The organism is Streptomyces sp. NPDC091371, assembly GCF_040684275.1.
Lineage (GTDB): Bacteria > Actinomycetota > Actinomycetes > Streptomycetales > Streptomycetaceae > Streptomyces.
The window spans coordinates 53,828-108,197 of the sequence record NZ_JBFBFP010000019.1 but is presented as its reverse complement, the minus strand read 5'-3'; the positions used below and the strand labels follow the sequence as shown (position 1 = coordinate 108,197).

The window sequence follows — 54,370 nt, the reverse complement described above, 5'->3', positions numbered from 1 at the left end:
GAGGCGCCGGAGAAGCCGCTGGGCGACCTGATCGCCGACGCGCAGCTGGAGGCCCTGGCCCCGGCGGACAAGGGCGGCGCGCAGCTGGCCATCATGAACCCGGGCGGCATCCGCGCCGACCTCGCCTACAAGGCGGGCGGCGCCGAGGGCGACGGTGTCGTGACGTACGGCGAGTCCTACACGGTCCAGCCGTTCAACAACATGATGAACATCGTCGACCTGACCGGCGCGCAGCTGATCACCGCGCTCCAGCAGCAGGTCACCGGCCCGGTCAACGGCGCCAACCCGAAGATCCTGCAGGTGTCGAAGGGCTTCACGTACACCCTCGACATGACGAAGGCCGGTGCGGACCGCATCGTCGTGGACTCGGTCAAGCTGAACGGCGCGGCGATCGACCCCGCCAAGACCTACCGGGTCGCGATGAACGAGTTCCTCGCGGGCGGCGGTGACGGCTTCACCGTCCTGAAGGAGCACAAGAACAAGCTGGTCGGCCCGTCCGACCTGGACTGCTTCAACGCCTACCTGATGAAGTCGACGGCCGCGACCCCGATCGCCCCGCCGGCGGCGGACCGGATCACGGTCATCAAGTAGTACTGGTAGTAGAGGTAGTGCCGGTAGTACCGGTGGCATGCCCGAAGGGGCGGTGGGCTTCTCGCCCGCCGCCCCTTCGGCGTTCTCATTCGCGCCAGAACAGGTGGTGCGTCACGCCGCTCGGGCTGGGTACGACGTCCAGGTGGTAGCGGTCGAGCAGTTCGTCCGGCGACTCCCACAGGCGCGCCCCGGCTCCGAGCCGCACCGGTGAGACCGCCACGTGCAGGGTGTCGACGAGGCCGGCGTCGAGGAACTCCCGGATGGTGGTGGCCCCGCCGCCGAGCCGGACGTCCTTGCCCCGCGCCGCCTCCCGCGCCTGCTCGAGCACGGCCGCCGGCTCGCCGTCGACGAAGTGGAACGTGGTGTCGGAGAGGGTGAACGAGGGGCGCGCGTGGTGGGTCATGACGAACACCGGGGTGTGGAACGGGGGCTCCTCGCCCCACCAGCCGCGCCACCCGTGGTCCTGCCAGGGGCCGCGCTGCGGCCCGAACTTGTTGCGGCCCATGATCTCGGCGCCGATGTTGTGGGCGAAGTCCCGGGTGAAGTAGTCGTCGAGGCCGCGGCTGCCCCCGGGATCGGTGCGGTTGGGCCAGCTCGCCGTCGCGCCGGCCCAGGCGAACATCTGACCGGGATCGGCGTGCCCGAACGGCCTCTCCAGGCTCTGGCCCTCACCGGCGCCGAACCCGTCGACGGAGACGCAGAAGTTCTGGACCCTCAGTAGCTGGCTCATGTGTTCCCTCCGGATGTCGGTGTCCACAACTGTGGAGACTGCCGGGGGGAGCCGGACTCATCGCCGTGGACGCGGCCGGTCACCACCCGCTCGGCCTACCCTGTCTACCCGAGGCCGGCGAGGAACTTGCGTACGGCCTCGTTGAACCCCTGCGGGTCTTGGAAAGGCACGAAGTGGTCGCCGTCCAAGGGTGCGTACGAGGTCCCCGGCCGCCGGGTGGCCATCGCGTCGGCCACCTCCTGCGGGAGCGCCGCGCTGCGGGTGCCGTGGATGAGCAGCGCCGGGCAGTCGCTCGCGAGCCAGGCGTCCCAGTGGTCGCCGCGGCAGCCTTCGATCGAGTCGAGCTGGTCCTGCGGGTGGAACGGCAGGCGCCAGCCCGTCCCGTCGGTGAGCGGGCGCAGTGCCTGCCCGACGATCTGGGAGCCGACCGGTCCGGCGGCGGTGAGGAGTTCCTCGGCGGTGGCGGCGGTGTAGAGCATGCCGTTCAGGAAGCCGAACCAGTCGGACTCGGCGGGGTGGACCTGCACCGTGGCGTCGACGTCGATGAGCGCGCTGACCCGGTCGGGGTGGGCGGCGGCCAGGTGGAGGGCGTTGAGCCCGCCGAGGCTGTAGCCGAGGACGGCCACCGGCTCCTGCAGGCCGAGGTGGTCGAGCAGGGCGACGGCGTCGGCGACGTATCCCTCGCGGGTGTAGTCGGGGGCCCGGTCGGAGTCGCCGTGGCCGCGCTGGTCGGGGGCGATGACCCGCCACTCCTCGCCGAGGGCCTCGGCGAGCCCGATGAAGGCGCCGCCTTCGGACATGCCGCCGTGCAGGGCGAGCAGCGGACGGCCGGTGCCGCCGAAGTCCAGGTAGGAGAGGGTGCGGTCGTCGATCTTCAGCTCGTGGCGCACGGCTGGTGCCTCCCGTGGATCCGTCTTCCGTGGAACTTCCGATGGCTGAAGCCTGCCAGCGTTTGGGCGTCTGCGCAATACGTTCGTTTAGCGCGCTTGCCCAAGTCGGTGGCGCGGCTACGATCCCGGCATGGGAAATCGCGAGGACCTGCTGGCCGGAGCCCGGCGCTGCCTGGAGGAGAAGGGGTATCTGCGCACGACCGTGCGCGATATCGCCACGGCCTCGAACGTGAGCATGGCCGCGATCGGCTACCACTTCGGATCGCGCGACGCCCTGCTCAACCAGGCGCTCTTCGACGCCATGGCGGAGTGGGCCGCCGGGTCGGGGCGGCTCCTCGGGCAGGGGGACACCGCTGAGGAGCGGTACGCCGACACCTGGGACCGCAAGATCCGGGACTTCGGCGAGATGCGCTGGCTGTGGACCGCCTCCGTCGAGGCCTTCGTCCACGCGCAGTCCCAGCCGGAGCTGCTCGCGATCCTGGCGGAGGGGCAGCGCCACAATCGGCGCATGGTGGCCGCCGGGCTGGCCGGAGTGCCCGTGGAGGAGGTCGCCGAGGAGGACGTACGGTCCCTGGGCTCGCTGCACATCGCGCTGCTCAGCGGCGTGATGGTGCAGTGCCTGACCGATCCGGAGCAGGCGCCGAACGGCCGCGAACTCGCGGCGGGGCTGCGCCGCATGGCGGAGTTGCTGGAGGGGTAGGCCGCTTCTCCCGGGGCGGGTCGGGGGTGGCCGGCTCCGCCGGGACCTGCGGGCGTTGCCTACCCGTGGGTAGTGGAATTGACGTGCGCACGCCATAATCTGCCCACCATCGGGTCGGCAAAGGGGCGGGCATGGGCATGGAGCGACGGGCGTTTCTGGTCGGAGCACTGGCTACGGGAATCGCCGTCGGGCTCGGCGCACCGCCCGCGGCGGCTGCGGCCCTCGGCACCCAGGACTGGATGGCCGGCCTGTCCGACGCCACTGCCCTGCAGCGGATGACCATCCCCGGCACGCACGACTCGGGCGCACGCCAGGGCGGGCTCTACGTGGCCTGCCAGAACACCTCGATCGCCGAGCAGCTCGACTCCGGCATTCGCTTCCTCGACGTCCGCTGCCGGGTGACGGGCGGATCGTTCGCCATCCACCACGGGTCCTTCTATCAGGGCCTGATGTTCGGGGATGTGCTGGTGGCCTGTGCGAACTTCCTCGCCGCCCATCCGTCCGAGACCGTTCTGATGCGGCTCAAGCAGGAGTACTCGACCGACAGCGACGCGACGTTCCGCGCTGTCTTCGACGACTACCTCGATCGTCGCGGGTGGCGCCCGATCTTCCGGATCGCCGATGCGCTGCCGAACCTGGGGCAGGCCCGCGGGAAGGTGGTCCTGCTCGCCGACAACGGCGGGCTGCCGGGCATGCGCTACGGGGACGGGAACGTCTTCGACATCCAGGACGACTGGAACGCCGAGCCCTTCGCCAAGCGCGGCAAGATCGAGAACCACTTCCGCAAGGCCGTCCAGCAGCCCGGAAAGCTCTTCGTGAACTACACCAGCACCTCGGCCTACATGCCCCCGCGCTGGAACTCCGACCGGCTCAACCCCCAGGTGCACGCCTTCGTCGACGGCGGGGAGATGGCCGGCCGCACCGGGCTCGGGATCGTCCCGATGGACTTCCCCAACACCCGGTCCGGCCTGGTGGCCTCACTGATCCGGCACAACTGACGGCGGCGGGGCCGGCGCCCCCGGGATGCGCAGCAGCGCCTCCGTGCCCGGGCCGCCGTCGGCCGCCGCCCGCAGCTCGGCGCTGCCGCCCGCGCGTGCCGCCGTACGGGCCACGATCGACAGGCCGAGCCCGCTGCCGGGCAGGGCGCGGGCCGACGGGGAGCGCCAGAACCGCTCGAAGACGTGCGGGAGCTCCTCGGCCGGGATGCCGGGCCCGTGGTCCCGTACGGTCAGCTCGCCCGCCCGCAGCGTCACCTCGACCGCGCCGCCCGGCGGGCTGAACTTCACGGCGTTGTCCAGGATATTGACCACGGCCCGTTCCAGCGCCGCCGCCTCGCCCCGTACGTACCAGGGCTCCAGGGAGGAGGTGAAATCCAGCTCGGGACCGCGCAGCCGGGCCCGGGACAGGGCCGCGTCCGCGATCTCGTGCAGGGCCACCACCTGGAGCGGGCTTCCGGCCCCGGCGTCCGGCCGGGACAGCTCCTGGAGGTCGCCGATCAGTGAGGCGAGCTCCGTCATCTGCGCCTTCACCGAGGCCAGCAGGTCCTTGCGGTCCTCGGGCGGGATGGCCCGGCCCGTCTCCTCGCTGCGGGCGAGGAGCTCGATGTTGGTGCGCAGCGAGGTGAGCGGGGTGCGCAGCTCGTGTCCGGCGTCCGCGATCAGCTGGGCCTGCCGCTCCTGGGAGGAGGCGAGGGCCGCGGTCATCGAGTTGAAGGACCGCGACAGGCGGGCGATCTCGTCGTCGCCCTCGTCGGGGATGCGGACGGTGAGGTCCTCGGTACGGGCGATGTGCTCTACGGCGTCGGTGAGTTCGTCGACGGGCTGGAGTCCCGTACGGGCCACCCACAGGCCGGCCGCGCCCGCGCCGACGACTCCGATTCCGGAGACGAGGAGCAGCACCCAGGCCAGGGTGGACAGCGGCTTGTCGACGTCGGCGAGGGGCTTGGCCACGACCAGTGCGGCAGGCTGCTGGTCGACCAGGGCGCGCTGGGAGTAGACGCGGATCGGGACCCCGTCGGAGGTGGTCGAGTCGTACAGGACGTCGCCGCTGCGACGCTGGGCGACCTCCAGGTCGGCACTGGTGACCTGCAGGGTGTTCTTGCCGTCGATCCAGCAGTGCGAGCCGTCGGCCAGCACGATCTGGACCTGCGCGCTGAGGTTGTTGGCGGGCCGGTCCGGCAGCGCACCGCCCGGCTTGCAGCCGATCGCCCGGTACACCTGGTTGGCCTGGGCCTCGGCGTTGGTGGCGCGCAGCGAGCTGTCGAGCTGGTCGCGCAGCTGGCCGCGCACCATCACCCACGACACCGCGGCCACCGCCGCGACGGCCACCGCCACCGCGGTGGCCACCAGCAGCGCGAGGCGCGAGCGCAGCGGGAGCGCGCGGAATCTGGCGACCGGGCTCACTCGGGCCCGCTCTCGCCGGCGCGCAGTACGTAGCCCACGCCGCGCACGGTGTGGACCACGCGGGGTTCGCCGCCGGCCTCGGTCTTGCGGCGCAGGTACATCACGTACACGTCCAGGGAGTTGGAGCTGGGCTCGAAGTCGAAGCCCCAGACGGTCTTGAGGATCTGCTCCCGGGTCAGGACCTGGCGCGGGTGCGCCAGGAACATCTCCAGCAGCGTGAACTCGGTACGCGTCAGCTCCACCGGCCGCCCGCCCCGGGTGACCTCGCGGGTCGCGAGGTCCATGCGCAGGTCGCCGAAGGCCAGCGCGTCCTCAGGCGCCCCTTCGCCGGGGCGCGGGGCGGCGTACGAGCTGCGGCGCAGCAGCGCGCGGACGCGGGCGAACAGCTCGTCGAGCTCGAACGGCTTGACGAGGTAGTCGTCGGCGCCCGCGTCGAGGCCGGTGACGCGGTCGCCGACGGTGTCCCGGGCGGTGAGCATCAGGATCGGGGTGACACTGCCGGAGGAGCGCAGCCGGCGGGCCGCCGTCAGCCCGTCCATCCGGGGCATCTGGATGTCCAGGACGATCAGGTCGGGGGCGTACGAGGCCGTCTTGTCGAGGGCGTCGAGCCCGTCGACGGCCGTCTGCACGTCGTACCCCTCGAAGGCGAGGCTGCGGCGCAGGGCCTCGCGTACGGCGGGCTCGTCGTCGACGACGAGGATCCGCGCTTCGCCTTCGGCGGGATTCATTTGTCCCCCTGGGTGGTGGTGTTCGGTGCGGGCGGGCGTCTCCCAGCCTCGCACGGCGGGCTAATAGGAGGTGCCGTAGCCGTTGGTGGCGCTGCCGCCGCTGTCGGTCGAGCCGGTGCCGCCCGGGCCGCCCTTGCGCAGGGAGTCCAGGTCGGCCTTGATCGTGTTGACCGGGATGGCGAATCCGAGGCCGACGCTGCCGGCGGTGGAGTTGCCGTTGGAGGGGGAGTAGATCGCGGAGGGCATGCCCACGATCTCGCCGTTCATGTTGACGAGGGCGCCGCCGGAGTTGCCCGGGTTGAGGGAGGCGTCGGTCTGGATGGCCTTGTAGGTGGTGGTGTCCGAGCTGGTCTTGCCGTTGAACTGCTGACCGCCGAAGGAGAACGGCCAGCCGCCGGTGTCCTGCCGGGGGGACTGGCGCTGCTCGGACTTGTCCACGGTCACGTCGCGGTTGAGCGCGGAGACGATGCCGCTGGTGACGGTGCCGGTGAGGCGGTCGGGGGAGCCGATGGCGACGACCTCGTCGCCGACCTTGACGTTGTCGGAGTTGCCGAGCGTGGCGGCCTTGAGGCCGCTCGCGCCCTCGAGCTTGATGAGGGCCAGGTCCTTGTCGGGGTCGGTGCCGACGATCTTGGCCTTGTACTTCTTGCCGTCGCTCATCGTCACCTCGATCTCGGAGGCGCCGGCAACGACGTGGTTGTTGGTGACGACCTCGCCGCCGGAGGTGACGACGATCCCGGAGCCGGTGCCCTGGCCGGAGGAGGTGCGGGTGTCGATGCGGACCACGGAGGGGCTGACCTGCTCGGCGACGCCGGAGACGGTGCCGTTGCCGGACTGCGAGACGTTGGTGCCGTTGACCCCGCCGCCGGTGCCGTTCTGTTGGGCCATCAGCTGCTGGACCGCGGCCGCGGTGCCGCCGCCGATCACGGCCGCGGCGAGCGCCACGGCGGCCAGCAGCGCGACGGGTTTCTTGGCGCGGGGCGCGGGGGCGGCCGCGTGGGCGGGCCCGTGCGGGGCGGCGCCCCAGGTGCCCCAGCCGCCGGAGCCGGAGCCGCCGGAGCCGGAGCCGCCGGAGCCGGTGGCCGCCGGGACGGTCTCGCCCTGGATCACCGGGGGCTGGTGCGCCTCGTGCCAGCCGGGTGCGGCGGGCGGGTAGGCGGGCGGCGGCGGGTAGGCCGCCTCCTGGGCGAGCCGGTCACGTCCGCGCTGCCAGTCCTCGCCGAAGGGGGCGGGCTGCTGGGGGCGGTGTTCCTGGGGGTACTCGCCTTCGCGGCGGAAGCTCTCGGTCATGGCTACGACTCTGGGCGCCGATGATGAGAGCTTCCTGAGTCTGGCCTGAGAAGCCCGACAGAACCGTGTATGCCCGATATAAGTGCGCTTTCGCGGACCCTCGGCCTCCGGTATGTTGAACGCGTTCAATAAACGTGTTCGGTGCGAGAAGAGGGGCCGAGGTGCTGCGCAGCGTGCTGAACGGCTTCGCCAGGGCCCTCCTGGTCGTCGGCAAGATCCTGCTGGCCTGGACGGCGACCATTGCCGCCATCTTCGTCCTGCTGGTCCTCCCGGTCCTGGCGGTGCTCCTCGTGTACTGAAGCGAATGAGGAGCGGGATGCGGGGCAGACCCCCGGTCTTCGGGCCAGACCGCCGGACGGCTAACGGCAGCCGCAGGAGCGGCGGATGACCAGGGCCGACGGGAACTGCTTCAGCCGCTCGCGCCGGGAGCCCGACACGCGTACGGAGTCGTCCAGGACGAGGTCCACGGCCGCGCGGGCCATCGCCGGGCGGTCGGAGGCGATGGTGGTCAGGGGCGGGTCAGTGAGGGCCGCCTCCTTGACGTCGTCGAAGCCGGCCACGGCCAGTTCCCCGGGTACGTCGATGCGCAGCTCGCGCGCGGCCCGGAGCACGCCGATGGCCTGGTCGTCGGTGGCGCAGAAGATCGCCGTCGGGCGGTCCGGCCGGGCCAGGACCTCCAGGGCCACCTTGTACGCGTCGTAGCGGTTGTACGGGGCCTCGATGAGGCGTCCTTCGGTGGAGCGGCCGGACTCCAGCATGGCCCGGCGCCAGCCCTCGACGTGGTCGGCCACCGGGTCGCCGACCGACGGGGTGTTCTCGACCCCGCCGATGCAGGCGACGTACGCGTGGCCGTGCTCCAGCAGGTGCCGGGTCGCCATCTGGGCCCCGCCGATGTCGTCCGTGATGACGGCGACGTCGTCGATGGCCTCGGGGCGCTCGTGGAGCAGCACCACCCGGGCGTCCCAGGCCTCGATCTCGGAGGCGGCCTGCTCGCTCATGCCCTGGCTGACCAGGATCAGGCCCGAGACCCGCATCCCGAGGAAGGCCCGCAGGTAGTGGACCTCGCGCTCGGTGCGGTAGTCGGAGTTGCCGACCAGCACCATCTTTCCGCGGTCGGCTGCGGCCTGTTCGACCGCGTGCGCCATCTCCGCGAAGAACGGCTGGCGCGCGTCGGGGACGATCATGCCTATGAGGTCGGTGCGCCGCGAGGCCATCGCCTGGGCGACCCGGTCCGGGCGGTAGCCCAGGTCCTTGATCGCGGCGAGGACACGCTCGCGCGTGGCCGGGGCAACCGGCCGGGGTCCGTTGTTGATGACGTAGCTCACGACGGCGGTAGACGTACCCGCAAGTCGTGCCACGTCATCCCGCGTCACCTTGGCCACACGCCGGAGTCTACGCGGGGTGACCTACCTCTGGGCAGGGCGTCCTGCCGAGTGGATGCTCACAGCCTCTTCGGCCGACCGGGTGACGGCCGAAGAGGCCTGCGCGGAAGCCTGCGCGGCGGCCTTCGCGGCGGCCTGGGCCGCGGCCTCCGCCGCCGCCCGCTCCACCTTCTCAGGCGTGACGAAGCGGTAGCCGACGTTACGGACCGTACCGATCAGCGACTCGTGCTCGGGGCCGAGTTTCGCGCGCAGGCGCCGGACGTGCACGTCGACCGTGCGGGTGCCGCCGAAGTAGTCGTAGCCCCAGACCTCCTGGAGCAGCTGCGCGCGGGTGAAGACCCGGCCCGGGTGCTGCGCGAGGTACTTGAGCAGCTCGAACTCCTTGAAGGTCAGGTCCAGGACCCGCCCCTTCAGCTTCGCCGAGTACGTGGCCTCGTCGACCGACAGGTCGCCGTTGCGGATCTCCATCGGGGAGTCGTCCGAGCCCAGCTGCTGACGGCCGGTGGCCAGCCGCAGCCGGGCCTCGACCTCGGCGGGGCCCGCGGTGTCCAGCAGTACGTCGTCGATGCCCCAGTCGGCGGTGACGGCGGCCAGGCCGCCCTCGGTCACGACGAGGATCAGCGGACAGCCCGGCCCGGTGGAGCGGAGCAGCTGGCACAGCGACCGCACCTGCGGGAGGTCGCGGCGGCCGTCCACGAGGATCACGTCGGCGCCCGGGGTGTCCACGAGCGCCGGGCCCTCGGCCGGGGCCACCCGGACGTTGTGGAGGAGCAGGCCGAGGGCGGGCAGCACCTCGGTCGACGGCTGCAGGGCGTTGGTGAGCAGCAGGAGAGAGCTCATGCCCGACCACCTGCCCGGGTCGGACGGTGGTGCACGGATCGCTGGTCCATCACGTCGGTTCCTCCTCGGTCCCGTCGAGGACGTGCGTGTTCTGCTTCGTACGGTGTCGTGCTCGGTCCCGCCGGCGTCCTCGCGGCCCCGCGCCCTGGGGCCTTCGGGGACGGCCAGTGTTCCCGCTTCGTTCAACGTGCTGAAAGCACAAAAGGACCCGGGGGCAACGTTGCCCGGATCCTCTCGCCGCCAGAATAGCCCACCGGCCCTTTCCGGGCCGAGGCCTCTTCCGCTTCCGATTCTGTGGTTCCTGCCACGCCCGCGCCCTGCGTATGCCCCGGTTTCACCGGATCGGGGGCCCGCCGAGCGGTGCGACGGGGCCGACCGGGCGCACCCGGGGCGCGCGGAAGCACGCGGGGGTCGGGCGCCCGAGGGGCCATCATGGAGGCCGACGGTAGAGAGCCGACGATAGGAGCTGCAGTGGCAACCGGAACCATCCGCTACTGGGCGGCGGCCAAGGCCGCGGCCGGGAAGGCGGAGGAGCCGTACTCGGCGCGCACACTGGCCGAGGCGCTCGACGCCGTGCGGGAACGCCACCCCGGGGAGCTGACCCGGGTCCTGCTGCGCTGCTCCTTCCTCGTGAACGACGAGCCCGTGGGCAAGCGCCCGCACGATGCCGTCCTGCTGACCGAGGGGGGCACCGTAGAGGTGCTCCCGCCGTTCGCGGGCGGGTGAGCGGAAACCGATGAGCACCCCCGAGGAACAGCAGCAGCCCCAGCAGCCCCAGCACCAGCAGCACCAGGACCCGTACGGGACCCAGACCTGGCAGTCCGACACGTGGGACACCGGCTACCAGCCGGTGCAGCCCCCGCTGGGCGCCGTCCCGGGCCAGCCCGTGGCCCCGGAGGGCTGGTTCCGCGACGAGGCCCAGGCCGGCTCCGCCGGCGAGAGCGCGGCCGTCCCGGGCCAGGCCCCGTCCGGCGCCCCCTGGCCGGATGCCCCCGGCACCGGAGCGCCGCACCAGGTTCCGGCTTCCGCGCAGGCGGGTGCCCCCTGGCCGGACGGATCCGGCGGCGCAGGAGTGCCGGCCCCGGGCCCGGCTTCCGCGCAGGCCGGTGCCCCCTGGCCTGACGGCTCCGGCACCCCCGGAGCGGGCGCCCCGTGGCCCGGGAACCCGGCTGCCGAGGCCTATCCGTCGTACCCGGCGCAGCAGGGCCAGGAGCCGGTCCCGTACCAGCAGGCCCCGGCGCAGCCGCAGCAGGCGGCCGCCCCCGAGGGCTGGTTCCGGGACGAGGTGCCCGCGCCGGCCCCCGCGCCGGAGTGGTCCCAGGCCGCGAGCCCCGCGTACGCGTCCCCGCAGGCCCCCGCACCTGCCTCGGCGGCGGAGACCGCGTACCTCCCGCCGTACCCGGGCCCGGACGCCGCCGTCCCGGCCCCGGCGTCGGCGGCCGAGACCGCGTACCTGCCCCCGTACCCCGGCCCGCAGGCGCAGGCCTCCGCCGAGGAGACCGCGTACCTGCCGCCCTACCAGGAGCCCCCGCAGGCTGCCTTGCCCGAGGGCTGGTTCCGGGACGAGGCCCCGGCCCCCGCTCCGGCCCCGGACTGGTCCCAGGGCGGCGCCGGAACGCCCGTCTCGGCAGCCGAGACGGCCTACCTGCCGCCCTACCCGGGCCCGGCGGAGCAGCAGCCGGAGGCCGCCGCGGAGCAGACGGCGTACCTGCCACCGCAGGCGGCCGCCCCCGAGCCCGCCGCAGGCGGCCCGGCAGGCGCCGCGGCGGACGAGACGGCCTACCTGCCGCCCGTCCCGGGCCAGGGCTCCGGCCCCGCCGCGCAGACCCCCGCCGAGCCCGCCGCAAGCGACACGGCCTGGTCGCCGCCCACCCTCGCCGGGAACACCCTGCGCGCCGTCGACCCAGCCCAGGCCCGCGCCGAGGGCCGGTCGCCGATCATCGACCCCGGCCCGCAGTCGGCCATACTGACCGCCGGCCTCGGCCTGCTGATGGCCCTCGCCGCCTTCCTCGGCCAGTACGCCGTCCTCGTCCCGCTGGTGGCCCTCCAGGGCCTCACCGCGGCCGGCTGGTTCCGGCTCAACGGCATGTGGCCGGCCCGCCAGGGCATCGCCCTCGCCTTCGCCGGAGCCCTCGTCGCCGACGCCGCCGTGCTCGCCGTGGACGACACGTACGGCCCCGGCGCGATCATCGGCACCCTCGGCGCGTGGGTGCTGATCACCCTCGTGCTCCAGCTGCGCAGCCACGCGGACCCCGACGAGCGGATGTACGGCCTGATGGCCTCGGTGGCCTCCGCCGCCCTCGCCATCGTCTGCGCGGGCTGGCTCGCGGCCGACACGGCCGCCGTGTCCGTGGGCGCGCTGGCCGTCGCGGTCGCCGTGTTCACCCGCGCCCTGCCGCTGCCCACCGCCCCCTCGGTCGGCGTCTCGCTGGCCGCGGCCGCCGGTGCGGGCCTCGTCGCCGGCGGGCTCACCGACGTCGGCGCGGGCGGGGCCCTGGTCGGGCTCGCGGCGGGGGTCTGCGCCCTGGTCGGGCTGCGCGTCGCCGCGTACGACTACCCGTCGAAGTTCGTGCACATGACGGCCGGCGTCGCGCTGCCGCTCGCCGTGGCGGCTCCCGCCGTGTACCTGATCGGCCGGGTGGTGAGCTGATCCGTCCCTGACAACGGGCATGGTCAACTAGGTCGCACGTACCGAATACCAGGGGAGGGGCACGTGCGGATCCTGCGCGTCGTCATGATCATCGGAGTGCTGCTGGGGGCCCTGTTCGCCGGCGCGGACCGGTTGGCGGTGAACTACGCCGAGAACCGGCTGGCCGAGAAGATCCAGGCCCAGCGGGGGCTCGCCGGGAGTTCAGAGGTGGACATCCACGGGTTCCCGTTCCTGACGCAGGCGCTCAGCCACGACCTGGACCGGGTGGACCTGAAGCTGCGGGGCGTCGAGGTGATGGCGGACGGCCGCAAGACGCGCCTCGCGGAGCTCGACGCGAGCTTCCGCGGGGTGAAGCTCGACGGGGACTACGGCGGCGGCACCGCCGCGCGCGCCGAGGGCTCCGGCCTCATCTCGTACGCGGACCTCACGACGGCCTCGCAGACCGGCGCGACCGTCTCCTACGGCGGGGCGCCGGGCAAGGTGAGGGTCACCGTGGCGGTGGACGTTTTCGGCAGGACCCTCAACCGCAGTGTCGTGTCGACCGTCACCCTGGTGGACGCGGAGGGCGGCAAGGGCGGCAAGATCGTCCGGGTGCGGGCCGACGAGGTGCCCGGCGAGGGCATCCCCGGCCTCGAACGGCTGGTCCGCAAGCGGACGGACTTCGACCGCGGTCTCGACTCCGGCCTGCCGACCGGGCTCCAGCTCACCGCCCTCACCACGGACGATGCCGGGCTGCACCTCACCCTCGGCGGTACGAACGTGGTGCTGGCCGGATCGTGAGACGGTGGGGTCCGATCCGCAGAAGGGCGGGCCCGCCAAGGGCTCCCCGGGGCGGCGGAGCGGCCGATCGGGCGACTCGCATCCCAATATACGGACCATCCTGTCTCGGGATATGACACGCCGGTGACAGGGCGGCTGATTCGTCCCTACGATCCATGGCTATGAAGCATCAGCAGGCGGACCTCACGAAGCGACGGGCAGTAGACCTGTGTCGCGTCGCCGCCATGCTCTGTCGATCCATGTGACTTGTGAGCGCTCCCGCTCCGTACGACCGGACGACGGCCGCCAGACCGGCCCTTCCCGCGTGACCGCACCCGCCTCCTGATCCCTGATGCCTCCCCGCTCAGGCTCTCGAGCGCACCCGCAGGCGCGCAGCAGCACCGCAGTACCCGTACCGCCCCGCCGCACACTGCCCCGGAGGAGAACACCATGAGCCGCAGCGACGTCCTCGTAGACGCCGACTGGGTCGAGGCCCACCTGAACGACGCCAACGTCGTCATCGTCGAGGTGGACGAGGACACGTCCGCGTACGACAAGAACCACATCACCAACGCCGTCCGGATCGACTGGAAGCAGGACCTCCAGGACCCGGTCCGCCGCGACTTCGTGGACCAGGAGGGCTTCGAGAAGCTCCTCTCCGCCAAGGGCATCTCCAACGACGACACCGTCGTCCTCTACGGCGGCAACAACAACTGGTTCGCGTCCTACGCGTACTGGTACTTCAAGCTCTACGGCCACCAGGACGTCCGCCTCCTCGACGGCGGCCGCAAGAAGTGGGAGCTCGACTCCCGCGACCTGGTCGACGGCAAGGACGTCCCGAACCGCCCGGCCACCGAGTACAAGGCCAAGGCCCAGGACACCTCGATCCGCGCCTTCCGCGACGACGCCGTCGCCGCGATCGGCACCAAGAACCTGGTGGACGTCCGCTCGCCCGACGAGTTCTCCGGCAAGCTGCTCGCCCCGGCCCACCTCCCGCAGGAGCAGTCGCAGCGTCCGGGTCACATCCCGAGCGCCCGCAACATCCCGTGGTCGAAGAACGCCAACGACGACGGCACCTTCAAGTCGGACGAAGAGCTGACCGCCCTCTACCAGGCCGAGCAGGTCGACCTGGCGAAGGACACCATCGCCTACTGCCGCATCGGTGAGCGCTCCGCGCTCACGTGGTTCGTGCTGCACGAGCTCCTGGGCCAGGAGAACGTCAAGAACTACGACGGCTCCTGGACCGAGTACGGCTCGCTCGTCGGCGTGCCGATCGAGCTCGGCGCCAACAAGTAACCACTGGCGGCGGGCACGCGACGCCCTCGCAGTAAGACGTACGACCTCTCTAGGACAGGACAGAGAACATGTGTGGAGCACAGATCGGCGGGCCCGACCTCGCGACGCTGAAGCCCGGTGAGACCGCGATCCAGGGCCAGATCACCCAGGGTGGCGAGCCGGTGTCCGGCTACGTCCGCCTGCTGGACTCGACCGGCGAGTTCACCGCCGAGGTCCCGACCTCGGCCACCGGCCAGTTCCGCTTCTACGCGGCCCCCGGCTCCTGGACGCTGCGCGCGCTCGTCCCGGGTGCCAAGGCCGACCGCGCTGTCGTGGTCGCCGAGGCCGGCGGCGTGACGGACGTGGCGATCGCGGTCTGACCGACCGTGCTCGCGCACTGAACGACCGGCCGAAGGGCCGCACCCCAGGGGGTTGGACGCCACTGGACGGGGTGCGGCCCTTCGTGCTGTTGCCGTCCGGCTCTACGCTGAAGGCATGTACGCGCGGCGTCGGCGCATCTATTTCCTGCTCATGGGCGGATGCCTGTTCCTCTTCGTCTCCGCCTGGTCCTTCGTGCGCCTGCTCTCGGTGGAGGCGGCGGTGGCCCTGTGCGTGGTCGCCATGGTGATCCCGCCGGTGGCCGCGGTGATCGCGAACCGGCGCGGGCCGGACGACCGGTGGTGGGACGACCCCTCGGGCGATCCGAAGTCCGACGAATGGTGGGACGAGCTGGACGGGAAACGGCGCCACGAGGACTAGACGCGGCGAGATGAGAATGTAATAGGCATTCATACAACCGCTCCCCCCTGGAACGGGTCATGGCTACGCGCGGGAATTCAGCCCGTGCCTCCAGTCCTGTGGGGGGACTCCTTTGGAACACGAACAGACCATCCCCGAGCAACGGAGAGAGGCGGAGACCGGACCGGAGCCGGACAGTTCGGCCCCGCTTTCCGCCCCGGCCGCCGAGGCCGTCGACGCCGAAACCGCCGCCGTCCCGCGCCGCCGCCGCGGCCGTACGACGCTCCTGATCGCGGGCGCGGCCGCCCTCGGCGTCCTCGCCGGCACGGTCACCGGTTACGCGGTCCAGTACCACCGCGAACCGACCGCGCTGCCGCCGCTGGCACAGCAGAAGATGGCAGGCGCGGGGCCGGTCGCAGCCAACGACGCGACCAGTGATCGTTCGATCAACGCCAACCGCTGGGACAAGTCGGACGAGGACCTGGCCAAGAAGCTCCTGGAGCCCCCGGGTGGGGCGAAGGACGTGGAGTCGGGGGATCAGTCGGCGGACGAGTTCTCGGCGGACTACTACAAGGAGCCGAACAGGGGCTTTCCCAACCTGGTCGGTCATGGTGTGCGGCGGATCGCCAAGGCGAGGTGGCAGGACGGCGAGCACGAGTTCGTGGAGATCCGGCTGCTCCAGTTCCAGGGCCGCTCCGGGGCCGAGTATTTCCTGAACAGCCCGATGGGCTACATGGCGAAGGACGAACACGCGGGCAACGGCGGATACACCCTGCCCGGGGTGCCGGCCGAATTCGGGCACGCCTGGCTCTACAACGTGAGGGAGAAGGCCGGCTACCACCCCCTGCGCCAGGGCCGTGCGGTCATCCGGCGCGGGGACATCGTCATCGACGTCGTGATCACCAACAAGCGGGGCGACCTCACCGAGGGCGAGATCAACGAACTCGCCAAGCGACAGTTGGAGCGGCTGTGAGCGACCAGACGAACGAGGACTGGACCGATGCGGACGAGGGCCAGGAGCTCCTCGCCTCCGCCCGGGCTCCCCGCGAGACGAACCGCAGGACGGTCGCTCTGATCGCCGCCGGCATTGGACTGGCGGTTCTTGCCGGTGGTGGCTTCTGGGCGTCGGCGCGGCTCGAGGCGGCCGACCGGACCGCCGAGACCCAGTACTGGATGCCTGCCGAGGCCGCCTCGTCGAAGGGGGCGGAGCCTGCCCCGACGGTGCCGCCCAACGAACTCGTCGCGAAGCTGTTGCCGCTGGAAACCAACTACCTGCCGGGCCCCGACATGGACGGTGAAGGCAACAACTTCTACGTGTCGGGTGAACGGGCGTTGCAGACGCTCAAGGATTCAGCGTCGGGCCTGTCCGGTGCCGAGCGAGCCGAACGGGACAAGGCGCTCGCCGGGCTGAAGCTCAAGGGTTTGGCCGGCCGCAGCTTCTTCAGCAACCCGGACGTAGCCGTGACCGAGATCGAGCTGATGCAGGCTGACCCGCAGGCCCTCGCCACCCTCTCGGAGGTCAACAAGAAGCTCCTCGACGTCCTGGAGAAGGTCGTCGGCAAGCGGCAGGCGCCGACCGTGAACGGCTTCCCACAGGCCAAGTGCGTGCTGTTCGACGTCGTCGACGAGCGGCCGGACAAGGACGAGAAGTCGAAGCTCGACTCCCTCGAGTGCGTGGCAGTTGAAGGAGACGTGCTCGTAACGTTTCGGACCTACGGATACCGGATTCCGGTGGACGCTTCGGTCGACCTGTTCAAGAAACAGCTGAACCACCTGAAGTCCCCTGGGGAGTCCGCGTGACCGAGCAGAACATCACCGGCGCGGTCTACGCCGTCGAGCTGGAGTCACTTCAGGGCGTGGAGACCCTGGTCACCGACCCCGTGCCGAAGGACCGCCGCAAGGTGTTCGCCGCCCTGCGCTGGACGGCCGCCGTGCTCGCCTTCGCCGTGGCGGGGGCAGGGACCGCGTACGGAGTCATGAGGCCGGAGCGGACGGACCTTCCCGGGCTTTCCACCCTGTCCGACGGCCGCTGGACGTACCCCGCGCAAGCCCGGCCCGAGCTTCCGGCGGGTGCTCCGCTGCCCAGGGCTGCGGACAACAGGGATGGTACGCACTACGGGGACCTGCGCGGTCTGCTGCTCACGGCCCCCGAAGGTGCCAAGCCCGACGAGGGCGTCAAGGCCGACAAGGACGGGGTGGTGACACCCGAGGCCTTCCTGGAGGAGTACGCGGCCGAAAGCCGGCCCAAGCTGAAGGAGTCCTTCGAGTGGGAGGGAGTCCGGAAGATCGTCGGGCGGGGCTGGACGATGCCCGACGGCACCCGCACCCGTGTTTACCTGCTGCGCTTCCACTCCTCTGGCTTCGTCGACACCTTCAAGGGCTGTGACATCAATGCGCGGCTGAACGGTGTCTCGACGCTGGAGCCGGACACGGTCTGGAGCAAGACCAAGGCTGAGCAGCCCACTGGCGTCCCGCAGGACCCGCAGGGGCCGGGCACCCTCAGCTCCGGCGACATCAGCGTGTACCGGGAGGCGAAGCCCGTCCTCGGTGACGAGCAGACCAAGCTCGGCTGCCTCCAGGCGGATGATGTCCAGGCCGTGATCGTTCAGACCCGCAAGGGGGAGGTGGCCACCGTCCCCTTTCACCAGACGGTGATCCTGCAGAGCCAGCTGCTCAGCTGATCGGCGGTACGGCCCGCCTCACACAGTGCGCCGGTCCCCGGGCCAGTAGGTTTGGGGACCGGCCATGGCCTTCACTGGCCTGGCGGTCAAGAAGCTGTACCAGGGTCAGCGCTGAGCATCGGCTCGACAGCCGGCCTGGCAGACCGCCCCGGAACCCCTCCCACAGCTCGCCTGAGCGGCCATTCATGGTCCAGATCCCGTCCGACCTGAACCCCGGCCTCGTCCCGGGTGCCAAGGCCGGCGGCGTGATCGCGAACCGGCGCGGGCCGGACGACCGGTGGTGGGGCGAGCTCGACCGGAAGCGGCGCCACGAGGACTGGACCCGGCGAGATAAGAATGTAATAAGCATTGATACAACCGCTCCCCTCTGTGACGGGTCATGGGTAGGCACGGGTATTCAACCTGTGCCTCCAGTCCTGTGGGGGACTCCTTTGGAACACGAACAGACCATCCCCGAGCAGCGGAAAGAGGCGGAGAACGCACCGGAATCGGACACTCCGACCCTGCTCTCCACCCCGGCCGACGGCCCTGAGGCCGCTACCGCCGAAGCCGAAGCCGCCGCCGTCCCGCGCCGCCGGCGCGGCCGTACGACGCTCCTGATCGCGGGCGCGGCCGCACTCGGCGTCCTCGCCGGCGCGGTCACCGGCTACGCGGTCCAGTACCACCGCGAACCGACCCCGCTGCCGCCGCTCGCGCAGAAGGTCGTCACACCGAAGGCGCTGGCGCCCGACGCCGCGACGACGAACAAGACGATCAACGCCAACCGCTGGCACAAGACGGACGACGACCTCACCAAGCTCCTGGTCGAGCCGCCGAAGGGCGCGAAGGAGGTGGAGGGCGCCGGTTACGAGTCCCTCGACTGGTTCGCCACGAACTTCGAGAAGCCGGACTCGGGCCTGCGCCACGTCGTGAACGACAACCTCCGCCGCGTCGTGTCGACGGCGTGGACCGAGGGCGAGGACATCGCGGTCGAGGTACGGCTGCTGCAGTTCCGTGAACGCTCCGAGGCGGAGGACTTCCAGCAGGGCCAGACCCGCTACCGGGAGAAGGACGCGGGCAACTCCGGTGTGTCCATCCCGGGTGTCTCCGACGAGGTCGGGCACGTGTGGGTGGCGTCGAAGACCGAGGAGAAGCCGGGCTACTACCCGGTGCGCATCGCGACGGCGGAGGCCCGCCGCGGGGACATCGTCGTGGAGATCTTCTACTACGAGAAGCGCGGCAGGAAGATCGCCGAGAGCGTTCTCATCGACCTGGCCAAGCGACAGCTGGAGCGACTGTGACCGAGCCGCAGAACGAGACGAACCCGGCTCCCGAGGTGTCGCAGGCCGCCCCGGCGCCCGCGCCGACCGCCGCTGCCCCTGAGGCCCCTGCGGCGCCCGTGGTCTCTGAGGCCCCCGAGGCCCCTGAGGCCCCCGTTGAGGCCGCCCCGGAGGCCGGCGCGGCGCCGGTGAAGCCCGCGCGGCGACCGCTCAACCGCAGGAAGCTGGCCCTCGCCGCCGCAGGCGTGGCCGCCGCCCTCCTCGTGGGCGGTGCCGCGTGGGGCGCTTCCGCGATCGCCGATGCCGACCGCGACGCGCCCACCGCCTACTGGACGCCCGAGGGCGAGAGCCTCGCGAGCACCGAGACGCCGGCCGCCGTGCCGCCGAACGAGCTGTCGGGCAAGCTGCTGCCCGTGCCGAGCGGCTTCCGCCTGGGTCCGGACCTCGACGGTGACGGCAACAACTTCTTCATCTCCGGCGAGGCCGCCGTCGCGAGCTTCAAGGAGGCCCGCAACGGCCTGTCCGGAACCGAGCGCAAGAAGCGCGACGAGGCGTTCGCGGAGCTGAAGCTCAAGGGGCTGGCCGGACGCAGCTACGCCAAGAGCGGCGGCGAGATGGTGACGGAGGTCCGCCTGATGCAGGCCGACCCGAAGGCCCTCGGCCAGTTCTCCGAGATCAGCAAGAAGGTCCTCGACCTGCTCGGTGACGGGCGCGACGCACCGAAGGTGGACGGCTACCCGGACGCCAAGTGCACGCTCCTCGCCATCGGGGAGGAGAAGGAGGAGAAGATCGACTCGCTCGACTGCGTGGTGGTCCAGGGCGACGTGCTCGTCAGCTTCAGCGCGTACGGCCCCAAGCCCTTCTCCGCGACCGACGCCGCGGCGTTCTTCAAGAACCAGCTGAGCCACCTGAAGACCCCCGGGGAGAGCGCGTGACCGAGCAGAACGCGACCGGAGCCGCGCCGGAACCGGTCGACACCGTCAAGGCACCGGCCGCCGCCCCGCAGGACGCGATTCCCGCACAGGCACCGGCCCCGGCCGCCGAGGCGACCGTCCCGGCCCCGGCAGCCCCGGCAGCCGCCGAGGCCCCGGCAGCCGCCGAGGTCCCGCAGGCCGCCGGGTCCGCCGAGGTGACCGCCTCCGGGGCGACCACCTCGGCCCCCGACACCGCCGAAGCCCCGCAGGCCCCGGCGCCCAAGGACCGCCGCAAGCTGTTCGCCTTCCTCCGCTGGACCGCCGCCGTCACCGTCTTCGCCGTTGCCGGCGCGGGCGTCGCGTACGGGGTCACGCGCCCCGAGCGCACCGACATCCCCGGGCTCTCCACGAAGGACGACGGCCGCTGGGTCTTCCCGCCGGTGGTCAAGCCCACGCTGCCGCCCGGTGCCCCCGTGCCCTTCGCGGAGGACAACAAGGACGGCATCCACTACGCGGCCGCCCTGGAACTCCTCGTCCCCGCCCCGAAGGGGTCCACGCAGGACCCCGCGCTGAAGGTGGAGAAGGACTCCGTGGTGTCCACGGACACCTTCCTCGAGGAGTACGAGCCCACCGCGCGCGAGAAGATGAAGCAGGGCTTCACCACCGAGAGCCTGCGCCAGATCGTCGGCCGCGGATGGGTCATGCCGGACGGCACCCGCACCCGTGTCTACCTGCTGCGCTTCCACTCCTCCGGGTTCGCGAACACCTTCGAGGGCTGCGGCATCAACATGAGCGTGAACGGCGTCAAGCGGATGGAGGCCGACGAGGCCTGGCGCAAGGTCAAGCTCTCCCAGTCCACGCCGTCGGACGTGACGCGCCTGTCCATGTACTCGGAGGCCCGCCCGTACGGCGACGAGCAGGTCCGGGTCGGCTGCGTCGATGCCGGAGACCTCCTGGCCGTGGTCTTCCAGACCCGCAAGGGCGAGGCGGCGACCGTTCCGTTCCACCAGACGGTGCTGCTGCAGGACCAGCTGCTGGACTGACCGGCGGTACGGCCCACCTCACACAGTGCGCCGGTCCCCGGGCCAGTAGGCTTGGGGACCGGCCCCGTACAGCCCCAGAAACGAATTCCGAGGAGCACCCCGTGCTTGAGGCAGTCTTCACCTCCCTGCTGGTCCTGGTCTGCGTCGGCGTCATGGCCTTCACCGGCCTGGCGGTCAAGAAGCTGTACCAGGGCCAGCGCTGAGCGTCGGCTCGACAGCCGGCCCAGCAGACCGCCCCGGAACCCCTCCCACAGATCGCCTGAGCAGCCATTCATGATCCAGATCCCGTCCGACCTGAACCCCGGCCTCGTCCCCCTGGCCTTCCTCCTCGGCACCTGGGAGGGCGCGGGAGTCTTCGACTTCCCGGGTGAGGAGAAGTGCAACTTCGGCCAGGAGGTCGTCTTCGGCCATGACGGCCGGGACTTCCTGGAGTACACGTCCCACACCTGGGTCCTCGACGCCGAGGGCAACAAGGTGCGGCCGCTGGAGTCCGAGTCCGGCTACTGGCGCATCGACAAGGACCGCAAGGTCGAGGTCGTCATGGTCCGCGACCAGGGCGTCGTCGAGGTCTGGTACGGCGATCTCGCCGACCAGAAGCCCCAGATCGACCTGGTCACGGACGCCGTCGCGCGCACCGCGGCCTCCGGCCCGTACAGCGGCGGCAAGCGGCTCTACGGCTACGTGAAGAGCGACCTGATGTGGGTCGGCGAGAAGGCCACGCCCGACGTCGAGCTGCGTCCGTACATGTCGGCCCAGCTGAAGAAGGTCGTCACGCCCGAGGAGGTCGCCGAGATGGCGCGCAACCTCCCGGACATGCCGGACGACGGCATCGCCTTCTTCCGCTGATTCCCAGGCTGTGAACGGAGGGGACCGGGGGCTCGCCCCCGGTCCCCTCCGCACGCTTACACTGGCGGGGTGGTCAGCACAGAGGGCACCGAGGGCATCGACTGGAAGAGCGACCTGCGGCAGCGCGGATACCGGCTGACACCGCAGCGCCAGCTCGTGCTGGAAGCGGTGGACGCCCTGGAGCACGCCACTCCGGACGAGATCCTCGCCCAGGTGCGCAAGACCGCCTCCGGGGTCAACATCTCCACCGTCTACCGCACCCTGGAGCTCCTGGAGGAGCTCAAACTCGTCTCGCACGCCCACCTCGGGCACGGGGCCCCCACCTACCACCTCGCCGACCGGCACCACCACATCCACCTGGTGTGCCGCGACTGCGGCGACGTCATCGAGGCGGACGTGGACATCGCCGCCGAGTTCACGGCGAAGCTCCGCGCCACCTTCGGTTTCGAAACCGACATGAAGCACTTCGCGATCTTCGGCCTGTGCAAGAAGTGCTCCGCCAAACACCGTGACGGCCACGCGTAGCCGAGTCGTACGCTTGGTCCCATGACCAGCAGCCCCTTGCTCCACCTCCCCGGCGCCGTGCAGGCCGAAGGCCGCGACGAGGGCGTCGCCGCCCACTACGGAGAGCTGTACGGCGAACAGCGCGCCCTCGCCGACGGCCGCGGCTTCGTCGACCTCTCGCACCGCGGGGTCATCACCGTCAGCGGCCCCGAGCGGCTGAGCTGGCTGCACCTGCTGCTCACCCAGCACCTCACCGAACTGCCCCCGGGCCAGGCCACCGAGGCGCTGATCCTCTCCGCCAACGGCCACATCGAGCACGCGCTCTACCTCGTCGACGACGGCGAGACCACCTGGGCGCACGTGGAGCCCGGCACCCAGGAGGCGCTCATCGCCTACCTGGAGGCGATGAAGTTCTTCTACCGCGTCGAAGTCGCCGACCGCACCGCCGAGTTCGCCGTCGTGCACCTGCCGGCCGGTTCCATCGCCGAGGTGTCCAAGGAGCTCGTCGTACGGGAGACCGCGCACGGCCGCGACGTGTTCCTGCCCCGCGCCGAGCTGGAGTCCTTCGCCGCCGCGCACGGCCCGGCCGCCGGGCTGCTCGCGTACGAGGCCCTGCGCGTCGAGGCGCACCGGCCGCGGCTCGGCCTGGAGACCGACCACCGGACCATCCCGCACGAGCTGGGCTGGATCGGCACGGCCGTCCACCTCCAGAAGGGCTGCTACCGCGGCCAGGAGACGGTGGCCCGCGTCCACAACCTGGGGAAGCCCCCGCGCCGCCTGGTCTTCCTGCACCTCGACGGCTCCGAGGTGGTCCTCCCCGCGCACGGCGCGCCCGTCCGGCTCGCCGCCGACGGGGAGGAGGGCCGGCAGCTGGGCTTCGTGACCACCGCCGTACGCCACCACGAGCTGGGCCCGATCGCGCTCGCGCTGGTCAAGCGCAACGTCCCGGTGGACGCGCCGCTGCTGGTGGGCGGGACGGCCGCCGCGCAGGAGGTCGTCGTAGCGCCGTGACCGCCGACGCGGTCTAGATGTCGATGACGATGGTGAACGGGCCGTGGTTGGTCAGCGAGACCCGCATGTCCGCGCCGAACCGGCCCGTCGCCACCGTCGCGCCCAGCGCCCGCAGCTGCGCCACGACCTCGTCCACCAGCGGCTCGGCCACCGGCCCGGGCGCCGCCGCGTTCCACGTGGGGCGACGGCCCTTGCGCGCGTCCCCGTAGAGCGTGAACTGGGAGATCACCAGCAGCGGGGCGTCCACGTCGCTGCAGGACTTCTCGGCCTCCAGGATCCGCACCGACCACAGCTTGCGCGCGAGCAGCGCCGCCTTCTCCGGGGTGTCGTCGTGGGTCACCCCCACCAGTACGCACAGCCCCTCACCGACGATCTCGCCCACGGTCTCGCCGCCCACGACGACGCTCGCGCCGTCCACCCTCTGCACCACAGCTCGCATACCACCTGTGTACCAGGCTTGCACCGTTGCCATAAATGCGGACCAGTATCGGCCGCATCGCTGCACACCGGACTGGCCGGTCGTCTCCCCGAACGGTCTTGGGAGACGGGGAACAGCGCGAGCTGATCGCTTCGGTCCCGGCAGGTCTTGGCGCCCCGGTGGGACGTGCCTGTGGTCCTTGGCGGGCTCGTGTTCCCGCGGATCGAGAGGGGACAGCCGCAGACGATCCCGGATGCGTGCACCCGCAGGCGCCGACACAGTGAACGGAAGGGCCGTCGCGCGCAGCCGACGTTTTTGCCTCCGGCTCCTCCCACTCCGCGCCACAGGCCATCCCTCCCCATCACCGACAACAGCACGGATGTTCCTCATTGAGACTGACTCGCACGAGGTATCCGATGGACAGCAACGGGCGACGACCGACTCAGTTGGTCCGTCCGGGGCCGATCGGGTGGCGTAGGACTGCGTCGGGGCCACGGAGAGTGGCACGATGCACGCAGGCGGTGCGGGTGCGCCGCACCGGTCGAGGGGACGGACTCGTTCGTATGAATACTTCTGGTACCTCCGTACCTGCATCACCCGCCTCCATCGCAGCTGCCGCGGTACGACCGCCCGCGCAGCGCACCGGCGAGGAGCCGGGTCCGGAGGGCCTCGGCACCGCGCTCGGGCTGCCGGATCTGCGTGCGCTGCGCCGCGACGCGCAGCGCGACGAGGCCGATCTGAGCTATGTGCGCCGGCTGCTCCAGGGCCGCATCGACATCCTGCGGGCCGAGCTCGCCCGGCGGGCCGACCCCGAGGCGCCGGTCGTGGACCGGCTCTCGGAGATCCTCGCCGACGCCCCCTCCAGCCGCAGCGCCTCCGCCCGGCACGTCACGCTCGGCACCCCGCACGGCGAGGAGTACCGGCTGCTGGCGGCGGAGATGCTGGCCGACGTGGAGCTCTCGGACCTGAGCGCGCGCACGGACGGCGAACTGTACGAGGGGATGGGCAAGCTGGTGCGCTACGAGCAGCAGGTCTCGCGGCGCCGGCAGCAGCTCCAGCGGACGGTGGACGACTGCAGCGCGGAGATCACCCGGCGGTACCGGGAGGGAGAAGCGCAGGTGGACGACCTGCTGGTATAGGTGCGGAGGGGGCCCGGGGCGGAAAATCGGGCGACCGGGGATCAGCCGCGCGGTTAGCGTGGGCGGCTATGAGTGCTGACGTCCGGCCGATCGCCGAATCCGAGCTCCCCGACTGGCTGCGAACCGTGAACACCGGTTTCCTGACCACGGCCGCAGTGACCGACTCCGACGTGGCCCAGCGGGCCAAGTACAACGACCTCGCCCGCACGGTGGGCGCCTTCGACTCCGACAGCGGGCGCTGCGTCGCCTCCTTCCGCTCCTTCGCGCAGCAACTGACCGTGCCCGGCGGGGCGTCCGTCCCCGCCAGCGCGGTCTCCAACGTCGTCGTGCTGCCCACGCACCGCCGCCAGGGCCTGCTGTCCCGGATGATGGCCGGCGAGCTCGCCGCCGCGAAGGCGCGCGGGGACGTGCTGTCGACGCTGATCTCCGCCGAGTACCCGATCTACGGGCGGTACGGGTACGGCCACGCGACCTCCGTCTCGGAATGGGAGATCGACGTACCGCGCACCGGACTGGACCGGCGGCTGGCGGCGCCCGTGGACGGCGGGCGGATCGACCTGGTCGACGCGGCCGAGGTCCGGCGGATCGGCCCGGAGCTGCACGAGCGGCTGCGGGCGCGCACGCACGGCGCCGTGAACCGGGACGGGCGCTGGTGGAACCTGGCGACGGGCCTGGAGGAGATCTCGTACCGCCCGTACAAGGAGAAGTTCTTCGCGGTGTACCGCACCGCGGCCGGTGAGGTGGCCGGGCTGGCCGCGTACGGGGCCGACGACCACTGGACGGACGCGAAGCTGCCGCAGAACACCGTGCAGGTCAGCGACCTGCTGGCGGTGACCCCGCAGGCGGAGCGGGCGCTGTGGCAGTTCCTGTGCTCGATCGACTGGGTGACCAAGGTCCGCACCGGCTACCGGGCGCCCGACGACCTCGTCGCCCAGCTGCTGCCCGACCCGCGCTCCGCCCGGACCGTCACCACCGCGGACTTCCTCTGGGTGCGGCTGCTGGACGTCGTACGGGCCCTGGGCGCGCGGACGTACGCGGTGCCCGGGGTCCTCGTCCTGGAGGTCGCGGACGCGGCGGGGCTCGCGGACGGCCGCTACCGGCTGGACGCGGGCACCGGCGCCTGCGAGCGGACCGGGGAGCCGGCGGACCTGGGCCTGGACGTGGCCGTGCTGGGCTCGCTGTACCTGGGCGACGAGTCGGCGGTACGGCTGGCGGCCCTCGGCCGGGTGACGGAGCACCGGCCGGGCGCGGTGGCGCTGGCGGACGCGGTGTTCCGCACGGCCCGTCGGCCGTGGTGCCCGGATGTCTTCTGAGAACCGAGGTTCGAGTCACTTGACGCATTCGATGTCACTGGTGGAAGCCCTGCGCGCGGCGGGCTGCGTCTTCGCGGAGGAGGAGGCGGAGTTGCTGAGCGGGGCCGCCCGCGACGACGCGCACCTGGCGGAGCTGCTGGCCCGGCGGGTGGGCGGTGAACCGCTGGAACACGTCGTGGGCTGGGCGGAGTTCTGCGGGCTGCGCATGGAGGTGGGCGCGGGGGCCTTCGTGCCGCGCCGGCGCACCGAGTTCCTCGTGGACGAGGCGGTGGCGCTGGCCCGGCCCGGCGCGGTGGTGCTCGACCTGTGCTGCGGAGTCGGCGCCCTGGGCGCGGCGTTGGCGGCGCGGATCCCGGGCGGGGTGGAGCTGCACGCGGCGGACGTGGACCCGGCCGCGCTGGTGTACGCGCGGCGCAACGTGGCCCCGTACGGCGGCACGGTGTGGGAGGGCGACCTGTACGCGCCGCTGCCCGCCTCCCTGCTCGGGCGGGTGGACGTGCTGGTGGTCAACGCCCCGTACGTGCCCACGGAGGAGATCGGCCTGATGCCGGCCGAGGCGCGGGACCACGAACCGCTGGTCTCCCTCGACGGGGGCCCGGACGGCCTCGACATCCACCGCCGGGTCGCCTCCGGCGCCCTGCCGTGGCTGGCCCCGGGCGGCCGGCTGCTGATCGAGACGAGCGCCCGGCAGTGCCCGTCGACGGCGGCGGCCCTGTCGTCCGCGGGCTTCAGGACCCGGGTGGTCGCCTCGGAGGAGCTCTACGCGACGGTGGTCATCGCCGAAGCGTGATCCACGGCTCGGCTTCACCGGCCGACGGCCGACGGCCGGCCGGTGAAGCCGCGGCGGAGTCAGAAGCGGGGGCGGTTGAACCACTGCTTGGCTTCGTCGCTCCTCGCGTTGATGACCAGGAAGGCCGCGAGCGCGATGCCGATGCCGTTGGCACCCTCCCCGCTGAAGAGGCTCACGACGGCGTTGGCGGCGACGAGCCCGCCGATGACGAGCACGGCGATCCGTGCACCGTTCGTGCCGTTGCGGCAGAGGGCGCCGAGGGTGATCGCCGCGGCGGCCAGGGCGAGGGCGATGACGCCGATGGCGTACAGGGTGGCCGCGGATCCGAGCTCGGCGCTCTCCTCCAGCGCACCGCTGCTGGTGGCGGCCGCGGCGGCGAATACCAGCAGGCCGCCCAGCGTGTTGAGGCCACCCATGACGAACAGGAGAACGCGCAGGGTCTTGACCTTGCGCGGCATCTCGAGCGGGGCCATCTGGTAGCCCGGTATCGGCGGGGGGCCGGGGTACGGGGGCAGGTTGTCCGGTGTGGTGTTCATGAGGCCCTCCCTGGCGTTCGGTGTGATGCGCAGGCCCCCGGCCCGCGCGTGCGGTTCATGATCGTGGCCAAGCAGGCGTAGTGACGAGCGCTTTCCGGTATCGATCCGGGTGGGAGATGTTGCAAGCAGCTGCTTGCAAAAGTTAGCAAGGTGCGGCAGGATCGGGGCATGGCATCGCTCAACGTCGGAAACCTCGGCGAATACCTCCGTGAGCAGCGTCGGCAGGCCCAGCTTTCGCTGCGGCAGCTGGCCGACGCGGCGGGGGTGTCGAATCCGTACCTGAGCCAGATCGAGCGCGGGCTGCGCAAGCCGAGCGCGGACATCCTGCAGCAGCTGGCCAAGGCGCTGCGGATCTCCGCGGAGACGCTGTACGTGCAGGCCGGGATCCTGGACGAGCGGGACCGGGACGAGGTGGAGACGCGGGCCGTCATCCTCGCCGACCCGTCCATCAACGAGCGGCAGAAGCAGGTGCTGCTCCAGATCTACGAGTCGTTCCGCAAGGAGAACGCGCTCGACGCGCCGGCCGACGCGCTCACCGACGACATGCCGCCCAAGACGACGCCGAACTGAACTGAACTTGATCCGGGAGGACCCGCACATGGCCATCGCCGATGACCTGAAGAAGACCCTCACCGACCCCACCCCGCTCTACTTCGCCGCCGGCACCGCCGACCTCGCCGTGCAGCAGGCCAAGAAGGTGCCGGGTCTCATCGAGCAGCTGCGCGCCGAGGCCCCCGCGCGCATCGAGGCCGTGAAGAACACCGACCCGAAGGCCGTGCAGGAGAAGGCCCGGGAAGCGGCCAAGGAGGCGCAGGAGGCGGTCACCGCCAAGGTCGCCGAGGTGCTCGGCGCGATCGACGCGAAGAAGCTCGGCGAGACCGCCCAGGACCTGGCGCTGCGCGGGGTCGGCGTGGCCGCGGAGTACGCGGTGCGCGCCAAGGAGACGTACGACAAGGTCGCCGAGCACGGTGAGCAGACCGTGCGCGCCTGGCGGGGCGAGGTCTCCGAGGAGATCGTCGACATCGCCGTGGCCGTGGAGCCGGAGCCGGAGCCCGCGGCGGAGCCGGTGGCCGCCGAGGCCGCCCCGAAGAAGGCCGCCGCGCGCAAGAGCACGGCGAAGAAGGCCGCGGCCGTGCCGGCCGAGGAGAGCTGAGGCGTACGAGTACGACGGGCCGGGCACCTGAAGGGTGTCCGGCCCGTTGTGATTCATGACGGCGCCTGTGCCGGTAGCGTGGAAGCGCGGGCATGTGAACACGTATGAGAAGGCGGTCGCGCGATGCTGATGAACGGGTTCGATGAAGGGGTGCTCCCGTTGCTCGGGTTCGCCATGCTGGCGCTCGCCGTCGTGGCCTTCGTGTTCGCGCTGCTGGCGCGCGAGGACGCCTACCGGGCGGCCGACAAGCAGACCAAGACGTTCTGGCTGGTGATTCTCGGCATCACCGTCGTCGTGGACTTCTTCCTCGGGATGCTGTTCCTGCAGATCGCGGGCCTGGTCGCGACGATCGTGTTCTTCGTCGACGTCCGCCCGGCCCTCAAGCAGGTCTCGGGCGGCGGCCGGCGCAGCGGTGGCAGCAGCAGCGACGGGCCGTACGGGCCCTACAACGGCGGGCGGTAGCTCTCAGGCCTCGGCCCGGGACAGCAGCACCACGGCGACGTCGTCGGTGAGCTCGCCGCCGTTGAGGCGGCGGGCCTCGGTGACGGAGGCCTCCAGCAGGCCTTCGCCGCGCAGGCCGTGCTCCAGGTGGCGGTTGATCATCTCGACCATGCCGTCCTGTCCGAGGCGCTCCTTGCCCTCGCCGATCCGGCCCTCGATCAGGCCGTCCGTGTAGAGCATCAGGCTCCACGCGCCGCCGAGCTCGACCTGCCGCCGGGGCCAGCGGGCGCGCGGCAGCAGTCCGAGTGCCGGGCCGCTGTTCTCGTACGGGAGCAGGCGCGCGGGCCGGCCCGGCCTGGATATCAGCGGGGCCGGGTGGCCGGCCAGGCACAGGCCCGCGTGGCGGCCGTCGGGGGAGATGTCGACGGTGCACAGCGTCGCGAAGATCTCCTCGCAGGGGCGCTCGACCTCGAGGACCTCCTGGAGCGTGGCCAGCAGGTCGTCGCCGCACAGCCCGGCCAGGGTCAGCGCGCGCCAGGCGATCCGGAGCTCGACGCCGAGGGCGGCTTCGTCGGGGCCGTGGCCGCAGACGTCGCCGATCATGGCGTGGACGGTGCCGTCGGGGGTGCGGACGGCGTCGTAGAAGTCGCCGCCGAGCAGGGCCCGGCTGCGGCCGGGGCGGTAGCGGGCGGCGAAGCGGAGGTCGGAGCCTTCGAGGAGCGGGGTGGGGAGCAGACCGCGTTCCAGGCGGGCGTTCTCCTGGGCGCGCAGTTTCGATTCTGCGAGCTTGTACTGGGCGATGTCCGCCCGCTTTCTCTCCACCGCGTAGCGGATGGCGCGGCTCAGGAGCCGGCCGTCCAGCTCGTCGCGGAAGAGGAAGTCCTGGGCGCCGACCCGGACGGCCTCGGCGGCGCGCTCGGCGTCGGCCTCGGAGGTGAGGACGAGCACGGCGTGCCGGGGGGCGAGGCGGAGCACCTGGTGCAGGGCCGTCAGCTCGTCGACGGCCACGGCGGCGCCGGCGCGGTGGCCCGTCTCCGGGAGGGACAGGTCGAGCAGGATGCAGTGCACATCGGGGGTGAGCAGCCGCTCGGCCTCGACGAGGTTGCGGGCGGTGCGGAGCCGGATGCGGTGTCCGTCGGCGTCGAGGATCTCGGGGACCGTGAGGCCGCCGGCCGGGTCGTCCTCGATGACGAGGAGGGTCAGCGGGGTCGCCTGTGCGACGGCCTGACCGCTCTCCGTAGCGGGGGTGTCCCTCTGCCGCGGTACGGGTACGGGCATCGTCTCCGGTTCCTTCCCTCCCCCCGAGGGTGCGATCGTCCGGCAGACCCTAGCGGCCGGGCCGGGCGAGCGGAATGCCGCTGTGGATCAGGAGCTCCGGCATATGCCGTTATCACGGGGGAAACTCGGCCTCACTGGATGACAAACGTCACGACGGGACCCTCGCGCGTCCCGCCTGGCGAGACGTAACCGGGCCCGAGTCGGTTGCCTCGTGCCGGCTGGGGGCGACCCCGCGCCGCCCCCGTCGGGGTCGGGTGTGAGGTGGGGCGCCCCCGCAGGGCGCCCGGCGTGCGCCCGGGCCCGACGGCCGGGTGCCTGCGGGCCGCTGCGCGGGGCCTGTCCCCCACCCCGCCCCTTCCCGAAACCGGGCTCCGCCCGGACCTGGGGCTCCGCCCCAGACCCCGCGCCTCAAACGCCGGCGAGGCTGGATTTGGCCGGCCAGGGATGGAGGGTGCGGGCGAGGCCCGCCCGCGCGGCCCGCAGGGCGTTACGCGTCGGGGCGGACGACCGCCTTGATCGGCATGGAGCCCGCGCCCGCGATCGTGACGTTGCGGCCGGGGCGCGGGGCGTGGACCATCGCGCCGTCGCCGATGTACATCCCGATGTGGGACGCGTCGTCGAAGTAGACGATCAGGTCGCCGGGGCGCATGTCCTTGAGCGCGACCTTCGGCAGCAGCCGCAGCTGCTCCTGCGAGGTGCGCGGGATGCCCTTGCCCGCCGCCCGCCAGGCCTGGGAGGTCAGCCCCGAGCAGTCGTACGAGTCGGGACCCACGGCGCCCCAGACGTACGGCTTGCCGATCTGCGCGGTGGCGAACTGCACGGCCCGCTTGCCGGCCTCCGTCGCGGTGCCGTTGACCTCCTTCAGCGCGCCCGTCGACAGCCACGCCGTCTGCGCCCTGTACTGGGCTTCCTGCTCCAGCTGGATCAGCCGGGCCTTCTCCTCGGCCCGCAGCTTGTTCTCCAGCTCCTCCGCCGCCTTGATCTTCCCCTCGATCTCCTTCTTGGCGGCTTCCTGCTTGACCCGGTTCTCCTCCAGGATCGCCCAGCGCGCGCTCGCGTCCGCCGCGTACCGCTTCAAGTCGCCCTGGGTGCGGTCGAGTTCGGAGAGCATGTCCGAGGTGGCCTTCTCGCCCTGGCGCAGCCGCTTCGCTCCGTCGAGGAACACGCTGGGGCTCTCGCTCAGTGCCAGCTGCGCGCTCGGGGGCAGGCCGCCCGAGCGGTACTGGGCGCGGGCGGCGGCGCCCGCGCGGCTCTTGAGGGTGTCGATCCGCGCCTGACCGGCGACGATCAGGTTGGCGAGCTCGACGATCTTGTCGGACTGGGCCTTGGTCTCGGCCTCGGCCTGGTTGTAGGCGTCCGTGGCGGCGCCCGCCTGGCGGTACAGCTCCTCGATCTCCTTGTGGACCTGCTCCAGGGACTTGGTGCCCGGCTCGGGCGCGGGCGCCGCGGGCGCCGCCGGCGCGGCCGGTTCCGCGTACGCCGCACCCGTCGCAAGGCCCGGCGCCGTCAGTATCGCCATCGTGCACAGCAGTACGAGAGCACTCGCGCCCCGCCGTTGCCTCACGGCCCCCATGGTCCCCCCACCAGTCCCGAACTGACTATCCATCAGTAACTTGCTACTGCCTCCGGGATGGTGCCACGAGTAGATGAAATCCAACACCCTTGCGGGTGTCTTCCGATCTTGCTCGTGCCGCCGAACGACCGTCAGACGGCGTCCCGGCGGACCCATTTCAACGCCCCACCCCGCCAGACTCAACGGGCCACCCTGGTCACCGGTTCCCCGGGCCGCCGTATTCACCCCACCGGGCGCAAGGCCTCCCAGCGCACCGTCAGTTCCCCCTGCCGCCACCGCCCCGGCCCGTCCGCCAGCGGCCAGTCGCCGGCCAGGGCCCGCGCCGTCCGGATCCAGCGCTGCCGCGCCCCGTAGGAGGCGTACGGAGCCGCCGCCGCCCACGCCCGGTCGAAGTCCCGCAGGAACGCGTGCACCGGCTCGCCCGGCACGTTCCGGTGGATCAGCGCCTTCGGCAGCCGCTCCGCCAGGTCCGACGGGCGCTCCAACGACCCCAGCCGGGTCGCGAAGGTCACCGTGCGCGGCCCCTCGGGCCCCAGCGCCACCCACACGTGGCGCCGCCCGATCTCGTCGCAGGTGCCCTCCACCAGCAGCCCGCCCGGGGCCAGCCGCGCGCACAGCCGCCGCCACACCTGCTCGACCTGCTCCTCGTCGTACTGGCGCAGTACGTTCGCCGCGCGGATCAGCGCCGGCCGCTCCCCGGCGTCCAGCGGCACCTCGAAGCCGCCGTGCCGGAAGCTCAGCCCCTCCCGCTCGTACGGCTTGGCCCCCGCCACCCGGGCCGGCTCGATCTCGATGCCGACCACCCGCACCCGCGGCGCGGCCTCCCGCAGCCGCGCCAGCAGCTCGACCGCCGTCCACGGCGCGGCGCCGTAACCGAGGTCCACCGCCACCGGGGACTCGGCCCGGCGCAGCGCCGCCCCGTGGGTGGCCGCGATCCAGCGGTCCATGCGGCGCAACCGGTTCGGATTGGTCGTCCCGCGCGTCACCGAGCCCACAGGACAGCCCTGCTTGTGGCCGGGGCCATGGCTGCTGGAGGGGTACGGGGTGCTGCGGGAGACCATGAGCCGAGGGTAAGCGGAGGGCCCGGGCCTCGGAAAAACCTTGGATTCCGCAAGAAAAATCGCGGAATCCCCGGCCATCCCGGAATGCGCGGGACGGCCATCCGGGTTGCACTCCTTGCAGGGCGCCAACCGCGCTCCCGTCAGCATGCCCGCCACCCGCACGGGCCCGTCCGTCCGAGCGTCGTCGTCCGAGCGAGAGGAACTGCTCCCTTGAGTCAGTACGTGTCCCGCATCGGCGGCAGCATCGGCGGACGCCTCGCCGCCGCCCGCGCCACCCGTCACGAGCCGCCGCGGCTGCGCCTCCCGGCCGCCGTCGGAGGCCACCGCAAGCCGCGCCGCATCGCCATGCTCAGCGTGCACACCTCGCCGCTGCACCAGCCCGGAACCGGCGACGCCGGCGGCATGAACGTGTACATCGTGGAGCTGGCCCGGCGCCTCGCCGCGATCAACATCGAGGTCGAGATCTTCACCCGGGCCACCACCGGCGGGCTGCCGCCCGTGGTCGAGCTGGCCCCCGGAGTCCTCGTACGGCACGTGGACGCCGGACCGTACGAAGGCCTCGCCAAGGAGGAGCTCCCGGCCCAGCTGTGCGCCTTCACCCACGGCGTGATGCAGGCCTGGGCCGGCCACCGCCCCGGCTACTACGACCTCGTCCACTCCCACTACTGGCTCTCCGGCCACGTCGGCTGGCTCGCCGCCGAACGCTGGGGCGTCCCGCTCGTGCACGCCATGCACACCATGGCCAAGGTCAAGAACGCCGCGCTGGCCGAGGGCGACACCCCCGAGCCCGCCGCCCGCGTCATCGGCGAGACCCAGATCGTCGCCGCCGCCGACCGGCTCATCGCGAACACCGCCGAGGAGGCCGACGAGCTCGTACGGCACTACGAGGCGGACCCCGGCAAGGTCGCCGTCGTCCACCCCGGCGTGAACCTCGACCGCTTCACCGTGGCCGACGGCCGCGCCGCCGCCCGCGCCCGCCTCGGCCTGCCGCAGGACGCCGTCATCCCGCTCTTCGCCGGCCGCATCCAGCCCCTGAAGGCCCCCGACATCCTGCTGCGCGCCGTCGCGGTCCTGGTCGACCAGGACCCCTCGCTGCGCCGCCGCCTCTTCGTCCCCGTCGTCGGCGGCCCCAGCGGAAGCGGCCTGGCCAAGCCGGAGGGGCTGCAGAAGCTCGCCGCGAAGCTCGGCATCACCGATCTCGTGCACTTCCACCCGCCGGTCGCGCAGGACGGGCTCGCCGACTGGTTCCGGGCGGCGTCCGTGCTGGTCATGCCCTCCTACAGCGAGTCCTTCGGGCTCGTCGCGATCGAGGCCCAGGCCACCGGCACCCCCGTGCTGGCCGCCGCGGTCGGCGGACTGCCCGTCGCCGTCGACGACGGGGCCACCGGGATCCTCGTACCCGGACACGACCCGGTGGACTACGCGCGCGAGCTGCGGCGCTTCATCGACGACCCGGCGCTCACCGACCGGCTGGGCGCGCAGGCCGCCCGGCACGCCCAGTTCTTCGGCTGGGACACCGCCGCGAGCGCCACGGCCGACGTGTACACGGCAGCGATGCACGATCACCGCCGTCGCGTACGCTCCCACCATGGCTGACACCGCCGCGATCATCGAGAGCGCCCTGACCGGCGCCGAGCTGAGCTGGGAGAGCCCCGAGCCGGGCTCGTACGTCGTCCAGCTCCCCGGCACCCGCAAGCTGAGCACCACCTGCTCGCTCCGGGTCGGCCGGCACTCCCTGTCGGTCAACGCCTTCGTGATCCGCCACCCCGACGAGAACGAGGCCGGCGTCCACCGCTGGCTGCTGGAGCGCAACCTCAAGCTGTACGGCCTGAGCTACGCGGTCGACCGCCTCGGGGACGTCTACCTCACGGGCCGGCTGCCGCTGTCGGTGGTGAACCCGGAGGACCTGGACCGCCTCCTCGGCACCGTCCTGGAAGCGGCCGACGGAGCCTTCAACACCCTCCTGGAGCTGGGCTTCGCGAGCGCGATCCGCCGCGAGTACGAATGGCGCGTCTCCCGCGGCGAACCGACCTTCAACCTCGACGCCTTCAAGCACCTGACGCAGCCGACGTAACCGCGGACTCCGCGCCACGCCCGGCCTCGCCGTCGTCCGTTCCCGCTCCGGCACCCGCGTCACCTTCGGGGAGCCCCCGCATCAGCAGCCAGTACCCGACCGCCGCGACCGTGCCCAGGGCCGCCGTCGTCCCCCACAGCCACTCGGCCCCGAACCGGTCGATGACCGTACCGGCCAGCAGCGGGGCGATCAGCGAGGCCACGGCCCACGACATCGTGTACATGCCCTGGTAGCGGCCCCGCCCGTGCAGTGGAGACAGGCGCACGACCAGGCTCATCTGGATCGGGGAGTTGATGATCTCGGCCAGCGTCCACACGCACACCGTCAGCGCGAGCGCCCCGACGGATCCGCCGAAGGCCGTCAGCCCGAACCCGTACCCCGCCAGCAGCGCGGAGACCACCAGCAGCTTCCGCGCGGAGCGGTGCTCGATGAACCGGGTCACCGGGAGCTGCAGCAGGACGATCATCACGCCGTTCACCGCGATGACCAGGCCGTAGTCGCCGGGGGTGAAGCCCGCGGTCCCCATCGTCAGCGGCAGGCCGAACGAGCCCTGCATGAAGATGAGCGAGATCAGGAACGACAGCCCCACGACCCCCATGAACCGCCCGTCGCGCAGCACCGTGCCCAGCCCGATCTCGGGCTCCAGGGCCGCCGAAGCCACATCACCCTTCTCCGGCCGGGACTCGGGCAGCTTCAGGTACACGAGGACCGCGCAGACCAGCGTCAGCGCCGCCTCGCCCAGGAAGCCGGCGAGGTAGCTGTACTCGGCGACGAAACCGGCGACGGTCGCGGAGACGGCGAAGCCGAGGTTGATCGCCCAGTAGTTCAGCGCGAAGGCCCGCACCCGGTCCTCGGGGCGCACGATGTCCGCCATCATCGCCTGCACCGCCGGCCGGGACGCGTTCGAGGCCATGCCCACCAGCAGGGCCACCGCGGCGATGGCCGCCGGATCCTCCATGAAGCCCAGCAGCGCCACCGAGAGCGCGGTCGCGACGTTCGCCGCGAGCAGCGTCGGCCGCCGCCCGAGCCGGTCGGTCATCACGCCCGCGCCGAGGGAGGAGACCACCCCGCCGAGGCCGTGGAGGGCGACCACAAGTCCCGCGAAGGAGGCCGAGTAGCCCCTGTCCAGGGTCAGGTACAAGGTCATGAATGTGGCGACGAAGGCCCCGAGCCGGTTGACCAGGGTGCTCGTCCACAGCCACCAGAACTCCGTCGGCAGACCCGACACGCTCTCCCGGGCGGCCCGTCTCATGCGCACAACGGACATAAGGAATCCCCCCGGAGATGTAAGCGTCATTCAACCGGGACGCACATTACGAGTGGTTGCCTCGGGCGCGCTACTCAATTGACGCGGACCGTCAATCGGCGCCACCGCACAGCGCGCGCGGGCGCCCCCGTACGTCCATTAGGCTCGTACGCATGGCCGACGCACCGTACAAGCTGATCCTCCTCCGCCACGGCGAGAGCGAGTGGAACGCGAAGAACCTGTTCACCGGCTGGGTGGACGTCAATCTCAACGAGAAGGGCGAGAAGGAGGCGGTCCGCGGCGGTGAGCTGCTCAAGGACGCCGGCCTGCTCCCCGACGTGGTCCACACGTCCCTCCAGAAGCGCGCGATCCGCACCTCCCAGCTCGCGCTGGAGGCCGCCGACCGCCACTGGATCCCGGTCCACCGCTCCTGGCGCCTGAACGAGCGCCACTACGGCGCCCTCCAGGGCAAGGACAAGGCCCAGACCCTCGCCGAGTTCGGCGAGGAGCAGTTCATGCTGTGGCGCCGCTCGTACGACACCCCGCCGCCGGCCCTCGAGGACGGCACGGAGTTCTCGCAGTCCGGGGACCCGCGCTACGCCTCCATCCCGCCGGAGCTGCGCCCGCGCACCGAGTGCCTCAAGGACGTCGTCGTCCGCATGCTGCCGTACTGGTACGACTCGATCGTCCCGGACCTGCTCGACGGCCACACCGTCCTGGTCGCCGCGCACGGCAACTCCCTGCGCGCCCTGGTCAAGCACCTCGACGGCATCTCCGACGCCGACATCGCGGGCCTGAACATCCCGACCGGCATCCCGCTCTCCTACGAGCTGGACGCCGACTTCAAGCCCCTCAACCCGGGCGGCACCTACCTCGACCCGGAGGCCGCGGCGGCCGCCATCGAGGCCGTCAAGAACCAGGGCAAGAAGTAGCACCCACCCGCGAACGAGCCCCCTACCTGCGCTTTCTCCGCAGGTAGGGGGCTTTTCGGTGGTGCGTCAAGTCACGTCTTTCGGTGGCATGACGGGGGTGTGGTCCTTCGGACCTACTGGAGGGGTGGTCGCGTCGAACGGCGTGACCGGATACCGCGAACCCTCAGGGAGGAGCCATGTCCCACACCCTTTGCACCCCGACGGCCGCCCGGTCCGGGCGTCGGTTCTCGCGCTACGCGATGGCGTTCGCCTCGGCCGCGTTCGTCGCCGGCGTCGCAGCGCTGCCCGCCGCCGCGGCGACCGCGCCGGCCGCCCGGCCTTCGGTCACGGACGTCCGCCCCGCGGCGGAACCCTGTCCGCCGGGCTACGTCTGGCGGGACATGTGGGACGGCGACACCCTGTGCGTCACACCGGAGGAACGCGACGCGGCCAGGTAACCCACACGCGCTAACGAGCCCCCTGACCTGCGGTTTCACCCGCAGGGTGGGGGCTCGTCGTACGTCGGTCCGATGCGCGGGCCAGACGGGGGGATCGGTAGGGCCGAACGGGCGACGGCGGGGCGGGAGCGGTGACCGGGGGCGGCGCACGGGCGTTTTCCACGGCATGAAGATCAATCGATTCTCCGCGGTCGGCGCCCTCGCCGGCGTAGTCCTGCTGGCCGGCGGCGCCCCCGCGCAGGCGGACCCGCTGCTCGACCTCCTCGACAACCTCAACGTCTCGGACCTCAACGTCTCCAGGGTCCTCAGCAACCCGGCGGTCGTCGTCACCAACGGCGGCTCGACCACCCTCCAGCAGGCCGAGCCGCTGCTGGCGCCCCTCGCCGCCCCCGCCGCCGCCCCGGCCGCCCCCGCCGCCCCGGCCGCCCCGGCCGCCCCCGCCGCCGCCACCCCCAAGCGCATCATCCAGGCCGCCCCCGTCCTGCCGGGCGGCGCCGCGCGCATCGAGACCGCTCCGATGGCGCCGACCGCGCCCTGACCCGCGAAGCGCACGAGGGCCCCGTCCGAATCTCGGACGGGGCCCTCGCGTGCGTGCGTGCGCGCGTGCGGCGGTCAGCCGCCGCACTGGCAGGGGGCGCCGGACTGGCAGCCGCAGCCGCAGCCCGAGCCGCAGCCGCAGGCCGCCAGCAGCGGGAGCCGCAGCGGCTCCGGCCTCGGCGGCTGCTCCTGCTCCGGGGTGATGGGGACGGGGGAATCGGGCATGGTTCCTCCTCGCAGGCGACGAACGGGAAGTCGTACTGCCTTCGCCTCATTCATGCCCAGCCACACCGGCGCGTCAACGGCGCATTGGCGCAGTGACCCGGATCAGGCGCCGTCGACGACCGTCGGCTGCTGGAGGTCGTCCGCGTGCTCGCCCGTCACCAGGTACACCACGCGCTTGGCCACCGACACCGCGTGGTCAGCGAAGCGCTCGTAGTAGCGGCCCAGCAGCGTCACGTCCACGGCCGTCTCGATGCCGTGCTTCCAGCGGTCGTCCATCAGGTGCTGGAACAGCGTGCGGTGCAGCTGGTCCATCTCGTCGTCGTCCTGCTCCAGCTGGAGCGCCAGGTCGACGTCCTTCGTGATGATGACCTCGGCCGCCTTCGCCATCAGGCGCTGCGCCAGCTGCCCCATCTCCAGGATCGTGGCGTGCAGGTCACGCGGCACCGCCGAGTCCGGGAAGCGCAGCCGGGCGAGCTTCGCCACGTGCTGGGCCAGGTCGCCGCTGCGCTCCAGGTCGGCGCTCATGCGCAGCGAGGTCACGACGATGCGCAGGTCGGTGGCGACCGGCTGCTGGCGGGCGAGCAGGGCGATGGCGCGCGCCTCCAGGTCGTGCTGGAGGTCGTCGACCTTCTGGTCGGCGGCGATGACGCTCTCGGCGAGCTTCAGGTCGGCGTCGAGCATGGACGTCGTGGCCCGCCCGATCGCGGAACCGACGAGCCGGGCCATCTCGACCAGGCCTTCTCCGATCGAGTCCAGTTCCTCGTGGTACGCGTCGCGCATGTCTCGTGTCCCTCTCTCGACCTACTACTACTGCTCTACTGCTGCTGTTCTGCTGCCCGGGAAGGTGTGTCCGGGCCCCACGTTTTCACGTTGAACCGCAAACGCGTCCGACTCCGGCATCACAAATGAATCAACCCCGTCGCCAGGGTGAACTCTGGGCGACGACTGTTCGAGGTGCCACCCGAACGGCTGTGGAAGTGTCGCCGGGCCTGCTTAACCTGGATCCATGGACGTGAACGCGGCGGTCGCCGCAGCTGCAGCGATCGCCGGTCTTTGCACCGGCGTCATCGCCATGCTGGCGTTCCGCTGGAGCGAGCGCGACCAGGCCCGCCCCACCCGGAGCTCCATGCGCCCGGACATCAACGCGGTGCTGCCGCCCGGAGTGGACACCGTCCTGTCCGTGCTGCGGTCCTCCGCAGTGGTGCTCGACGAGGGCGACGCCGTGGTCAAGGCGAGCTCGGCCGCCTACGCCCTCGGGCTGGTGCGCGGCGGCAAACTCGCCGTGGAGCCCATGCTGCACATGGCCCGCGACACCCGCCGCGACGGGGAGATACGCCAGGTCGAGCTCGACCTGCCCCGGCGCGGCACCGGCCGCGGCGAGGCCCTCGCCGTCTCGGCGCGCGTGGCCCCGCTGGGCTCGCGCCTCGTGCTGCTGCTGGTCGAGGACCTCACCGAGGCCCGCCGCATCGAGGCCGTCCGCCGTGACTTCGTCGCCAACGTGTCGCACGAGCTGAAGACGCCGGTGGGCGCGATCTCCCTGCTCTCCGAGGCCGTCATGGATGCCGCCGACGACCCCGAGGCGGTCAGCCGCTTCGCGGGCCGCATGCAGATCGAGGCCACCCGGCTGATCAACCTCGTACAGGAGCTCATCGACCTCTCCCGGGTCCAGAACGACGACCCGCTGGAGGACGCCGAGCCCGTACGGGTGGACACCCTGGTGGCGGAGGCCATAGACCGCTGCCGCCACACGGCGTCCTCGAAGCAGATCACCATGGCCGCCGGCGGCACCGCCGACCTGCGCGTCTGGGGCAACCGCGGGCAGCTCGCGGCAGCCCTCGGAAATCTGGTCGAGAACGCCGTCAACTACAGCCCCGCCCGTACCCGCGTCGGCATAGCCGGACGCAGGGTGTCGGCACCTGGGGGAGACTTGATCGAGATCGCCGTGACCGACCAGGGCATCGGCATCCCGGAAAAGGACCGCGAGCGCATCTTCGAGCGCTTCTACCGCGTGGACCCGGCCCGCTCCCGCGCCACGGGAGGCACCGGCCTCGGCCTTGCGATCGTGAAGCACGTGGCGGCCTCGCACGGCGGGGAGGTGTCGGTGTGGAGCTCGGAAGGCCAGGGATCCACCTTCACCCTCAGGCTCCCCGAAGCGGCGGCGCAGGCCCCGGCGCCGGACCGTCACACCCACCCCACCCCCGCCTGACCCAGACACCGCCAGAAACCGCTCCAGCCATTCCTGCCCCGGAGGTCCTTCCGTGACCCGAGTGCTCGTCGTCGAGGATGAGGAATCCTTCAGCGACGCCCTGTCCTACATGCTCCGCAAGGAGGGCTTCGAGGTCGCCATCGCGGCGACCGGGCCCGACGGGCTCGACGAGTTCGAGCGCAACGGCGCCGACCTCGTCCTCCTCGACCTGATGCTCCCCGGGCTGCCCGGCACGGAGGTCTGCCGGCAGCTGCGCGGCCGCTCCAACGTCCCCGTGATCATGGTGACGGCCAAGGACAGCGAGATCGACAAGGTCGTCGGGCTGGAGATAGGAGCCGACGACTACGTCACCAAGCCCTTCTCCTCGCGGGAGCTGGTCGCCCGCATCCGCGCGGTCCTGCGCCGCCGCGGCGAGCCGGAGGAGGTCACCCCGGCAGCGCTGGAGGCCGGCCCCGTACGGATGGACGTCGACCGCCACGTGGTCACCGTCGCCGGCGGCAAGGTGGACCTCCCGCTGAAGGAGTTCGACCTGCTGGAGATGCTGCTGCGCAACGCGGGCCGCGTGCTGACCCGCATGCAGCTGATCGACCGGGTGTGGGGGGCGGACTACGTCGGCGACACCAAGACCCTCGACGTCCACGTCAAGCGCCTGCGCGCCAAGATCGAGCCGGACCCGGGTGCCCCGCGCTACCTGGTGACCGTCCGCGGCCTCGGCTACAAGTTCGAGCCGTAAACCGGATGCACGTAGGGGAAGGGCCCCGGCCGCTGATGCGGCCGGGGCCCTTCCCGTGTGCGTACGAGTGACGCGGTGGCTCAGTGGCCGGTGCCGTGCGAGGCGGACCCGGACGGGGAACCCGACGGGGTGCCCGAGGCGGAGCCCGACGGGGTGCCCGAGGGGGTGCCCGACGGGGAACCGGACGGGGAACCGGACGGCGTGCCCGACGGGGTGGCGCCGGCGGCCGGGATCGCGGCCGGGGCCACGGTCGGACCGTAGCCCGCGTACATGCCCGTGCCGGGGACCACGAAGGCCCGCAGCGGGACGTCGCCCGCCTGGCTCAGCTGGAAGACGACGGCCTGCTGGTCGCCGAGTTCGACGGCCTCGGAGCCGTTCTCGATCACGGCGGAGGCGTTGCCCTTGCCGCCCAGGACCACGGACCCGCCGGCCGGCACGGTGATCTTGCCGGATCCCTCGGCCGCCTTCAGGACGACCTTGCCCTTGCCGCCCGGGAGGGTGATGGCGTCGAGGGTCTGCGGCTTGATGCCGGAGTTGAAGACCGTCGCCGAAACGGCGGCCGGACCCCTCTTGCCCTTCTCGCCGGCGGTGATGACCAGAGCGTTCTGGACCTGGATGTTGCCCTTGGTGACCGAGGCGTTGTCCGGCTTGATCTGCAGGGTCTGCGCGTCGTTGCCCGCACCGCAGGCGGCCAGCGAGGCGATCGAGAACACGACGGCGGTGGCGGCGAGGGCGCCGCGTCGAAGGCTGCGGCTCACGGCGGCGGCATCTCCTTGGACGTACGGAACGGAAGGACGGGTACGACGGGTACTGGGTGCGGCCGAGGTAAAGCCGCCCTAAGGGTGTGTCAGCGCGCTTAGGTTACCGAGCCGCCACCCCGCCCCCGCACCCGACCCTCCGCAGCGCGGCGCCCGCCCTCACCCTCGTCGCGTGATCTTTCATTCCGCTCGTCGATCATGCGGTGTCCGCATAACGCGACGCGGGCTCCCGTGATCAAATTCCGAGATTCCTTCGAACGGTGCTCCGTGATCAATTCAAGGATTGGTCCGGAACCGATCCGTGCGGATGCCCGCCAGTCGAACGGAGTAGTTCGGTTTCCCGGCTCGGAAACCGGCAAAACGGGACGTACGTCACACTGGCGGCGGCATCGGGGAGGTGTAGCGTGGCCCTTTCGCCTGGTCCGCACAGCGCCCCCGACCTGCGGATACCCCCTTCCAGAAGGCCTCCGCAGCACGTTCCCATCGCTGTTGTCAAGCCCCGAGATGTGCCCTGACCTGCGAAAACGCCATTCATAACAGTCAGTTCTCGTGTTACCCTGGATAGCCACGGAAGGGGTACCTGTCACATGACGTTCAAGGTTGGCGACACCGTGGTCTATCCCCATCACGGGGCCGCGCTGATCGAGGCCATTGAGACTCGTCAGATCAAAGGCGTGGACAAGACCTACTTGGTGCTCAAGGTCGCCCAGGGCGACCTGACGGTTCGCGTGCCTGCGGACAATGCGGAGTTCGTCGGTGTTCGCGACGTAGTCGGCCAGGACGGGCTGGACCGGGTCTTCGAGGTGCTCCGCGCACCGTACGCAGAAGAGCCGACGAACTGGTCCCGGCGCTACAAGGCAAATCTGGAGAAGCTCGCTTCTGGCGATGTCATCAAGGTCGCCGAAGTGGTGCGTGACCTGTGGCGTCGTGAGCGTGAGCGCGGGCTGTCCGCGGGCGAGAAGCGCATGCTCGCGAAGGCGCGTCAGATCCTGGTGAGCGAGCTCGCGCTCGCTGAGAACACGAACGAGGACAAGGCCGAGGCCCTCCTCGACGAGGTGCTCGCGTCCTGACGCGAAGCTTCGTTCACACAGTTGTGCCGCGGTGCCCGATGACAAGCCCTCTCCCTCCACGAGAGGCTGTTGCCGGGCGCTGCGGCATGTCTGTACCCATACCTTGATGGCGTGCCGGGTCCGGGCAGCCTGCTCGACCGGTCGTCACGGAAGGGGCGAGGGCGTCGCACCCGGCACGCTTCAGGCCATACCCATGTCGGCCGAAGTCACAAACCTGGCTCGGAGCTACTGATGTCTGACGAAACGCGCCCCCACCGCACCGCCGCGGTGATCCCGGCCGCCGGCCGCGGGGTACGCCTCGGCCCCGGCGCCCCCAAGGCCCTGCGGGCCCTCGGCGGCACCCCCATGCTCGTCCACGCCGTCCGCGCGATGGCCCGCTCCCGCGCGATCTCCCTCGTGGTGGTCGTCGCCCCGTCCGACGGCGCCGACGCGGTACGCCTCCTGCTCTCCGAGCACGCACTGCCCGAGCGGACCGAGATCCTCGTCGTCCCCGGCGGCGAGACCCGCCAGGAATCCGTACGGGCCGGCCTGAGCGCGCTCCCCGCCGACATCACCTCCGTCCTCATCCACGACGCGGCCCGACCGCTCGTCCCCGTCGACACCGTGGACTCCGTCGTCGAGGCCGTGCACCAGGGCGCCGCCGCCGTGGTCCCCGCCCTGCCGCTCGCCGACACCGTCAAGGAGGTCGAGCCCGGCAAGCCCGGCGAACCCGAGCCGGTCGTCGCCACCCCCGAGCGGGCCCGGCTGCGCGCCGTACAGACGCCGCAGGGCTTCGACCTCGCCACGCTGCTGCGCGCGCACGACGAGATCGCCGTCGCCGGCGAAGGCGCCACCGACGACGCCGGCATGGTCGAGCGGCTCGGCTTCACCGTCCTGGCCGTGCCCGGCCACGAAGAGGCCTTCAAGGTCACCCGCCCCCTCGACCTGGTCCTCGCCGAGGCCGTACTCGCCCGCAGGAGGGCCACCGATGTCTACTGACCTCCCGCTGATCCCCCAGGTGGGCATCGGCACCGACGTGCACGCCTTCGAGACCGGCCGCGAGCTGTGGTGCGCCGGGCTGCTGTGGGAGGGCGAGGACGGCCTCGCCGGGCACTCCGACGGTGACGTCGCCGCGCACGCCGCCTGCGACGCCCTGTTCTCCGCCGCCGGCGTCGGCGACCTCGGCGCGCACTTCGGCACCTCCCGCCCCGAGTGGTCCGGAGCCGCCGGCGTCACCCTCCTGGCGGAGGCCGCCCGCATCGTCCGCGCGGAGGGCTTCGAGATCGGCAACATCGCGATCCAGGTCATCGGCGTACGCCCGAAGATCGGCAAGCGGCGCGAAGAGGCGCAGAAGGCGCTCGCCGCCGCGGCGGGCGCCCCCGTGTCCGTCTCCGGCACCACCACCGACGGACTCGGCCTCACCGGCCGCGCCGAAGGGCTCGCCGCCATCGCCACCGCGCTCGTGTACCGGACGAATCAGGCCTGAATACCGCCGGAGGCAGCACATCTTCGGCAACAAAGGTGCCCCTGGGCCCCAAAGGGTCACGGGGCACTGCTATGCGCGCACTACCCTGGATGCCGTGACTATTCGCCTGTACGACACCAGTGCCCGGCAGATCCGTGACTTCACCCCGCTCGTCCCGGGCTGCGTCTCGATCTACCTCTGTGGCGCCACCGTGCAGGCGGCCCCGCACATCGGGCACATCCGGTCGGGCCTCAACTTCGACATGATGCGCCGCTGGTTCGAGTACCGGGGCTACGAGGTCACCTTCATCCGCAACGTCACGGACATCGACGACAAGATCATCGCGAAGTCCGCGGAACAGCGCCGCCCCTGGTGGTCCATCGGCTACGAGAACGAGCGCGCCTTCAACGACGGCTACTCCGCCCTCGGCTGCCTGCCGCCCACCTACGAGCCCCGCGCCACCGGCCACGTCACCGAGATGGTCGAGATGATGCGCGGCCTCATCGAGCGCGGTCACGCCTACGAGTCCGAGGGCAACGTCTACTTCGACGTGAAGTCCTTCCCCGGCTACCTCTCGCTCTCCCGCCAGGAGCTCGACAACATCCGCCAGCCGGAGTCCACGGGCGAGACCGGCAAGCGCGACCCCCGCGACTTCGCCATGTGGAAGTCCGTCAAGCCCGGCGAGCCCTCCTGGGAGACCCCCTGGGGCCGCGGCCGCCCCGGCTGGCACCTGGAGTGCTCCGCCATGGCGCACAAGTACCTCGGCAGCGCCTTCGACATCCACGGCGGCGGCCTCGACCTGATCTTCCCGCACCACGAGAACGAGATCGCCCAGGCCAAGGCCTTCGGCGACGAGTTCGCCACGTACTGGGTCCACAACGCCTGGGTCACCATGTCCGGCGAGAAGATGTCCAAGTCCCTCGGCAACTCGGTGCTCGTCTCCGAGATGGTCAAGAACTGGCGCCCGATCGTCCTGCGCTACTACCTCGGCACCCCGCACTACCGCTCGATGATCGAGTACAGCGAAGAGGCGCTGCGCGAGGCCGAGTCGGCCTTCGCCCGCATCGAGGGCTTCTACCAGCGCGTCATCGAGAAGGCGGGCTCGCCCGTCGAGCCCGCCGCCGAGGTGCCGCCCGCCTTCGCCGAGGCCATGGACGACGACCTCGGCGTCCCGCAGGCGCTCGCCATCGTCCACACCACCGTCCGCCAGGGCAACAGCGCGCTCGCCGCCGACGACAAGGACGCGGCCATCGCGCGCCTGTCCGAGGTACGGGCCATGCTGGGCGTCCTCGGCCTGGACCCGCTCGACCCGCACTGGGCCGAGGAGACCGACCGCGGCGAGGACCTCCACGGCGCGGTGGACACCCTCGTACGCCTCGTCCTCGACCAGCGCGAGTCCGCCCGCGCCCGCAAGGACTGGGCCACCGCCGACGCCATCCGCGACCAGCTCCAGCAGTCGGGCCTGGTCATCGAGGACAGCCCCACCGGACCGCGCTGGACGCTCGGCCCCCGCTGATCCGGCCCCGCCCGGACCAGCCATGTTGTGCCGCCCGGCGCTCCGGGCGGCACACTCTTCATACGTACGTATCGCAGCACCAAACGAAAACAGGTAGAGGTCATGGCCGGGAACAGCCAGCGCAGGAACCGCCGCACGTCCAACAAGAAGGGCGCCACGGTCGGCAGCGGTGGCCAGCGGCGCAAGGGCCTGGAGGGGAAGGGCCCCACCCCCAAGGCCGAGGACCGCAAGAAGCACAAGGCGAACCGCATCGCCAACGCCATGGCCCGGCAGGCGGCCAAGCGCCGCCCCGCCCCCCGCCGCGGCGGCCCCAAGGGCACCAGCGAGATGGTCGTCGGCCGCAACCCGGTCTTCGAGGCGCTGCGCGACGGCGTGCCCGCCACCACCCTGTACGTCCAGCAGTTCATCGACAACGACGAGCGCGTCCGCGAAGCCCTCCGGCTCGCCGGCGAGCGCGGCAACATCAACCTGATGGAAGCCCCGCGCCCCGAGCTCGACCGCATGACCAACGGGCTCAACCACCAGGGCCTCGTCCTCCAGGTCCCGCCGTACGAGTACGCGCACCCCGAGGACCTCACCGATGCCGCCTACGACAACGGCGAGGACCCCCTCATCGTCGCCCTCGACGGCGTCACCGACCCGCGCAACCTCGGCGCGATCGTCCGCTCCGTCTCCGCCTTCGGCGGCCACGGCGTGGTCATCCCCGAGCGCCGCGCCGCCGGCATGACCGCCGGCGCCTGGAAGACCTCCGCCGGCACCGCCGCCCGCACCCCGGTCTCCCGCGTCACCAACCTCACCCGCGCCCTCCAGGAGTACAAGAAGGCGGGCATCGCCATCGTCGGCCTCGCCGCCGAGGGCACGCACGAGGTGCAGGACCTGGAGGCGCTCGCCGGCCCCGTCGTCATCGTCGTCGGCTCCGAGGGCAAGGGCCTCGGCCGCCTCGTCGGCGAGAACTGCGACTACCTCGTGCGCATCCCGATGCCGGGCGGCGCCGAGTCCCTCAACGCCGGTGTCGCCGCGGGCGTCGTCCTCTACGAAGCGGCCCGCCGCCGCGCGACGACCCCCCGGACCTGATCCGCTTGATCCACTTGGCTCACGGAAAGTGACACGTGAGCGTGCCACCCCGCCCGTTTCGGGCGGGGTGGCTTGATTTGACGGGTCTCGGACACATCGCTCGAGTCAAGGCAGTGTCCTAAACACTGATCACTCGGTTAGATGAGTGTGGACACCAGAACGTCAGGGTTCGACGACCAGCCCGCGCTGAGCATGGTCAAGGTGCCGTGCGACCCCGCACAGGTCATCGTCAACCACGCCAGCTTCCGCGTGCGGCTCGCACCGAGCACGAGCGCGCGTTCCAAGCCCGCGAACGCCCCCGGCCGCGCACCCGTCCTCGGCGGCGCCGTGGTCGCTGCCGCCGGGGCCACCCGCCGCCGGGCCCCCGTCGTCTGGAGCGGCAAGTCGGCCCCCGGCGACTCCGCCGCCATGGGCGGACTCCTCCAGGCCGTACGCGAGGCCGGCCGCGGCCACGACGAGTACGGCGGCGACTACGACGGCGGAGCCACCCAGGTCATCCCGCGCATCGACCTCGCCCACGACCTCGCCGACGACACCCTCGCCACGCCGACCGTCATCGGCCAGCGCACCTACGGCGACCCCGACGAGACCCGCCCCATGGCCGCCGTACGGGGCCTGCCGTACGAGCAGCAGGCGTACGCGGGCGGCGGCCCGGGCCCCGACCACGGGGCGGACACCCGCCGCACCGCCTCCGACTCCCGCGGCCAGGCCTCGTACTACCCCGGCCGCCGCATGAACCTCGGCGTCGTCCTGCTCCCGCTGCGCTGCTTCCTCGGCTTCATCTCCATCTACGCCGGCATGGGCAAGCTGTGCGACCCCGTCTACTTCGACGGCGGCGAACGCGGCTCCATGGTCACCTGGCTGCACACCCTGCACCCCTGGGCGCTCGCCGAACCGCTGCGCGACTTCGCCCTCGCCCACCCCGTCGGCGCCGGCCTCAGCGTGGCCTTCCTCCAGGTCATCGTCGGCGTACTCACCGTCTTCGGCCTCTGGCAGCGGTTCGCCGCCTGCTTCGGCGCGCTGCTCTCCGCCGCGCTCCTGATGACGGTGAGCTGGAAGACCGTCCCCGCCTACGACGCCCCCGACATCATCTACCTCGCCGCCTGGAGCCCGCTGATCATCGCGGGCGCCCCCGTCTACTCCCTCGACGGACGCCTCGCCGGAGAGGCCTGGCGCACCCTCGGACCCCGCTCCGAGATCTGGCAGCTGCGGCGGCGCGTCCTGCGCCGCGGGGCCCTCATGGCCAGCGTCATCTGCGGGCTCACCCTGCTCGTCGGCTCCCTCCTCGGCGGTGCCGTCCGCTCCACCACCGTGGTCACCGTCCCCGGCCCCGGCCAGGCCCCGACCAACTACCTCCCCGGCCAGCCGCTGCCGGGCACCCCGGCACGGCAGCAGCCCACGCAGCAGCAGCCCGCCAAGCAGCAGCCCTCCGCCACCGCCACCGGACCCTCCGCGAAGCCCGGGGCGAGCGCCACCGACGGCCCCGCCCGGGAAACCGCCGGAACCGGCTCCCAGTCGCCCACCGCGACCAAGGGCACCACCGGCAGGTCGACCCCCCGCAGCACCCCCCGCCAGTCCACCTCCCCGAAGACCCCGACCAGCTCGGGGAGCAGCACGGGCGGCGGGACGGCGACCAAGCAGCCCGGCCTGATCGGGGGGCTCATCGGCTGAGGCCGACCGCCTCCCGCGGCACGGGGGCCCGGCGCGTGCGACGCGCCGGGCCCCTTCGCGTAGCCGCTGCCGCGTAGCCCGCCGAGTGCGCTGCCGCGCGCGGAGCACCGTAGGAACGCCGGGGACGATCCGAACGCGCGGCAAGCGCAAGGGCCTCAGGCGGCCGTGTGCGCCGCCAACTCCCTTGCGGCCTCGGCCAAGTCCTTCGCCGTGTCGATCGCCCGCCAGTAGGCCCCCTGCGGCAGCGGAAAGCCGGCCAGCCGCCGCTCGCGCGCCAGCCGCGGGAACGTCGTCCGCTCGTGGTCCCCCAAGTCCGGGAGCAGCGCCGCGAATTCGGGCCCGAAGACGTACACCCCCGCATTGACCGGATACGGCGACGGCGGCGCCTCGATGAAGTCCAGGACCTGCCCGAACTCGCTCGTCTCCACCACCCCCCACGGAATCCGCGGCCGGGCCAGCGCCAGCGTCGCCGTCGCCCCCCGCTCCTCGTGGAAGGCCGCCATCTCCCGCAGCGAGAACCGCGTCCAGACGTCCCCGTTCGTCGCGTACCAGGCACGCTCCGGGTGCGGCAGGTGCCTGGCCGCGTACTTGAGCCCGCCGCCCCGCCCGAGCGGCTCCTCCTCCACCACCGTCGTCACCCGCAACGGCAACCGGGCCCCGGCCAGCCACTCCTGGAGCACCTCGGCGAGGTGCCCGCAGGACACCACCGCGTCCGTCACCCCCTCCGAAGCCAGCCAGGCCAGCTGATGCCCGATGATCGGCACCCCCGTACCCGGGATCTCCACCATCGGCTTCGGCCGGTCGTCCGTATACGGCCGCAGCCGCGAACCCTGGCCGCCCGCCAGGACGACTGCCTGGGTGGGGGCGGTGGGCAACGCGGCTGCGGGAGGGGCGGATCGGGGGGTTTCGTTCATGAACGCCAGCGTAGGGAGGCGGCCTGCCTCAGCCCATGGAGGCGACGCCGGTCGCGTACGAGGTGTCGCACACCGGCCGCGCGAAGGACTGCGCCTTCGTCGGCCCGTACGCCTCCACCGCGGCCCGACCCAGCGCCCGCGCGATCCCCACGCAGTGCTCGGCGAGCGACGGCCGCCGGTTCACCTCCTGCTGGAGGTCGGTGAGCACGTCACCCGGCGCCTTGCCCCGCTGCAGCTCGCCGACGAGGTCGTCGCGCAGCACCTCGTGCGCGGAGCGCGGCTTCGCGGGGACGGAGACGCCCTCCGCGGAGGCGGTCAGGATCTGGGAGGAGGAAGTGTCCGCCCAGGGGACCATCGTGACCGCGAGGGTCCCGGAGAGGACCAGGACGACGGGCAGGACCAGGGCGAGGGAACGGCCGATTCGGCGGGCAGTGTGGGTCACGAGGGCGAGAGTAGCGCTCGGTGAGGATTTGGCGACATTTAGTCACCCGGTCGGGGGATGGTTCGACGTGGCTTTTCGATTTAAAGGTTGACGCGCCGGGGCCGAATGCCACGAAAAGGGGCGCCCCTTGACGGGACGCCCCTTCATCTCGCCTCGCCCGAAGGTCAGTCGGAGAGGCGCTCACCCGACGACGTCGAGAACACGTGGATCTCGCCGGCCCGCGGCACCACGTGCAGCATCGAGCCCTTCTCCGGCACCTGGCGGCCGTTCACGCGCACCACGAGGTCCTGCGAGCCCGCGGCGGACTCGGCGGAACCGTAGACGTAACCGTCGGCGCCGAGTTCCTCGACCACGTTCACGACGATGCTCAAGCCCCCCTCGCTGCCGATGTCGAAGTGCTCCGGACGCACGCCGACCGTGACGGTGCGGTCGCCCGCGTCGGCCGCGGCCGACAGCGCCTCGCGCGACACCGGGACGACGCTGTCGCCGAACTTCACGCCGCCGTCGGTGATCGGGACCTCGATCAGGTTCATGGCCGGGGAGCCGATGAAGCCGGCGACGAACAGGTTCGCGGGGCGGTCGTACATGTTGCGCGGGGTGTCGACCTGCTGGAGCAGCCCGTCCTTCAGCACGGCCACCCGGTCGCCCATGGTCATGGCCTCGACCTGGTCGTGGGTGACGTACACGGTGGTGATCCCCAGGTCCCGCTGGAGCGCGGCGATCTGCGTGCGCGTCGAGACGCGGAGCTTGGCGTCGAGGTTCGACAGCGGCTCGTCCATGAGGAACACCTGCGGCTTGCGCACGATGGCCCGGCCCATGGCGACGCGCTGACGCTGACCGCCGGAGAGCGCCTTCGGCTTCCGGTCGAGGTACTGGGTCAGGTCGAGCATCTTCGCCGCGTCCTCCACCTTGCGGCGGATGGTGGCCTTGTCCTCACCGGCGATCTTGAGCGCGAAGCCCATGTTGTCGGCGACGGACATGTGCGGGTAGAGCGCGTAGTTCTGGAACACCATCGCGATGTCCCGGTCCTTCGGCGGCAGGTGCGTGACGTCGCGGTCGCCGATGCGGATGGCACCGCCGTTGACGTCCTCCAGGCCGGCGAGCATGCGCAGCGAGGTCGACTTGCCGCAGCCGGACGGACCGACGAGGACGAGGAACTCGCCGTCCGCGATCTCCAGCTCGAGCTGGTCGACGGCGGGCTTGTCGCCGCCGGGGTACAGCCGGGTCGCCTTGTCGAAAGTGACAGAAGCCATGGTGATGAATCCCTTCTACCGGCAGGAACGTGCCGGACGATCCGAGTGGAAGGTCTAGTCCACCTAGTGGACTCCGCCCGACGGTACCGGCCGATCCACCTCCTGTCAGCACCCGCACGGCCGTGACTTCGAACTCTGTGCGATCTGTCGGACCGGGCTGCTTGGATGACGCCCATGACCGACACCCCGCGCCCCCTCGACGTCCACGAACTGATCCGCGTCCTCCCCGAGGTCCCGGTCCTGCGCGACCGCTGCCGGGCACTGGCGGCGCTGGACCGGCTGGTGGGCGCGAAGTACCGGTACTTCGACTACGACCCGGCGTGGGGTCCGGGGATCGAGGCCGCGCTGATGAACAACGGATCGGGCGACGAGTACACGGTCCTCTTCACCCCCGACGGGGTCTTCGGCCGCGGCTTCGACCACGAGTCGTGGGTGAGCCCGTACACGACCGAGGACATGGAGCTGTGGCCCGGCCTCGTGGACACCCTCCCGGAGGTCTTCCGCCCGCACCTCGACGACCCCGCCTTCTGTGACGACGGGGTGCGGGTGGCCACGGTCGTCTTCTGGCGCGAGACCGCCGACACCGCCTGGCGCGCGGGCCCGGTGGAGCTTCCGGAGGACGGCGACGACGGCACGGGCCACCTCTTCCACGTCCTGGCGGCGGGCACGCCGGAGGCGTACGCGGACTGGGCGGGGGGCTACTACGGGCGGGAGCTCGACCTGGACGCGGTGCGGCACGTCTTCGCGCTGCGGCCGCTGACGGAGGCGGTGGTGAAGGGGGTGAACCCGGAGGCGGACCCGGCGGCCGTGGCGGCGGCGATGGCCGGGACCGGGTATCCGGAAGGGGACGGGCCTTCCGTATGAGGCCGGGCGCATCGACGCACCGTCAGATCAGGATCGCGCTCGCGACGACCTCGAAGAGGTGATCGGCGCGTGGCGCGAGCGGGGGTTGATCGCCGAGCCAGGCGAGCGCTGCCACCAGCGCGAACAGATCCGTGCCGTCGATATCGGTCCGCGCCGTGCCCGCGGCCTGGGCGCGGGCGAGGAGGTGCGTGCCGGCCGCGCGCATGCTGACGCACGAAGCGTGGAGTGCGGAGTCGGGGTCCCCGAGGGCGGCCGTCATCAGCGCCACGACGCCTCGGTACTCACGCGCGTACGCGACGCAGTCGCGCAGCCAGAGGGTGAGCGCGTCCTCGGGCGAACTCGACGTTTCGAGCTCGCCCGCTCTTGCCGTCAGCTCGTCGAAGTTCGTGCGGAGCAAGGCGTCGAGCAGTGCCTCGCGCGTCGGAAAGTGACGGAGCAGCGTCGCGAGCCCCACATCGGCCCTGCGTGCGATGTCCCGCATCGACACGTCGACGCCTTGCTCGGCTATGGCGGCGCCCGCGACTGCGAGCAGGTGGTCGTGGTTCTTCCTGGCGTCGGCCCGCATCTGTCCCTCTTGACTATCCGGATCAGTGATCCATATATTCGGATCAGTGGTCCGGATAAGCCTATCCGGCGGGGCGGACGGGGGAGAACGATGCCGACACGGACGATGAGGGCGATCCGGCTGCACGAGCACGGCGGCCCTGAGGTGCTGCGTTACGAAGAGGTGCCCGTTCCCGAACCGGGCCCGGGTGAGGTGCTCGTTCGCGTTCATGCGGTCGGCGTCAATCCGCCTGACTGGTACCTGCGCGACGGGCTGACCAAACTGCCCGTGGAGCGGAGGCCGAAGGTCGTCCTGCCCATGATTCCGGGGACGGACGTCTCGGGCGTGGTGGAGGCCGTCGGCGCAGACGTGGACGGCTTCTCCGTCGGTGACGAAGTCTTCGGGCTCGTTCGCTTCCCCGGTCTGGGCGGCAGCGCGTACGCCGAGTACGTGGCCGCGCCCGCATCGGACCTGGCGCGCAAGCCGGCCGGCATCGATCACGTGCATGCCGCCGGGGTGCCCATGGCCGGGCTGACGGCGTGGCAGTTCCTGAACGAGCTCGGCCACGATCATCCGTCGCCCTTCCAGGCGGCGCCGCATCGCCCGATGGAGCTCGGAGCCGGGGCGACGGTCCTCGTCAACGGCGCCGCGGGCGGCGTAGGGCACTTCGGGCTACAGCTGGCCAAGGGGAAGGGCGCACGGGTCATCGCGGTGGCATCGGGCGTGCACGAATCGTTCCTGCGCGAACTCGGTGCCGACCGGTTCATCGACTACACCAAGAGCCGTCCCGAGGAACTCGTGCACGACGTCGACCTCGTTCTCGACACCGTCGGCGGCCGCGACAGCAATCGCTTCCTGCGCACGCTCAAGCGCGGCGGAGCCCTGTACCCGGTGTTCTTCGGCGAGTACGACGACGAGGAGACCGCGAAACTGGGGGTCACGGTCTCGGGCACCCAGGTCCGCTCGAACGGCGCGCAACTCGCCGAACTGGGAAGCCTGCTCGACGCGGGGACGGTCCGCGTCGCGATAGACAGCACGTTCGCGCTCGCGGACGCCGGGGCGGCGCACGAACGCGCAGCCCGAGGGCACATCCAGGGCAAGATCGTGCTCACGGTCGCGGCTCCCTGAAGAACCCGAGAGCGTCTTCAACGTGATGGCTTGGGGAATCGGGCTCTGTGTAGAGTGATGGCGGCTCCGCACACGGTGGGTTCGTGGGCGTGCCGTGCCCCCTTAGCTCAGCTGGCCAGAGCACCGCTCTTGTAAAGCGTAGGTCGTCGGTTCGAATCCGACAGGGGGCTCCATCCCAGGTCAGAGACTTGTTGGTCGAGGGAATCCATACAGAAACGGAAGGCCCCGGGCGCTCGCCCGGGGCCTTCCGTCGTCCTGTCAGTGGCGGCCCGAGATGCGGTCGGCCAGGCGGGCCAGGGGGGTTGTCGTCGGGCGGTGGGTGGTGGATTCCTGGCGGTCGGCCTCGCGGTAGGCGGCGTAGAGGGCC

The 54,370-nt window shown here is 71.7% G+C and carries 62 protein-coding genes and 1 tRNA gene (2 of these 63 cut by a window edge); 42 read left to right on the top strand and 21 right to left on the bottom strand.

Translation table 11 applies throughout. The features are described from left to right. Positions 1-591: the 3' portion of a bifunctional metallophosphatase/5'-nucleotidase gene (locus AB0O21_RS21780; protein ID WP_365172852.1), read on the top strand. It extends 1,227 nt beyond the left edge of the window; 591 of the gene's 1,818 nt are visible here — the last part of the coding sequence; its start codon lies off the left edge, out of view; its stop codon occupies positions 589-591. Between the two features lie 85 nt (positions 592-676). Here the strand turns inward: AB0O21_RS21780 and AB0O21_RS21775 are convergent, their stop codons facing one another. Both AB0O21_RS21775 and AB0O21_RS21770 read right to left on the bottom strand, forming a co-directional pair. Further along, entirely contained in the window at positions 677-1,321 is a 645-nt protein-coding gene (locus AB0O21_RS21775; protein ID WP_365172850.1) for a dihydrofolate reductase family protein, read from the bottom strand. A gap of 104 nt (positions 1,322-1,425) precedes the next feature. Beyond that, positions 1,426-2,211 (bottom strand): alpha/beta hydrolase, encoded by a 786-nt coding sequence (locus AB0O21_RS21770; RefSeq protein WP_365172849.1) that lies wholly within the window; start codon positions 2,209-2,211, stop codon positions 1,426-1,428. A gap of 130 nt (positions 2,212-2,341) precedes the next feature. On the opposite strand from AB0O21_RS21770, the gene AB0O21_RS21765 reads away from it, so the two are divergent. Then, positions 2,342-2,911, top strand: coding sequence for a helix-turn-helix domain-containing protein (locus AB0O21_RS21765; RefSeq protein ID WP_365172848.1), 570 nt, complete (start codon positions 2,342-2,344; stop codon positions 2,909-2,911). Positions 2,912-3,048: 137 nt separating this feature from the next. Then, positions 3,049-3,909: a phosphatidylinositol-specific phospholipase C gene (locus tag AB0O21_RS21760; RefSeq protein WP_365172896.1), complete on the top strand. Its 861-nt coding sequence runs from the start codon at positions 3,049-3,051 to the stop codon at positions 3,907-3,909. Here AB0O21_RS21760 and AB0O21_RS21755 read toward each other — a convergent pair. The 3 genes from AB0O21_RS21755 to AB0O21_RS21745 are packed head-to-tail and all read right to left on the bottom strand — an operon-like array spanning position 3,889 to position 7,331. Then, positions 3,889-5,313 (bottom strand): HAMP domain-containing sensor histidine kinase, encoded by a 1,425-nt coding sequence (locus tag AB0O21_RS21755; protein ID WP_365172846.1) that lies wholly within the window; start codon positions 5,311-5,313, stop codon positions 3,889-3,891. The genes AB0O21_RS21760 and AB0O21_RS21755 overlap by 21 nt on opposite strands. Further along, positions 5,310-6,041 (bottom strand): response regulator transcription factor, encoded by a 732-nt coding sequence (locus AB0O21_RS21750; protein WP_365172845.1) that lies wholly within the window; start codon positions 6,039-6,041, stop codon positions 5,310-5,312. Before AB0O21_RS21750 ends, AB0O21_RS21755 begins: the two co-directional genes overlap by 4 nt. A gap of 60 nt (positions 6,042-6,101) precedes the next feature. Further along, positions 6,102-7,331: a trypsin-like peptidase domain-containing protein gene (locus tag AB0O21_RS21745; RefSeq protein ID WP_365172843.1), complete on the bottom strand. Its 1,230-nt coding sequence runs from the start codon at positions 7,329-7,331 to the stop codon at positions 6,102-6,104. 161 nt (positions 7,332-7,492) lie between these two features. Here AB0O21_RS21745 and AB0O21_RS21740 point away from each other — a divergent pair, with 161 nt between their 5' ends. Further along, positions 7,493-7,630 (top strand): hypothetical protein, encoded by a 138-nt coding sequence (locus tag AB0O21_RS21740; protein ID WP_365172842.1) that lies wholly within the window; start codon positions 7,493-7,495, stop codon positions 7,628-7,630. A gap of 60 nt (positions 7,631-7,690) precedes the next feature. On the opposite strand, the gene AB0O21_RS21735 is transcribed toward AB0O21_RS21740, so the two are convergent. Both AB0O21_RS21735 and AB0O21_RS21730 read right to left on the bottom strand, forming a co-directional pair. Then, the gene (locus tag AB0O21_RS21735; protein ID WP_365172840.1) at positions 7,691-8,713 is read right to left on the bottom strand and encodes a LacI family DNA-binding transcriptional regulator; all 1,023 of its coding nucleotides are present in this window, start codon (positions 8,711-8,713) and stop codon (positions 7,691-7,693) included. A 24-nt stretch (positions 8,714-8,737) separates the two neighbouring features. Continuing rightward, on the bottom strand, positions 8,738-9,553 hold the full coding sequence (locus AB0O21_RS21730; protein WP_365172838.1) for a response regulator transcription factor: 816 nt from the start codon (positions 9,551-9,553) through the stop codon (positions 8,738-8,740). 471 nt (positions 9,554-10,024) lie between these two features. Here AB0O21_RS21730 and AB0O21_RS21725 point away from each other — a divergent pair, with 471 nt between their 5' ends. The 16 genes from AB0O21_RS21725 (at position 10,025) to AB0O21_RS21650 (ending at position 23,233) form a co-directional block, all read left to right on the top strand. Continuing rightward, positions 10,025-10,279, top strand: a complete 255-nt coding sequence (locus AB0O21_RS21725) for a MoaD/ThiS family protein (RefSeq protein WP_365172837.1) — start codon at positions 10,025-10,027, stop codon at positions 10,277-10,279. A 727-nt stretch (positions 10,280-11,006) separates the two neighbouring features. Then, positions 11,007-12,203: a hypothetical protein gene (locus AB0O21_RS21720; protein WP_365172895.1), complete on the top strand. Its 1,197-nt coding sequence runs from the start codon at positions 11,007-11,009 to the stop codon at positions 12,201-12,203. Positions 12,204-12,266: 63 nt separating this feature from the next. Further along, a complete protein-coding gene (locus AB0O21_RS21715; protein WP_365172836.1) occupies positions 12,267-12,983 on the top strand; it encodes a DUF2993 domain-containing protein in 717 nt (238 codons plus the stop codon). Between the two features lie 155 nt (positions 12,984-13,138). Further along, positions 13,139-13,228: an Ms5788A family Cys-rich leader peptide gene (locus AB0O21_RS21710; protein WP_350875872.1), complete on the top strand. Its 90-nt coding sequence runs from the start codon at positions 13,139-13,141 to the stop codon at positions 13,226-13,228. Between the two features lie 184 nt (positions 13,229-13,412). Further along, on the top strand, positions 13,413-14,258 hold the full coding sequence (locus AB0O21_RS21705; protein WP_365172835.1) for a sulfurtransferase: 846 nt from the start codon (positions 13,413-13,415) through the stop codon (positions 14,256-14,258). A 68-nt stretch (positions 14,259-14,326) separates the two neighbouring features. After that, the gene (locus AB0O21_RS21700) at positions 14,327-14,617 is read left to right on the top strand and encodes a DUF1416 domain-containing protein (RefSeq protein ID WP_329381595.1); all 291 of its coding nucleotides are present in this window, start codon (positions 14,327-14,329) and stop codon (positions 14,615-14,617) included. Positions 14,618-14,732: 115 nt separating this feature from the next. After that, positions 14,733-14,996 (top strand): DUF3099 domain-containing protein, encoded by a 264-nt coding sequence (locus AB0O21_RS21695; RefSeq protein ID WP_365172834.1) that lies wholly within the window; start codon positions 14,733-14,735, stop codon positions 14,994-14,996. A gap of 112 nt (positions 14,997-15,108) precedes the next feature. Next, entirely contained in the window at positions 15,109-15,948 is an 840-nt protein-coding gene (locus tag AB0O21_RS21690; protein ID WP_365172833.1) for a hypothetical protein, read from the top strand. Beyond that, positions 15,945-16,775: a hypothetical protein gene (locus tag AB0O21_RS21685; protein WP_365172832.1), complete on the top strand. Its 831-nt coding sequence runs from the start codon at positions 15,945-15,947 to the stop codon at positions 16,773-16,775. Before AB0O21_RS21690 ends, AB0O21_RS21685 begins: the two co-directional genes overlap by 4 nt. Beyond that, positions 16,772-17,656: a hypothetical protein gene (locus AB0O21_RS21680; RefSeq protein ID WP_365172831.1), complete on the top strand. Its 885-nt coding sequence runs from the start codon at positions 16,772-16,774 to the stop codon at positions 17,654-17,656. Before AB0O21_RS21685 ends, AB0O21_RS21680 begins: the two co-directional genes overlap by 4 nt. Positions 17,657-18,087: 431 nt before the next feature. Further along, entirely contained in the window at positions 18,088-18,936 is an 849-nt protein-coding gene (locus tag AB0O21_RS21675) for a hypothetical protein (protein WP_365172830.1), read from the top strand. Continuing rightward, on the top strand, positions 18,933-19,850 hold the full coding sequence (locus AB0O21_RS21670) for a hypothetical protein (protein WP_365172829.1): 918 nt from the start codon (positions 18,933-18,935) through the stop codon (positions 19,848-19,850). The genes AB0O21_RS21675 and AB0O21_RS21670 overlap by 4 nt, the downstream gene beginning before the upstream one ends. Beyond that, complete coding sequence (locus AB0O21_RS21665) at positions 19,847-20,872, top strand: hypothetical protein (RefSeq protein WP_365172828.1); 1,026 nt, start codon at positions 19,847-19,849, stop codon at positions 20,870-20,872. Before AB0O21_RS21670 ends, AB0O21_RS21665 begins: the two co-directional genes overlap by 4 nt. A gap of 273 nt (positions 20,873-21,145) precedes the next feature. Continuing rightward, positions 21,146-21,718 carry an FABP family protein gene (locus AB0O21_RS21660; RefSeq protein ID WP_329381583.1) on the top strand — a complete coding sequence of 191 codons (573 nt, stop codon included), beginning with the start codon at positions 21,146-21,148 and terminating at the stop codon, positions 21,716-21,718. Between the two features lie 69 nt (positions 21,719-21,787). Next, positions 21,788-22,243, top strand: coding sequence for a Fur family transcriptional regulator (locus AB0O21_RS21655; RefSeq protein WP_365172827.1), 456 nt, complete (start codon positions 21,788-21,790; stop codon positions 22,241-22,243). Between the two features lie 21 nt (positions 22,244-22,264). Next, positions 22,265-23,233, top strand: a complete 969-nt coding sequence (locus tag AB0O21_RS21650; RefSeq protein ID WP_365172826.1) for a folate-binding protein — start codon at positions 22,265-22,267, stop codon at positions 23,231-23,233. A gap of 13 nt (positions 23,234-23,246) precedes the next feature. Here AB0O21_RS21650 and dtd read toward each other — a convergent pair whose 3' ends face one another. After that, complete coding sequence (gene dtd, locus AB0O21_RS21645) at positions 23,247-23,672, bottom strand: D-aminoacyl-tRNA deacylase (protein ID WP_365172824.1); 426 nt, start codon at positions 23,670-23,672, stop codon at positions 23,247-23,249. A gap of 542 nt (positions 23,673-24,214) precedes the next feature. Here dtd and AB0O21_RS21640 point away from each other — a divergent pair. From AB0O21_RS21640 to AB0O21_RS21630, 3 genes are all read left to right on the top strand, one after another. Next, positions 24,215-24,790: an AmfC protein gene (locus tag AB0O21_RS21640; RefSeq protein WP_365172823.1), complete on the top strand. Its 576-nt coding sequence runs from the start codon at positions 24,215-24,217 to the stop codon at positions 24,788-24,790. A gap of 68 nt (positions 24,791-24,858) precedes the next feature. Continuing rightward, the gene (locus AB0O21_RS21635; RefSeq protein ID WP_365172821.1) at positions 24,859-26,103 is read left to right on the top strand and encodes a GNAT family N-acetyltransferase; all 1,245 of its coding nucleotides are present in this window, start codon (positions 24,859-24,861) and stop codon (positions 26,101-26,103) included. 31 nt (positions 26,104-26,134) lie between these two features. After that, a complete protein-coding gene (locus AB0O21_RS21630; RefSeq protein WP_365172893.1) occupies positions 26,135-26,893 on the top strand; it encodes a putative protein N(5)-glutamine methyltransferase in 759 nt (252 codons plus the stop codon). Positions 26,894-26,952: 59 nt separating this feature from the next. On the opposite strand, the gene AB0O21_RS21625 is transcribed toward AB0O21_RS21630, so the two are convergent. Further along, a complete protein-coding gene (locus tag AB0O21_RS21625; RefSeq protein ID WP_365172819.1) occupies positions 26,953-27,429 on the bottom strand; it encodes a hypothetical protein in 477 nt (158 codons plus the stop codon). A 168-nt stretch (positions 27,430-27,597) separates the two neighbouring features. On the opposite strand from AB0O21_RS21625, the gene AB0O21_RS21620 reads away from it, so the two are divergent. The 3 genes from AB0O21_RS21620 to AB0O21_RS21610 all read left to right on the top strand — a co-directional run bounded on the left by AB0O21_RS21620 (position 27,598) and on the right by AB0O21_RS21610 (position 29,044). After that, complete coding sequence (locus AB0O21_RS21620) at positions 27,598-27,999, top strand: helix-turn-helix domain-containing protein (RefSeq protein ID WP_365172818.1); 402 nt, start codon at positions 27,598-27,600, stop codon at positions 27,997-27,999. Positions 28,000-28,027: 28 nt separating this feature from the next. Beyond that, positions 28,028-28,582 carry a hypothetical protein gene (locus tag AB0O21_RS21615; RefSeq protein WP_365172816.1) on the top strand — a complete coding sequence of 185 codons (555 nt, stop codon included), beginning with the start codon at positions 28,028-28,030 and terminating at the stop codon, positions 28,580-28,582. Between the two features lie 123 nt (positions 28,583-28,705). Next, on the top strand, positions 28,706-29,044 hold the full coding sequence (locus tag AB0O21_RS21610; RefSeq protein ID WP_365172814.1) for a DUF2516 family protein: 339 nt from the start codon (positions 28,706-28,708) through the stop codon (positions 29,042-29,044). A 3-nt stretch (positions 29,045-29,047) separates the two neighbouring features. Here AB0O21_RS21610 and AB0O21_RS21605 read toward each other — a convergent pair whose 3' ends face one another. The 3 genes from AB0O21_RS21605 to AB0O21_RS21595 all read right to left on the bottom strand — a co-directional run bounded on the left by AB0O21_RS21605 (position 29,048) and on the right by AB0O21_RS21595 (position 32,869). Then, a complete protein-coding gene (locus AB0O21_RS21605; RefSeq protein ID WP_365172812.1) occupies positions 29,048-30,301 on the bottom strand; it encodes a fused response regulator/phosphatase in 1,254 nt (417 codons plus the stop codon). Between the two features lie 487 nt (positions 30,302-30,788). Beyond that, positions 30,789-31,874 (bottom strand): NlpC/P60 family protein, encoded by a 1,086-nt coding sequence (locus tag AB0O21_RS21600; RefSeq protein WP_365172810.1) that lies wholly within the window; start codon positions 31,872-31,874, stop codon positions 30,789-30,791. Positions 31,875-32,095: 221 nt separating this feature from the next. Next, positions 32,096-32,869: a class I SAM-dependent methyltransferase gene (locus AB0O21_RS21595; protein WP_365172891.1), complete on the bottom strand. Its 774-nt coding sequence runs from the start codon at positions 32,867-32,869 to the stop codon at positions 32,096-32,098. Positions 32,870-33,229: 360 nt separating this feature from the next. On the opposite strand from AB0O21_RS21595, the gene mshA reads away from it, so the two are divergent. Both mshA and AB0O21_RS21585 read left to right on the top strand, forming a co-directional pair. Next, positions 33,230-34,531: a D-inositol-3-phosphate glycosyltransferase gene (gene mshA / locus AB0O21_RS21590; protein ID WP_365172890.1), complete on the top strand. Its 1,302-nt coding sequence runs from the start codon at positions 33,230-33,232 to the stop codon at positions 34,529-34,531. After that, a complete protein-coding gene (locus AB0O21_RS21585; protein WP_365172808.1) occupies positions 34,524-35,009 on the top strand; it encodes a YbjN domain-containing protein in 486 nt (161 codons plus the stop codon). The genes mshA and AB0O21_RS21585 overlap by 8 nt, the downstream gene beginning before the upstream one ends. Here the strand turns inward: AB0O21_RS21585 and AB0O21_RS21580 are convergent. Continuing rightward, a complete protein-coding gene (locus tag AB0O21_RS21580) occupies positions 34,984-36,276 on the bottom strand; it encodes an MFS transporter (RefSeq protein ID WP_365172806.1) in 1,293 nt (430 codons plus the stop codon). The two genes, AB0O21_RS21585 and AB0O21_RS21580, sit on opposite strands and share 26 nt — an antisense overlap. Positions 36,277-36,428: 152 nt before the next feature. On the opposite strand from AB0O21_RS21580, the gene AB0O21_RS21575 reads away from it, so the two are divergent. From AB0O21_RS21575 to AB0O21_RS21565, 3 genes are all read left to right on the top strand, one after another. Next, a complete protein-coding gene (locus AB0O21_RS21575; RefSeq protein ID WP_365172805.1) occupies positions 36,429-37,187 on the top strand; it encodes a phosphoglyceromutase in 759 nt (252 codons plus the stop codon). 176 nt (positions 37,188-37,363) lie between these two features. Next, positions 37,364-37,624, top strand: a complete 261-nt coding sequence (locus AB0O21_RS21570) for a hypothetical protein (RefSeq protein ID WP_365172804.1) — start codon at positions 37,364-37,366, stop codon at positions 37,622-37,624. A gap of 166 nt (positions 37,625-37,790) precedes the next feature. Further along, positions 37,791-38,162: a hypothetical protein gene (locus AB0O21_RS21565; protein ID WP_365172803.1), complete on the top strand. Its 372-nt coding sequence runs from the start codon at positions 37,791-37,793 to the stop codon at positions 38,160-38,162. A 74-nt stretch (positions 38,163-38,236) separates the two neighbouring features. On the opposite strand, the gene AB0O21_RS21560 is transcribed toward AB0O21_RS21565, so the two are convergent. After that, positions 38,237-38,386, bottom strand: coding sequence for a hypothetical protein (locus AB0O21_RS21560; protein WP_167344738.1), 150 nt, complete (start codon positions 38,384-38,386; stop codon positions 38,237-38,239). A gap of 102 nt (positions 38,387-38,488) precedes the next feature. Then, positions 38,489-39,166, bottom strand: coding sequence for a phosphate signaling complex protein PhoU (gene phoU, locus AB0O21_RS21555; RefSeq protein WP_365172801.1), 678 nt, complete (start codon positions 39,164-39,166; stop codon positions 38,489-38,491). Between the two features lie 226 nt (positions 39,167-39,392). Between phoU and AB0O21_RS21550 the strand changes: the two genes are divergently transcribed. Next, positions 39,393-40,592 carry an ATP-binding protein gene (locus AB0O21_RS21550; protein ID WP_365172800.1) on the top strand — a complete coding sequence of 400 codons (1,200 nt, stop codon included), beginning with the start codon at positions 39,393-39,395 and terminating at the stop codon, positions 40,590-40,592. Positions 40,593-40,644: 52 nt separating this feature from the next. Continuing rightward, the gene (locus AB0O21_RS21545) at positions 40,645-41,325 is read left to right on the top strand and encodes a response regulator transcription factor (RefSeq protein WP_030387286.1); all 681 of its coding nucleotides are present in this window, start codon (positions 40,645-40,647) and stop codon (positions 41,323-41,325) included. Between the two features lie 80 nt (positions 41,326-41,405). Here AB0O21_RS21545 and AB0O21_RS21540 read toward each other — a convergent pair whose 3' ends face one another. Further along, positions 41,406-42,083, bottom strand: a complete 678-nt coding sequence (locus tag AB0O21_RS21540; RefSeq protein WP_365172798.1) for a DUF461 domain-containing protein — start codon at positions 42,081-42,083, stop codon at positions 41,406-41,408. Between the two features lie 587 nt (positions 42,084-42,670). Between AB0O21_RS21540 and AB0O21_RS21535 the strand changes: the two genes are divergently transcribed. The 6 genes from AB0O21_RS21535 (at position 42,671) to AB0O21_RS21510 (ending at position 48,858) form a co-directional block, all read left to right on the top strand. Then, positions 42,671-43,153: a CarD family transcriptional regulator gene (locus tag AB0O21_RS21535; protein WP_003953493.1), complete on the top strand. Its 483-nt coding sequence runs from the start codon at positions 42,671-42,673 to the stop codon at positions 43,151-43,153. Positions 43,154-43,384: 231 nt separating this feature from the next. Then, complete coding sequence (ispD, locus tag AB0O21_RS21530) at positions 43,385-44,131, top strand: 2-C-methyl-D-erythritol 4-phosphate cytidylyltransferase (RefSeq protein WP_365172796.1); 747 nt, start codon at positions 43,385-43,387, stop codon at positions 44,129-44,131. Beyond that, complete coding sequence (ispF, locus tag AB0O21_RS21525; protein ID WP_365172794.1) at positions 44,121-44,618, top strand: 2-C-methyl-D-erythritol 2,4-cyclodiphosphate synthase; 498 nt, start codon at positions 44,121-44,123, stop codon at positions 44,616-44,618. Before ispD ends, ispF begins: the two co-directional genes overlap by 11 nt. 94 nt (positions 44,619-44,712) lie before the next feature. Beyond that, positions 44,713-46,113, top strand: a complete 1,401-nt coding sequence (gene cysS / locus AB0O21_RS21520) for a cysteine--tRNA ligase (protein WP_365172792.1) — start codon at positions 44,713-44,715, stop codon at positions 46,111-46,113. Between the two features lie 102 nt (positions 46,114-46,215). After that, on the top strand, positions 46,216-47,187 hold the full coding sequence (rlmB, locus tag AB0O21_RS21515) for a 23S rRNA (guanosine(2251)-2'-O)-methyltransferase RlmB (protein WP_365172790.1): 972 nt from the start codon (positions 46,216-46,218) through the stop codon (positions 47,185-47,187). A gap of 141 nt (positions 47,188-47,328) precedes the next feature. Further along, entirely contained in the window at positions 47,329-48,858 is a 1,530-nt protein-coding gene (locus AB0O21_RS21510) for a DoxX family membrane protein (protein WP_365172788.1), read from the top strand. Between the two features lie 155 nt (positions 48,859-49,013). Here the strand turns inward: AB0O21_RS21510 and AB0O21_RS21505 are convergent, their stop codons facing one another. From AB0O21_RS21505 to ugpC, 3 genes are all read right to left on the bottom strand, one after another. Continuing rightward, complete coding sequence (locus AB0O21_RS21505; protein ID WP_365172786.1) at positions 49,014-49,772, bottom strand: nucleotidyltransferase family protein; 759 nt, start codon at positions 49,770-49,772, stop codon at positions 49,014-49,016. 28 nt (positions 49,773-49,800) lie between these two features. After that, a complete protein-coding gene (locus AB0O21_RS21500; protein ID WP_365172785.1) occupies positions 49,801-50,214 on the bottom strand; it encodes a hypothetical protein in 414 nt (137 codons plus the stop codon). 164 nt (positions 50,215-50,378) lie between these two features. After that, complete coding sequence (ugpC, locus tag AB0O21_RS21495) at positions 50,379-51,467, bottom strand: sn-glycerol-3-phosphate ABC transporter ATP-binding protein UgpC (protein WP_365172784.1); 1,089 nt, start codon at positions 51,465-51,467, stop codon at positions 50,379-50,381. Positions 51,468-51,641: 174 nt separating this feature from the next. On the opposite strand from ugpC, the gene AB0O21_RS21490 reads away from it, so the two are divergent. Then, on the top strand, positions 51,642-52,331 hold the full coding sequence (locus AB0O21_RS21490; RefSeq protein ID WP_365172783.1) for a hypothetical protein: 690 nt from the start codon (positions 51,642-51,644) through the stop codon (positions 52,329-52,331). Between the two features lie 22 nt (positions 52,332-52,353). Here the strand turns inward: AB0O21_RS21490 and AB0O21_RS21485 are convergent, their stop codons facing one another. Then, the gene (locus AB0O21_RS21485) at positions 52,354-52,896 is read right to left on the bottom strand and encodes a helix-turn-helix domain-containing protein (protein ID WP_365172782.1); all 543 of its coding nucleotides are present in this window, start codon (positions 52,894-52,896) and stop codon (positions 52,354-52,356) included. 90 nt (positions 52,897-52,986) lie between these two features. Between AB0O21_RS21485 and AB0O21_RS21480 the strand changes: the two genes are divergently transcribed. After that, the gene (locus tag AB0O21_RS21480) at positions 52,987-54,003 is read left to right on the top strand and encodes an NADP-dependent oxidoreductase (protein WP_365172780.1); all 1,017 of its coding nucleotides are present in this window, start codon (positions 52,987-52,989) and stop codon (positions 54,001-54,003) included. Between the two features lie 96 nt (positions 54,004-54,099). After that, positions 54,100-54,176, top strand: a tRNA-Thr gene (locus AB0O21_RS21475). A gap of 85 nt (positions 54,177-54,261) precedes the next feature. Here AB0O21_RS21475 and AB0O21_RS21470 read toward each other — a convergent pair. Next, positions 54,262-54,370: the final stretch of an FAD-dependent oxidoreductase gene (locus AB0O21_RS21470; RefSeq protein ID WP_365172778.1), read on the bottom strand. 1,274 nt of this gene lie beyond the right edge of the window; 109 of the gene's 1,383 nt are visible here — the last part of the coding sequence; its start codon lies beyond the right edge, outside the window; its stop codon occupies positions 54,262-54,264.

Excerpts from the sequence above, each read along its gene's own strand:
- AB0O21_RS21695 (WP_365172834.1), top strand. The coding sequence starts at position 14,733 with ATGTACGCGCGGCGTCGGCGCATCTATTTCCTGCTCATGGGCGGATGC.
- AB0O21_RS21630 (WP_365172893.1), top strand. The coding sequence starts at position 26,135 with ATGTCACTGGTGGAAGCCCTGCGCGCGGCGGGCTGCGTCTTCGCGGAG.
- AB0O21_RS21600 (WP_365172810.1), bottom strand. The coding sequence starts at position 31,874 with ATGGGGGCCGTGAGGCAACGGCGGGGCGCGAGTGCTCTCGTACTGCTG.
- AB0O21_RS21565 (WP_365172803.1), top strand. The coding sequence starts at position 37,791 with ATGAAGATCAATCGATTCTCCGCGGTCGGCGCCCTCGCCGGCGTAGTC.
- rlmB (WP_365172790.1), top strand. The coding sequence starts at position 46,216 with ATGGCCGGGAACAGCCAGCGCAGGAACCGCCGCACGTCCAACAAGAAG.
- AB0O21_RS21575 (WP_365172805.1), top strand. The coding sequence starts at position 36,429 with ATGGCCGACGCACCGTACAAGCTGATCCTCCTCCGCCACGGCGAGAGC.
- AB0O21_RS21700 (WP_329381595.1), top strand. The coding sequence starts at position 14,327 with ATGTGTGGAGCACAGATCGGCGGGCCCGACCTCGCGACGCTGAAGCCC.
- phoU (WP_365172801.1), bottom strand. The coding sequence starts at position 39,166 with ATGCGCGACGCGTACCACGAGGAACTGGACTCGATCGGAGAAGGCCTG.
- AB0O21_RS21505 (WP_365172786.1), bottom strand. The coding sequence starts at position 49,772 with ATGAACGAAACCCCCCGATCCGCCCCTCCCGCAGCCGCGTTGCCCACC.
- AB0O21_RS21650 (WP_365172826.1), top strand. The coding sequence starts at position 22,265 with ATGACCAGCAGCCCCTTGCTCCACCTCCCCGGCGCCGTGCAGGCCGAA.
- ugpC (WP_365172784.1), bottom strand. The coding sequence starts at position 51,467 with ATGGCTTCTGTCACTTTCGACAAGGCGACCCGGCTGTACCCCGGCGGC.
- AB0O21_RS21765 (WP_365172848.1), top strand. The coding sequence starts at position 2,342 with ATGGGAAATCGCGAGGACCTGCTGGCCGGAGCCCGGCGCTGCCTGGAG.
- AB0O21_RS21745 (WP_365172843.1), bottom strand. The coding sequence starts at position 7,331 with ATGACCGAGAGCTTCCGCCGCGAAGGCGAGTACCCCCAGGAACACCGC.
- AB0O21_RS21775 (WP_365172850.1), bottom strand. The coding sequence starts at position 1,321 with ATGAGCCAGCTACTGAGGGTCCAGAACTTCTGCGTCTCCGTCGACGGG.
- dtd (WP_365172824.1), bottom strand. The coding sequence starts at position 23,672 with ATGCGAGCTGTGGTGCAGAGGGTGGACGGCGCGAGCGTCGTCGTGGGC.
- AB0O21_RS21750 (WP_365172845.1), bottom strand. The coding sequence starts at position 6,041 with ATGAATCCCGCCGAAGGCGAAGCGCGGATCCTCGTCGTCGACGACGAG.
- AB0O21_RS21585 (WP_365172808.1), top strand. The coding sequence starts at position 34,524 with ATGGCTGACACCGCCGCGATCATCGAGAGCGCCCTGACCGGCGCCGAG.
- AB0O21_RS21615 (WP_365172816.1), top strand. The coding sequence starts at position 28,028 with ATGGCCATCGCCGATGACCTGAAGAAGACCCTCACCGACCCCACCCCG.
- ispD (WP_365172796.1), top strand. The coding sequence starts at position 43,385 with ATGTCTGACGAAACGCGCCCCCACCGCACCGCCGCGGTGATCCCGGCC.
- AB0O21_RS21760 (WP_365172896.1), top strand. The coding sequence starts at position 3,049 with ATGGAGCGACGGGCGTTTCTGGTCGGAGCACTGGCTACGGGAATCGCC.
- AB0O21_RS21490 (WP_365172783.1), top strand. The coding sequence starts at position 51,642 with ATGACCGACACCCCGCGCCCCCTCGACGTCCACGAACTGATCCGCGTC.
- AB0O21_RS21620 (WP_365172818.1), top strand. The coding sequence starts at position 27,598 with ATGGCATCGCTCAACGTCGGAAACCTCGGCGAATACCTCCGTGAGCAG.
- AB0O21_RS21625 (WP_365172819.1), bottom strand. The coding sequence starts at position 27,429 with ATGAACACCACACCGGACAACCTGCCCCCGTACCCCGGCCCCCCGCCG.
- AB0O21_RS21580 (WP_365172806.1), bottom strand. The coding sequence starts at position 36,276 with ATGTCCGTTGTGCGCATGAGACGGGCCGCCCGGGAGAGCGTGTCGGGT.
- AB0O21_RS21510 (WP_365172788.1), top strand. The coding sequence starts at position 47,329 with ATGAGTGTGGACACCAGAACGTCAGGGTTCGACGACCAGCCCGCGCTG.
- AB0O21_RS21660 (WP_329381583.1), top strand. The coding sequence starts at position 21,146 with ATGATCCAGATCCCGTCCGACCTGAACCCCGGCCTCGTCCCCCTGGCC.
- AB0O21_RS21560 (WP_167344738.1), bottom strand. The coding sequence starts at position 38,386 with ATGCCCGATTCCCCCGTCCCCATCACCCCGGAGCAGGAGCAGCCGCCG.
- ispF (WP_365172794.1), top strand. The coding sequence starts at position 44,121 with ATGTCTACTGACCTCCCGCTGATCCCCCAGGTGGGCATCGGCACCGAC.
- AB0O21_RS21710 (WP_350875872.1), top strand. The coding sequence starts at position 13,139 with ATGGCTATGAAGCATCAGCAGGCGGACCTCACGAAGCGACGGGCAGTA.
- AB0O21_RS21730 (WP_365172838.1), bottom strand. The coding sequence starts at position 9,553 with ATGAGCTCTCTCCTGCTGCTCACCAACGCCCTGCAGCCGTCGACCGAG.
- AB0O21_RS21550 (WP_365172800.1), top strand. The coding sequence starts at position 39,393 with ATGGACGTGAACGCGGCGGTCGCCGCAGCTGCAGCGATCGCCGGTCTT.
- AB0O21_RS21705 (WP_365172835.1), top strand. The coding sequence starts at position 13,413 with ATGAGCCGCAGCGACGTCCTCGTAGACGCCGACTGGGTCGAGGCCCAC.
- AB0O21_RS21535 (WP_003953493.1), top strand. The coding sequence starts at position 42,671 with ATGACGTTCAAGGTTGGCGACACCGTGGTCTATCCCCATCACGGGGCC.
- AB0O21_RS21605 (WP_365172812.1), bottom strand. The coding sequence starts at position 30,301 with ATGCCCGTACCCGTACCGCGGCAGAGGGACACCCCCGCTACGGAGAGC.
- AB0O21_RS21635 (WP_365172821.1), top strand. The coding sequence starts at position 24,859 with ATGAGTGCTGACGTCCGGCCGATCGCCGAATCCGAGCTCCCCGACTGG.
- AB0O21_RS21480 (WP_365172780.1), top strand. The coding sequence starts at position 52,987 with ATGCCGACACGGACGATGAGGGCGATCCGGCTGCACGAGCACGGCGGC.
- AB0O21_RS21485 (WP_365172782.1), bottom strand. The coding sequence starts at position 52,896 with ATGCGGGCCGACGCCAGGAAGAACCACGACCACCTGCTCGCAGTCGCG.
- AB0O21_RS21610 (WP_365172814.1), top strand. The coding sequence starts at position 28,706 with ATGCTGATGAACGGGTTCGATGAAGGGGTGCTCCCGTTGCTCGGGTTC.
- AB0O21_RS21570 (WP_365172804.1), top strand. The coding sequence starts at position 37,364 with ATGTCCCACACCCTTTGCACCCCGACGGCCGCCCGGTCCGGGCGTCGG.
- AB0O21_RS21640 (WP_365172823.1), top strand. The coding sequence starts at position 24,215 with ATGAATACTTCTGGTACCTCCGTACCTGCATCACCCGCCTCCATCGCA.